Raw genomic sequence first — 57671 nt, 5'->3', positions numbered from 1 at the left:
AAGTTCCGCCCGCATTCACGGGGCAGGGCATAGTTGTCCGCCAAAGATCGAATGCTTTTCATGGTGATACTTGAGTAATCGTTGGATCTCAAGACCATGAAATCCAGGTTTTAGGTGAGGTGTCCGAGTGGCTGAAGGAGCACGCCTGGAAAGTGTGTATACGGCAACGTATCGAGGGTTCGAATCCCTCCCTCACCGCCAAATAAACAAAAAGCCCCTCCTTGTGAGGGGCTTTTTGTTTATTAGGAGATGGGCAGGGTGAAAGAACCCTCGCGGGTTCGACCGGAGCCAGCTTGACTGGCGAAGGAACGTCGGAGCATAGCGACGACGGCCCCGAAGGGGTGAGCCGCGTTGCGGCGAATAATCCCTCCCTCACCGCCAAATAAACAAAAAGCCCCTCCTTGTGAGGGGCTTTTTGTTTATCCTTTGATACCCAGCAACACTTTCGTCTTATTCCATCTACGGATGTTCATCTTGTCGTTATAATTGCTACAGTGAACTGTTGGCATTCTGTGCCAGTGGGCAGCTAACTTGACCTTTTACCGAAAACCACTTTAATAGTGTGGTTAATTGTACCTGCCGAAAATCGATTCCCTGTCGTTCATTCGTGAGCAATCTTGAGGCCTCGGCATGAGCCAAGACGTACCGGCAAACCTCCTTGACGAGTTGTCGAAAGCGCGCGTCATGAGGCTGACCCAGATCTACCGGGCCCTCAGCGAAATCAATCAAGCCATACTCCGCATGAGTGACGAGGCGGAGTTATTCCCATTGGTTTGCCGTATTGCGGTGGAATTCGGCGGCGCCCGGATGGCCTGGATTGGCGAGAAGGAATCGGATTCTGATCGCCTGGCACCTGTCGTGTGGCATGGCTCCGGAGCCGATTATGTCCAACGAATCCAGATTTCCGTTCGCGAGGATCTGCCGGAGGGACAGGGACCCTCCGCCAAGGCGTTTCGCGAAAACCGTAACATCATCATCAATAATTTTGTCCAAAACCCGATGACGGCCCCCTGGCATGCTGAGGCGAAACGCTTTGGTTGGGGAAGTAGTGGCTCGTTCCCGATCCAACGGAATGGACAGCCATTCGCCATGATGTCGGTGTATCACGAGGCCGACGATTTCTTCGACAATGAAACTGTCGCCCTCCTTGATGAAATGACACGGGATATCAGCTTTGCGCTGGATAACTTCGATCGCGAGCGGTCTCGACTTGAAGCTCTGAGGGCGTTGCAGAGCAGCGAACAGCATTTTCGGGCCTATTTCGAGCGTTCGATGGTTGGGATGGCCGCAACACTGCCGAATCGCAACTGGCTTGAGGTCAATCCGGCGCTGTGCGAGATGCTGGGGTACTCGGCGGACGAGTTGGCAGAAATGACGTGGCTGGAACTCACTCATCCGGATGATCGAGTGGACAGCGAAGCGGTATTGACCCGGTTGACGAATCGGGAGATTGATGATTTTTCGCTGGAGAAGCGCTTTATTCGCCGAGACGGCAAGGTTGTCTATGTGGATCTTGCGGTCCGCGCTATCCGGAATGAGGATGGATCGCTCGCGTATACGGTATCGCTGCTTCAGGATATCACCCAACGGAAGTTGGCCGAGATCCGGGACCAGATGCGGCGGGTTGCCCTGGAAAAATTGGCTAAGGGGTTGCCGCTCAAGGAGGTTCTGCTTCACGTCGTCGCGGGAGTGGAGGCTATCCTGCCTGATGCGATGTGTTCGATCCTGCTTCTTGATGAAGGTTCCAAACACTTGATGATGGGCGCGGCGCCGAGCCTGCCTGATTTTTATAATAACGCGATTAACGGTGTTGAGATCGGTGCCGGCGTGGGCTCCTGTGGCACCGCGGCCTATACTGGTAAGCGTGTTGTTGTTGACGATATCGGCACGCATCCCTATTGGATTTTGTATCGGGACATTGCCGCAAAGGCTGGCTTGGCGGCCTGTTGGTCGGAACCGATTCGCATCCCTTCTGGCAAGGTGAGCGGTACCTTTGCCATTTACCACAGCACTCCCAGTGCGCCGGATGCTAACGAAATAGCCATTATCGAAAGTGCTGCGAATCTGGTGGGGCTCGCGATTGAGCGTCGCCGTGCCGAGGAAGAGCTGCATCTTGCCTCCTCGATATACCGAAGTAGTGCCGAGGCGATGCTGGTGACCGACGCGGACAATCAGATCGTTGCGATAAACCCGGCGTTCACCAAGGTCACGGGTTATACCTTGGAGGAGGTGATCGGCAGGAAACCCAGTATCCTTCGTTCAGGTCGTCATACAGATGATTTTTTCCGTCTGATGTGGCAGGACATTACGAAGACCGGACTGTGGCAGGGAGAAATCTGGAATCGCCGTAAGAATGGCGAAATTTTCCCGGAATGGTTGACGATCAACACGATTCGGGATGAAGACGGCCAGGTGCAACGGTATGTGGCGCTGGGCTCGGATATCACCAACAAGGTACGCTCGGATGAATTGATCTGGCATCAGGCCAATTACGATTTCCTGACCGAGCTGCCGAACCGCTATATGTTTCAGGATCGCCTGAATCACGAATTACGCAAAGCCCATCGTGAAGGCTCACTGCTAGGCCTGCTATTCATCGACCTGGACCGTTTCAAGGATGTTAATGACACTCTGGGACACCAGATTGGCGACTTGTTGCTGATTCAGGCGGCAGTCCGGATCAAGGACTGTGTCAGGGAATCGGATACGGTGGCCCGGCTCGGCGGCGACGAGTTCACGGTGATCCTGACCCAACTGGCAGATCCTGCGGATGCCGAACAGGTGGCGGAGCAGATCATTAGCGTGTTGGCTGAGCCGTTTTCGGTCAATGGCGAGACAGTCTACATCTCAGGCAGTATTGGCATCACCTTCTATCCGGAGGATTCCGGTGAGGTCGACCAGCTTTTGAGCAATGCCGATCAAGCCATGTATGCGGCGAAAGAGGCGGGGCGGAATCGCCTGAGCTATTTCACAAAGGCGTTGCATGACAGTGCGCAACATCGGCTTAAGCTGATCAACGATTTACGCGTTGCGCTGGCAGCCCGACAGTTTGAGCTTCATTTCCAGCCGATCATTGATCTCAGTAACGGTTTGGTCGTTAAGGCCGAGGCGCTGTTACGTTGGCATCATCCTGATATCGGCATGATCAGCCCTGCGGAGTTTATTCCGCTGGCGGAGGAGACTGGGCTGATCGTTGAGATCGGCGACTGGGTGTTTCGTGAAACGGCGGGCCTGACGCGGCGCTGGGCCGAGAGGTTTGGCCAGGGGCTGCAGGTTTCGGTGAATATGTCGCCGGTGCAGTTCCAGAGCGACGCCCTGAAAATTGAAGACTGGCTAGGCTATCTCAGCGAGATCGGCGCCGACCAGCGTAATCTGAGTGTCGAAATCACGGAGGGCCTGTTATTGAACGTCCATCCCGAGGTGACCGACCGCCTGTTGCGTTTCCGTGAGGCCGGTATCCAGTTGGCTATCGATGACTTTGGGACAGGGTATTCGGCGCTGTCATACCTGAAGCGTTTTCACATCGATTACCTCAAGATCGACCAGTCGTTTGTCCGCAATCTGGAAGCAGAGCACAACGATCTCGTTCTAGTGGAAGCGATCGTCGTCATGGCGCATAAAATGGGCTTGAAGGTGATTGCTGAAGGTGTAGAAACCGACGCACAGCGCCGCCTGTTGGTGGATACCGGTTGTGATTACGGTCAGGGATACCTGTTTTCCCGGCCACTACCGGTGGCAGACTTCGAACGTTTTATTGCGGACAACTCGTCCGTAACCCCGTGATGCGGTACCAGCTGGGCTGCTTCAGCACCAAAATATTTATGCAGTATGGTGTTGTAATAGCCGCTCTGCTTGATCTTCGCCAAGGCCTCTTGCCAGTCGGCCGTATTCACGGCAGGGGAGTCCTGGTTGGCCGCAATCCACAGTGAAAGCACTTGCTGGGTTTGGCCGAATTGAAGGGGTTCCCGATATCCCGCCTCTCGCCAACCCAGTATGGCCTCAGGTTTAGCGGTGTAGATGGCTGAAACCTGGTTTTGCTCGAGAGCCGCATACAACTGGTCACCGGGCATGGCGACATAAGGGATGCCGAACGCTTTCAGGCGTTCTTCCTGCGGCGTGCCAATGATGACGCCAATTCCTCTAACCTTCTTTGCTTGCGCCGGAGTATCGATTTTCCGGGTACCCACCTTGTTGATAAACATGACCGGAACATCGAAGAGTTTGCAGATCCAGCGGTAATGATGCTCGCGCATGGACGTCCGGGTCAGCGGGAAAATCATCGCATTGGGTGTGCGCATGGCCAAAAATTGGGCTCGCCTCCAGGGCAGAAAGCGAACGTTGGGTTTCAGGTTCATGGTATCGGCCATTTTCAGGACGATTTCCATCAGGAAACCGGGTGTTTCCTGGGAGCTGGAGGTATAGATGGGCTCATCTTCCAGAAAGAAGGTGATTGAGCCGTCTGCCAGCACTTTGGGGCTGGCTGCGATCAGCAATAAGGCGCAGACAATAGCACGGATAGCGGCTGAAGGAATTGACCTCATGGTTCTTCACACCTTCTGCAAAGCTGACGGCCCGTATCCGTACTTTTGTTTCTTGAGGGCGTATCCCTCGCGGCCCATACTTGGTCGTGAAAGCTGTCATTATCTGCTGAATATATCAAATGACGATTTCCCTGTATCGCCCGCCTTGGCTTTCACGACCCTGTCGAGAAGTAACCGTTCAGCCCTCAGGCGGGCGGTAGCTCTCTTCTGTCATGAGATCCAGACCGCAGGCCAGTTCTGATACCCAGTCCAGAAAACGACCGACCATGATTTTACCTTTGAATGGGCGCCCATGTTGCGGAACGATCATGTCGATATCGAGATGACGAACCGCATTGGCCCACAGCCGGCAGGCCTTGTTGGAGGCCATATAGCGGCGATGGAATCCCTCCATAAAGGGAACGTGGCGATCGAAATCTTCGACAGGACTTTGTCCGTCCCCCATGGATGCACCCATATCGCCGGAAAACAGAATCCGTGAAACCGGATCGTAGAAGTGGAAGTTTCCGACGGAATGGAGGAAATGCGCCGGCACGCATTGAAGACTGTTTTTGCCGAAGCGAAGGTTCATGCCTTCGTCCGGAATGGGGACGATGCGCTCGTAAACGTTGACCTTGAGGTTCCGGCTGACATGCCCTGATGCAAGGTGAGGCAGGAATCGCGCCCAGAGCTTTGAGGTGACCACCTTACATTGGCTGTGAACCAGCCAGCGGTCGAGGGCGGCGATGATGTCGGGGTCCTGGTGGGAGGCCAAGACGTAGGTGAGGGCATCCAATCTCATGTAACGCGAAGCGGCGACCTGCAGGGGGGTAAAGGTTAGGTCGCCGCCGGGATCAATCAAGGCGCTGTCTTCGCCATCGAGGATCAGGAACTGGTTGGATTGGACACCGTCACCGGTGACCAGGGAGTCGAACATCAGGCATTTGTGGTTCCCGTCGTTATACAGCTCGATAGGATCGGCGGGCATGCGATTTTTCTCCTCACAAAAGTAAAGAGGCACATGGTAGAAAGAGTTGGTTTGCGGGGAGTTGCGCTGGATCAACAGAGACGACTTTCGGTCGGTTTCAGGGCCTTGTCAGTTACAGTGTTTGCCCAGGGACGTGAGCTGGTTCAGCCAGCGCTGACCTCGTGCCGAAGCGATGCCATCGGCCCAGCGGGTCGTTTCGGGTAGGCGGTAGCGGGTAGTGCAGGCCATGACGTAGTCGATCGCTGTGGGCAGGCTGATGCGATGCCCCGCTGAGACATACAGAGGGTTAACGCCCGCCCGTGTGCGCAGGACCGCGCCAATGCATTCTGCGCCATCCGTGAGCGGTGTCCACTCGCCCCTGTTCTCCGGTACCGGGCCATGTTGCCCGGTGAGGCGGCTTTTGGCGACGCCAATGCTGGGAAGGCCTGTCAGGAGTCCAATGTGGGAGGCTATGCCCAGGCGCCGGGGATGCGCGATCCCCTGGCCGTCACAAAGCAACAGGTCGGGTTGCTCACTGAGCTGTTCGAGCGCCTTCAGTATGACCGGACATTCCCTGAATGACAGCAGCCCGGGTATATAGGGAAACGCCACAGGTTGCCGTGCAATACTGTAGTCCAGTGGTGAGAGATCGCTAAGTCGAAGGACGACGACAGCCGCCCGGGCAGTGTTTTTGTCTTCAAAGCCCACATCGACACCCGCGACAGTGTTAATGCGCGCCGGCAACTGATCCTGCAGGATGATACGCCCGGCCTCTGCGCGTTGCAGGGCAATGGCGTCCTTTGGCGATAGCGACGCCCATTGCCGGGCCAGGTCGCCTGCAGACGGCCGATCCTGTCGTGATTGCGCCTTGGATAGGGGCTTCATCGGTCGGTCATTCGCCTAGAATCGTTCGATGTAGTGAAAAACTTGATCTTCATCAAGAAAATTGTTCGATCAGTGTCTGCTGAAAATTGGAATTGACTGTCTTATACCGGATCGCGCTCGCCCAGGTAAAGCCTGTGAGATGTCGCGAGCAACGTAACGGCAGATTGTTTACTGAGGAAACTGGCAATGCCGAAAGCAACAATGAAAAGGATAATGGTAGCCGCTGTTTTGGCTGGATCGATGTCTGCACTCCCGTTGGCGGCAATGGCTGCTAACGATGCGAAGCCGGCTGCTCCCGCCAAGGAAATGAAAGCCGAGGCCGGCAAGCACGTCGTGAAGAAGCACCATCGGAAGATGCACCGCAGTGCCACGGTGAAAAAGGCTCAGGAAGCCTTGAACCGTCACGGCGCCAAATTGAAGGCTGATGGTTTTATGGGGCATCGTACGGAGCGGGCGATCATGTCCTTCCAGAAGGCCCATAAACTGAAGGTTACCGGTCGTCTGGACAGCGAGACTGAAAAGGCGCTGATGAAGTAAGAAGGCTCTGCCTGATGGCGCCGAACGCCTTGTTGCCGTAGGCGCCCATCTGACCGGATTAATGCCCTCCTGCAGTTCGCCCGCTCGATAACGAGCCTCGCCGGGCGATCCCCAAGACCGCTCTTCGTCGAAAATCCCCTTGGTGAATACGACCAATAGGGGCTGCACCGATGCATGGATCATGGTTCAATGCGAAGGAAATCATGCGGCCAGCCTGATGTGGTTGTTGAGTCTGCGTTAGCTCAGGTTCAGATCGATGGCATCTATGGCGTGGTGCGCTCTGTCGGCTTCAACCGGAAGGAAAACACCATGAGCGAGCTTCGACCTTTTCACCTGGCTTTCCCTGTTAACGATCTGGCGGCCGCCCGTCATTTCTATGGCGAGGTGCTGGGGTGTCCCGAGGGCCGCAGCTCGGAAAACTGGATCGATTTCGACCTGTTTGGCCACCAGATCGTGGCCCATTACCGGCCACCACAGGATGTGCCTGAGACGGTACATCACAATCCTGTGGATGGGCATGAGGTTCCGGTTCCCCATTTCGGTATCGTATTGACCATGGCGGATTGGAAGGCATTGCGTGACCGGCTGGTCGCTGCGGGAGTCCAGTTCAAGATCGAACCCTACATCCGCTTTGAGGGCCAGACGGGCGAGCAGGCGACGATGTTCTTTCTCGACCCGTCAGGCAATGCCCTGGAATTCAAAGCCTTTAACGACCTGTCTCAACTGTTTGCAAAATAGCGCGGGCCGGAGCGCAGTCTTGCTGCACCGGAAACTGGATCATTAACGACAATAAGAGGAAGCGCCGTGTCCTGGTTAACACGCTGTCAAACCTTGGTCTTTTTTGCCCTGTTGCTGACAGGTATGAGCGCAGAGGCTGCCAACCCTGTCGTCGTGTCCTCCAAGATCGACACCGAGGGTTCCGTACTGGGCAACCTGATCCTGCTGCGTCTGCAGGACGCGGGTATTCCGGTGAAAAACCGGCTGCAACTGGGCGCCACCAGTATCGTACGCAAGGCGATTATTGCCGGTGAGATCGATATCTATCCGGAGTACACCGGTAACGGCGCCTTCTTCTTCGATAAGAAAGACAGCCCCGTCTGGAAAAATGCCAAACAGGGCTACGAGGCCGTTAAGAAGCTGGACTATGCCGCCCACAAAATCGTCTGGCTGACGCCGGCCCATGCCAATAACACCTGGGCTATGAGTGTTCGAGGGGATCTGGCGCGGGCGCACCATCTCAAGACCCTGGATGACCTGGCCAAGTACATCAATCAGGGCGGCGATTTCAAATTTGCGGCCAGCGCCGAGTTCGTGAATTCTCCCAGCGCCTTGCCGGCTTTTGAAAAAGCCTATGGGTTCAAGCTCAAACAGGACCAGTTGGTTATCCTTTCCGGTGGCAACACTGCTGCGACGATTCGTGCTGCCGCCTTGAAAACCAACGGCGTCAACGGCGCTATGACCTACGGCACTGATGGGGGCCTGAGTGCGCTGGATCTCCGGGTGATGAAGGATACCAAGGGGGTTCAGCCGGTTTACGAGCCGACGCCGATCATTCGGGAGGCGGTTCTCAAAGCGTATCCCCGCATTCCCACGTTGTTGGCACCGGTGTTCAAGTCTCTCAGCCTGCAAACGTTGCAGCGCTTGAATGCGGATGTTGCGGTCAAAGGTGAACCCGCCGAGCAGGTTGCCCGTAAATACCTGGATTCGTTGAAACGGAAGTAAAGTTTGCGCTTGAGAGGTTTTCATCGGGTCATTCCGGTCCTGGCGGGGCTGGCGCTTATCCTGGTTTGGGCGCTGGATTTTGCGGGTGTCCAGCCAAACAGGATTGTCCCGGCGACCGGTTTCCCGCTGCTCTCCGCCATAGGTGGAGGCCTGTCTGCCTTCTATCTGGTGGGATTGGCCCTGCTGATCATCCTGCCATCACTACCCTGGCGAATGCCGGTAGTGAAAACGATCAGAACGGTTATCGACGTGCTGGCCATCCTGCTGTTGGCCGGCCTTCCTCTGTCATTGGCGCACTTTTCACGCCTACACCTGTCGCCAGACCAGCCCTTTGCCAGAGTTGAGGTCGGTGCGGGCTTCTGGTGCCTGCTCTTTTTCCTGCTGCTGATCATGATCGAGGTACTGCGCGATAAGGGGACATGGCGCCGCCTGATGACCGCTGCAGTCGTGCTGGTGGTCTGGTTCTATGACGTGCGAACCGGGGCTTTAGACGCGCTGTCTCTGATTCGGGAGTACCATAACCGGTCCGATCAGTTCGCAACGGTGCTGGAGCAGCATCTGGCACTGTCCCTCGGTTCCGTGGGTGTCAGCCTGGTGGTCAGCTTTTTCCTTGCCGTGGCGATGACCCGAAGGCCTCGCTGGCAGCGTCCGGTATTTGCGCTGGTCAACTTTGTCCAGACGATTCCCAGTCTGGCACTGTTTGGTCTGTTGATTGCCCCCTTGAGTTACCTTTCAGCGCATTCCACCTTATTGCGGGACCTGGGGATTCGAGGCATCGGGTGGGCGCCGGCGGCCCTGGCGTTGGTGGCCTACAGCCTGTTGCCGATGGTACGTAATACGTTCGTGGCGTTAACGGAAATCCCTGCCGACCTTCTTGAAGCCGGGCGAGGCATGGGCATGAGCGAAAGCCAGCTGTTTCGCCAGATCAAGTGGCCGCTGGCGTTGCCGGTCATCATCGAAGGTGTGCGGGTAACGACGATTCAGGCCATCGGGCTAACGGCAGTGGCAGCACTGATCGGTGCCGGAGGACTGGGTACCTTCATCTTTCAGGGGTTGGGGCAGGCAGCGATGGATCTGGTCTTGCTTGGGGCCCTGCCGACCATCGGCCTGGCGTTGTTGGCCGATCTCCTGTTTTCATGGCTCGCCCGCCACTGGCGAGTGATTCCGGAGATAACCTCATGATCGAACTACAGGGCGTCACCAAGCGTTTCGGTGACCGTGTTGCCGTCGACAACCTGTCGCTGACGGTGGAATCCGGCGAGGTATGCGTGTTGGTGGGGTCGTCCGGTTGCGGCAAATCCACCACGCTACGGATGATCAACCGGCTGTTGCCTCACGATGCCGGTCGCATCCTGATCGACGGTCGGCAGATTGCCAGTTTCGATCCACAAACCCTGAGGCGGGGTATTGGATATGCGATTCAGGGGACTGGCCTGTTCCCCCATTGGACGGTTGCCCGCAACATCGGGCTGGTCCCTCGTTTGCTCGGTTGGTCCCCAGCCGACATAGAGGCGCGGGTCACCGAGCTGTTGAATCTGTTGGGGTTGCCGCCGGAAACCTTTGCCGGCAAATTCCCCCATGCGTTATCCGGCGGGCAGGCGCAGCGGGTGGGTGTGGCAAGAGCCTTAGCGGGTAACCCGAATATCCTGTTGATGGATGAGCCGTTCGGCGCACTGGACGCTATCACACGGGAAAATCTTCAGCAGGAAATGTTGAGGATTCAGGCGCAGCTACACAAAACCATTGTCTTCGTGACGCACGATATCGATGAGGCCCTACGCCTGGCATCGCGCATTGTGGTGATGCACGAGGGGAGAGTGATGCAGTATGACTCGCCGGATGTCCTTCTGAGGCGGCCGGCGAATGCCTTTGTGGAAAACCTGATCGGTAGCCAGGACCGGGGGCTGAAAGCCGCGGCTTTGCGGCAGGTGAGCGAGCTGCTGGACAGGGAGGCACCGACGGACGACCTGTCGGGCGAGGCTCCGGCGTTGTTGATGGAAGACACCTTGAGGCAGGCGTTGTCGTTGATGTTCCGCCACCATCGGGAGAGCTTGCGGGTGGTCGATGGGAATGGCGACTCTGTCGGGGTTATACGGCTCTCCCGACTAATGGCGGAAGGTTTCTGATGATGTGGCGGGCCTGGCTCCGGCCGTTGACCTGGTTGGCCGTGTTGCTGCTGGCGACCGTCGGTATGTCTTGGCTGGCCCCATTGTTTCACTGGTTGCAGCCGGATACACGCACGGTCGTCTACAATCGCCAGGATTTCCTGTACCTGCTGTGGCTGCATGTTGAACTGGTGTTTGCCTCGGGCCTGGCCGCTGCGCTGACGGCGATGATTGCAGGTATTCTGGTGACCCGTCCCGGAGGACGGGATTTCCTGCCTCTGGCGAGCCAGATAGCCTCTATTGGCCAGACGTTCCCGCCGGTGGCGGTGCTGGCGTTGTCCGTCCCTGCATTGGGTTTTGGTGCAGCGCCGACCTTGGTCGCCTTGGGGCTCTATGGTCTGTTACCGGTGCTGCGCAATACGCTGGTAGGGCTGGATGGTATCAGTCCGACGGTGCTCGAGGCGGCGAAGGGAATGGGGATGTCGCCGTGGCAGATCCTGTTTCGTATCGAGCTCCCCTTGGCCTCACGCGTGATACTGGCCGGCGTCAGGACATCCGTGACCATCAATATCGCGACGGCGGCGATCGGCTCCACCATCGGTGCGCGGACACTGGGTGATCCGATAATCGCGGGACTGATCAACGGCAATACTGCCTTCGTTTTGCAGGGGGCGATCCTGATCGGCCTGCTCGCTTTGACGACGGACAGCCTCTTTGAGGCGATCCAGCGGCGTTTGGATGTCCGTCGAGGTCAGTCTTCAGTGGTTTAGTGTTTCGCCATGCAAAATAATATTCCATTGAACTTGCGATTGGGCGGCTCTCATGCGAGATTTCCCCCCTGAGGTGGGCGCCTTGGTCCGTCCATTCGGCATGTAAATAGGGGGATGTATGCAGAACCTGGAGCAGCGCGTTGCGGTGATCACCGGTGCCGCCAGTGGTTTCGGTCGCGAGTTTGCGCGGCTGGGAGCGCGGGAGGGAATGAAGCTGGTGTTGGCGGATGTCCAGCAGGATGGACTGGATGCCATACGGGCGGAATTAGTGTCGTCGGGTGCGGAAGTCGAGACCTGCCTTTGTGACGTTCGCAAGGCTGAGCAGGTACAGGCGCTGGCAGATGCGGCGATGGCCCGTTTCGGGGCGGTGCATCTGGTATTCAATAATGCCGGTGTCGGTTCTGGCGGACTGGTTTGGGAGAACAGCGTCGCTGACTGGGAGTGGGTGCTCGGCGTCAACCTGTGGGGAGTGATCCACGGCGTCCGAACCTTCACGCCGTTGATGCTGAAGCTTGCCGCGCAGGACAGCGACTACGAGGGGCATATCGTCAATACAGCGTCGATGGCAGGCCTCTTGAATGCCCCGACGATGGGCGTCTATAACGTCTCCAAACATGCTGTCGTGTCATTGTCGGAGACGCTCTACCAGGATCTCGACCTGGTCGATGCGCCTATCGGGGCGTCGGTCCTGTGTCCCTATTTCGTACCGACAGGTATCAGCGAATCGCACCGGAATCGGCCGGACGAATTACGCAACGCAAGCCGGCCGACGGCCAGTCAGCAAGTGGCCCAGATGATGTCGCAGAAAGCGGTTTCATCGGGTAAGGTGTCCGCCGAGGCGGTCGCGGAGATGACGTTTGACGCTATCCGCCAAAACCGTTTTTATATCTACTCCCACCCCCAGGCGCTCGATAATGTCAGGACCCGCATGGAAGATGTGCTCGAAGGGCGCAATCCCAGCGATCCTTATGCCGCGGCGCCTCAGGTGAGAGAGCTTCTCCAGTCGAAACTGAAAGGTCATGCATGAACGCCCAGCCTCCTTTGAAAAAGCCTATCTGGACCACGACGCCGACACTCGAGGCGTTGGAGGCCAGTGGCCGTGACACCCTGGTCAGTTATGTCGGTATTGAATTCCTGGAAGTCGGCGACGATTTCCTGCGCGCAAGGATGCCGGTGGACAAGCGGACTATCCAGCCAGCAGGCATTCTGCATGGCGGTGCCTCAGTGGTATTGGCGGAAACCCTGGGCAGCATCGGTGCCAACCTGTGCCTGAGAGAGCCCGGCAAGGCGGGTGTGGGCCTGGACATCAACGCCAACCACATTCGTTCGGTGCGCGAGGGTTGGGTCTATGGAACGGCGCGGCCCCAGCATCTGGGCAGCAGCACCCAGGTGTGGGAAATCCGCATCGAGGATGAGCAGGGGCGCCTGGTGTGTATTTCCCGCCTGACAATGGCGATCATCAATCGCCCAGGGAGCTGATATACGCCCGTTGAGCGACGATGGTCCGGTGCCGATGCACTGACCATCGTCGTCGATCTCTACGTGTTACGAGGGTCGGTTTCTGCGATACCCGGTTGCTGACGGTTGCGGTCGCGGAACTCCGTTAACGCTTCCAGGCCCTTGAAGTCGTTCAGCTCCCGGAAGTCCAGCCAGTCAATCAGGCTATACAGACAGATCGATGGGTAGTTCCAGTGATCAAAGGCACCGGCTTTCACCTTGTCCGCCAATTCCTTCAGGCTCTTTTCCACCCGCTCCCGTTGAAGGTTGAACAGCATGCTGTCCTGCTGCGTGTCTATCCCGGACCGTTGTGCCTGGAACAGGACGACATAGGCGTCGTTGGCAGCATCGATCACCGTTAACAGGTTTTCTTCGTCCCAGCTCAATGCGGGCTGTTGGAACTTCTGGCCCAGATAGCGGGAGATTACCCGCGAATCGAACAATGTCAGATCGCCATCCTGCAGCACCGGAATGCGTAACGCCGGATTGTGGCTGCGCAGCACATCGCGATCTTCGGCATAGATGGCTAGGTCGACGAATTCATAGGGCCGACCGGCCAACAGCAGGCGGGTGCGGCGAACGTAGGGAGAGGTCGTTGAACCCAGTAGTTTCATGGTGTACTCCAAGGAATCCAATCACAGGGTCGGGCCATTCTTTCAGGTATTGCAACAACTGAACAGAGGGACGGTGGGAATCGTCTGTGGGATCGTTGTCCTGATCGGCCCGTTGTCTTACTCGGCCGCGTAGCCTAGCATCTACTGCTTTCCTACAGAGGATGCCCCGGTGAAGATGAGATTTGAAAAGCGGACTGTGATCGTTACCGGAGCGTCCTCGGGCGTGGGCGAAGCCTGCGCGCGGTTGTTTGCGGCGGAGGGAGCCCGTGTCGTGCTGGCCGCCCGGTCCGGCGATACGTTGGAGCGTATGGCCGATGAACTCGGCAATGGTGCGCTGGCGGTTGCCGTCGATCTCAGTCGTCGCGAGGACTGTGAGCGCCTGATCGACACCACGCTGGAGGTCTGCGGCGGGATCGATATTCTGGTCAACAACGCGGGGTTCAATAGCCGGGGCCCCGTGGAGCAGGTCAGTCTGGATGCCATGGAGCAGGTCCTTAACGTCAACCTGGTCGCTCCTCTGAGATTGATCAAGCTGGCTCTGCCGCATTTGAAAAAGGCGCCTAAGGGGGCCGTCGTCAATGTCGCATCCCTCGCGGGCCGTGTACCACTGGATGACGAAGCGACCTACTCGGCAACGAAGTTTGGCTTGCGGGCCTTTAGCTTCGCGCTGGCAGAAGAGTTGCGGGGGACGTCCGTCAGCGTATCTGTCGTGTCGCCGGGGCCGATCTCCACGGGTTTTATTCTTTCCGACATCGATGAAGTGCCCGATCTGGTCTTTTCCCAGCCGATGAGTTCTGCCGAGGAGGTTGCCCGTTTGGTTCTGGACTGTGCCAGAGACGGGCGGCGCGAACAGGCCCTGCCGGTGTTTTCCGGCATATTGGCCAATGTTGCCTACCTGGCGCCGGGTGTTCGCCAGTTTCTGAAGCCCATGCTGGAAGCAAAGGGGCGACGAGCCAAGGCTCGTTTCCGCGACCAGTCCTGAGGCGATTCTACGAAGATCAATGCCGATGGATCATGCGCACCGCTTATGTCGATTGGGCGGCTTTCTCGCCGAGCACCGGGCATTCTGGCAGCCATCCGCCTTTGTCGATCCGGAGCTCGACTGGCAGCGGACTCAGCCAGCCCTATGGCACTATCTGCAGTCGCTTACGGATGCTGACGTGGCGTCGCTGGAAGCCGATCCTGAGCTGCTGGCGACACAGCTTTCTCCCTGGATAGACGGCTTGGATAGCGCCTTGGCGTGGATCTCGGTGCCTCGTCTTGATAGCGCCCAAGGGCAGACCGATACTTCGCATCACGATCGTTTGAGTACTGGCGTGCCGGGTCGGAAGTGGCAGCAGATACGGAGCTTCGCGGCGCGGGTACCGAGCACACCGCAGGATATCCATAAAGCGCCGCTTCTCGAGTGGTGTGCGGGCAAGGGCCATCTTGGTCGCTGGCTGGCGGCTATCCGGGACCAAAAGGTTGTCGGCCTGGAGTGGGATAAGGCTTTGTGCGAGGCGGGGAATCAACTGTCCGTCCAGCACCGCATGGCATGCCATTTGGCGTTTCAGGATGTTTTGGCGCCCGAAGCCGCTGACTGGATCGCCCGCAGCGGGCAGGTTGTGGCTCTGCATGCCTGTGGCGAGTTGCACGAACGCCTGTTGGTCTTGGCGTGCAGCCAAGGCACTCCGTCACTGAGCCTGTCTCCCTGTTGTTATCACCGTCGCTCCGGGGACCTTTATCGTCCGTATTCCATCGTTGGCCGGGAGCGGGATTTAGGGCTGACCCGGCGCGAACTGCGTCTGTGCGTGCAGGAGACGGTGACGGCTGGACGGCGTGTCCGTCGTCTTCGGGATATCGAGGTGGCCTGGCGTCTGGGATTCGACGCGTTGCAGCGGGAGCTGCGGGAACAGGACGAGTACCTGCCGCTGCCTTCGCTCCCGAAGGTGCTGCTATCCGGCGCATTCGACACCTTTTGCCATTGGGCGGCGCAGTGCAAGGGGTTGGGTCTGTCGCAGCAGCTCGACCTGTCGGGCTATGAAGCCCGGGGATGGCAACGTTTGCAGGCGCTGCGGCGCCAGGAGCTTGTTGCGCACCTGTTTCGCCGGTTCATTGAGCTGTGGGTGGTGTTGGATCGGGTCTGCTATCTTCAGGAAGCGGGCTATCAGGTGGAGCTGGGGACCTTTTGCGATCGACTGCTGACCCCGCGCAATTTGATGATCAACGCTCGCCTTGGCTCCGGTCGCCGTTAATCTCCCGAACCGAAGCCCTATGACGTTGCGTTGGCAGCTTAAGCGATCCGATTATGATTGAGATTATTGTCATCAACAGTGTCCTGGTGGCCACGGCGGTCATGATCCACTATGAAGTACTCAAGTGGCTGACGGTCCTCTTGCCGCGTTTTCCGGTCCAGCATCGAGTGCGCGTCCTGCTTGGCGTTTTTGGCTGTCTGTTTGCCCATGTGGCAGAGGTCTGGCTGTTCGCCGCAGGCTATTTCGCGCTGATTCACTATGTCCACCTGGGTACGCTCTCGGGGAACTTCAATAACAGCTTGCTGGACTGCAGCTACTTTTCCTTTACAACCTATACATCACTTGGCCTTGGCGATGTCGAGCCGTTCGGCCATATCCGTTTTCTCGCCGGACTGGAGTCTCTCACGGGTTTGGTGTTGATCACCTGGAGCGCCTCCTTCATGTATCTGGAGATGCAGCGATTTTGGCGGCGGACCGATTGAGGTCCGATTCGCCAACGGGTTCTCATTACAACAACTACTTACACAACGACATGGTTTCGAACTGTTACAGGGCGTTTTGCGTTTCTAGACTATCCTAAGGGATTAACGTCTTACGGGTGCCTTTGTGGCGGCAGCCCGGTTAAATGCTGTTGTCGAATTTTTAGGAGTATTCGACATCGAAACGCTCATGTCGCGCCTGTTCAGTTTGAGAACGCTGGTCGTCGGACTAGCGGTGCTGGTTCTTGTCTTTGGCGAGGACTTTTCCTGGCTTTCGTCGCTGGACCGGCTGCTGTTCGTGCTGGCGCAAAGCCTGTTACACCCTGCGTCGGCCCATCTCCGTCCGCTGCTTCCCCTGCCATCTGAAAGCGCGTTGCCATCCCTGCTTGCGCACGCCGGGATGGACAATCCAATCTGGGCCGCGCCCGTTGAACGCGGTCTGCTGATTGCGGTCACACTGTTGTTGGTGGGGATACTGCCGCGTCTACGGACTGGAACCGGCCTATTGCTAAGCCTTCTGTTTGCCGTGGGTATGGTGTTGGCTCAAGTGGCTTTGCAGCTTTACGGGCGTCATTGGGTGCCGCTTGGGGAGGTGACGACGTTTCTGGCCGCTGGGCTGATCGTCATGTTGTTCTGGCTGCATCCGCATCGGCAAATCGACGAACTTCGGGTATCTCTGCAGGACACTCGGGTCAGGCTGGGAAAGGTGTTGCTCCAGCAGGGGCAATTGGAAGAAACGCTGGCAGCGGTCGACGCTTGCGCGCCGACAGCAGATGCACTGGCCCTTAAATACGATGTTGCCATTCGTCAGGAAAAACGCAGGGATTATGAGAGTGCCATTCGGGTTTACCGGGAAATCGTTGCCGTGCGCAAACAGTACAAGGATGTCGCTGAACGCCTGGAGGCGCTTCAACAGGTAGACGCCGGAAGTGGGGGCGGGGCCCTGGATGGGACCAGAACCCTGGTCCTGTCGGAAACCGCCGTCAGCAAACCGACGCTTGGCCGCTACGAAATCCAGCGGGAGCTTGGTCGCGGGGCTATGGGCGTGGTCTATCTCGGGCGGGACCCCCATATCGCGCGCTCGGTGGCCATCAAGACCCTCAATTACGACCAGTTTGACCCCGGCCAGTTGAAGGATCTCAAGTCCCGCTTCTTCCGCGAGGCGGAGGCGGCGGGGCGCCTGAGTCATGCCAATATTATTACGGTCTACGATGTTGGCGAAGAGCGGGACCTGGCGTTCATTGCCATGGATTTTGCTGAGGGGCGGCCGCTAAGTGCATTCGCCAAGACAAAATCCCTTCTGCCGGTTGCGACCGTCTACGACATTGTGGCGCGTATTGCCGATGCGTTGGCTTATGCGCACGAACAGAAGGTCATTCACCGGGACATCAAACCGGCCAATATCATCTACGACCCCCAAACCGGCGCGTTAAAGGTCACTGATTTCGGCATTGCCAAGTTGTCGGACGACTCTCGTACCAAGACCGGGAGTGTCCTCGGCAGTCCGCTTTACATGTCACCGGAACAGCTCAAAGGCCAGAAAGTCAGCGGCGCCTCCGACCTCTACAGCCTGGGGGTGACGTTTTTCAAACTGCTGACGGCTGAAACACCCTATCACGCGGATACGCTGGCAAATCTCACTTATCAGATCCTGAACAAGCGACCAAGAAGTGTTCGTGAATTCCGCCCGGATCTCCCAGCCAGCGCCGTGCGCATTATCAATAAGGCGATTCAAAAGGACCCCGCCAAGCGATTTGCGTCGGCGGAGGAAATGGCGGACGCGGTGCGTAAGGCACTTAGCCGTGAATTCGGCAGGGAGGTCTCATGCTGAAGGTCCAGGCTGCTGGCGCGACGGATGCTGGGAATCGACGCCGCTATAACGAGGATGCCATTGACTGGTGGGTTGCTGACGACAAAGGCTCGGCCTTGGCTGTGCTGGCTGATGGGATGGGAGGATATGAAGGTGGTGAGGTCGCAAGCCACCTGGCAGTGGAAGCCTGTATGGCCGTGTTGGGGCAGTTGAAGGGCGCTAACGATCATTCGCCAGCGGTCATCGAGGCAACGCTGAGTGACGCGATAGCGCATGCTAACCGTCGTATCCGCGATGCCCGCCGGCTTGATGGAGATCGGTCGCGGATGGGGACCACGCTGGTCCTCGCCTGGATTCAGGGAGAGGAGGCCTACATCGCGCACGTCGGTGATTCCCGTTGTTATCGGCTGTCGGGAGGACGGGTGGAACAGCTCACGCGGGACGATACGGTTGTGCAGAAAATGCTCGACGATGGTTCTATCCGGTCGGAGGACGTATCGCAGGTTCCATTCCGGAATATCCTGACCAAGGCGGTGGGCGCCGAGTCGGCGGTGACGCCGACGCTGCGGCGACTCCCGGTGATGGCGGGTGACCGCCTGTTGCTTTGCTCGGACGGTCTTCCCGGCGCCTTGTCGCCGACGGAGTGGCACGGGGTGACGGGGGGTAAGGCTTCCCTGGCAACTCAGGCAAGGAATCTGATTGCGGCCAGCCTCGCACAGGAGGCAAACGATAATGTGTCTGTAATTTTACTGGGTTTCGATTCACCAGAGGCGCAAGGTCAGCCTCATCAGCCATCGGAAAATTCGGAGAGGTAGGCGGTTATGGCAGTATTGGCGCAGTTGATGGATGGTGTTGTCGTCAAAACGTTCGAGTTGGAGGGGGCATCGATCACCATTGGCCGCCATCCCGAGAATGATATCCGTATCGATGAAATTGCTGTCAGCGGAAACCATGCCCGCATCGATATCGAAGAGAACCAGTATTTGGATGGCGTAAAGGACTATTACATTGTGGATGCGGCCAGCACCAACGGTACCTTTGTCAACGATACCCGGGTGACCGGTCGTCAGCGATTGAATAACGAGGACGTGATTCGTGTCGGCTGGAATACCTTTAAATTTATCGATGAAGATGAAACTCCGCTGGAGACGACTGCCTACATTCTGGAAGAATAGGGGGCTAGCGTTTTTTCCGGACGATTTGTAGGGGCTTTTGCCCCTGCAGTGAATCGTCTGGCTGACGATGACCCCAAATGGAGTTCCAACCTCTATGACCAACAAAGCCTTCCAGGATTGTTACCCGGACCAACTCAGCCATTGTTATGGCTGCGGACGCCTCAATCAGCACGGTTTACAGTTGAAAAGCTACTGGGATGGAGATGAAACCGTTGCCACGGTGACGCCTGCCGAGTTTCATATTGCGATCCCCGGTTATGTCTATGGTGGCTTGATTGCATCCATCGTCGATTGCCACAGCACCGGCAGTGCTGCGGCAGCGGCCTACCGCCGGGAAGGTCGGGAAATGGGCACAGAACCCCCTCTGCGGTTCGTGACCGGCTCGCTTCATGTGGATTACCTGAAACCCACCCCGCTGGGCGTGCCATTGGAAGTACGTGGGACCATCGAGGAGGTGACCGACCGTAAGGTCGTCGTCAACACGACGGTTTCCGCCAACGGGGTGGTCTGCGCCACTGGCCGGGTCGTGGCCGTGCGGATGCCTGCCACGATGGTCACCGATTAGGCCTTATCAGCCGACTGCGATGATCCGGTGGTGAGCGGGGCCGGGGGAGTGCTTCGGCGTGAAGGTCTCGGCGCTGGCCGCCGCCCACCACGCCGCATAGGGTGTGCTTTCCGGCGCTTCAAGCAGAACATTGGGTTCCAGGAATTCCTGGATGCTATCCATGGTCGCGATGGAGTTGGGTGTCACCCGGTGGTAGAGGTGGTGGGGGGTAAATTGACTGGGATGATCGAGCCCCGCGGCGGCGACCAGTTCAGCCAGCCTCTTCAACGTATTGCGGTGGAAGTTCGCAACACGCAGAGCCTTGTCTTCGACGATCAGCCCTCGCTGGCGGCCAGGATCTTGAGTGGCAACGCCGGTCGGGCACTTATCGGTGTGGCAGCGCTTGGACATGACGCAGCCGATGGAGAACATAAAGGCGCGTGCCGCGTTGCACCAGTCGGCCCCGAGCGCGAGGTTGCTGGCGATGGAGAAGGCACTGAAAACCTTGCCGGATGCGGCCAGCCTGATATCCGGGCGTAGGCCGCTCCCTACCAGTGCGTTGCGCACGAAGACCAGTCCCTCGCGCAGCGGCATGCCCATGTGGTCTGAAAACTCTTCCGGCGCGGCTCCTGTGCCGCCTTCGGCGCCGTCGACCACCATGTAGTCGAGTCGGATGCCCGTCTTCAGCATTGCTTTGCAGATGGCGAAGACCTCCCAGGGTTGGCCTACGCAGAATTTGATGCCCACGGGCTTTCCTCCCGAAAGCTCGCGCAACCTTGCGGCGAACTCAAGCATTTCTATCGGGGTATTGAAGGCTCGATGATAAGCGGGAGACACACACTCGGTCCCGGCTTTGACTTGCCGCGCCTCGGCGATTTCAGCGGTCACTTTGGGGCCGGGTAGAACACCGCCATGGCCTGGCTTCGCGCCCTGGCTGAGCTTGATTTCAATCATCTTGACCTGCTCGGAGACCGCGTGCTCGGCGAACAGTTCCTCGCTGAAATTGCCGTCCTTGTCGCGACAGCCAAAATAGCCGCTTCCTATTTCCCACACCAGATCGCCGCCGTGCTGACGGTGATAGCGGCTGATGCCGCCTTCTCCGGTGTCGTGGTAGAAATTGCCCAGGCGCGCGCCTTTATTCAGGGCCTGGATGGCGCGTCCGCTCAGGGCTCCGAAGCTCATGGCAGAAATGTTCAGAATGGAGGCAACATAGGGCTTCGCGCATTGAGGGCCACCGATATCGATCCGGATGTCGGCATCGCCCAGCGGTTTGGGGGCAAAAGAATGGGCAAGTAACTCGTATTCTTCCCCATAAACATCCAGCGAAGTCCCCAGCGGTTGGGCGTCGACGGTATCTTTCGCACGCTCATAGACCAGGGAGCGCTGATGCCGGTTGTAGGGGCGGCCGCTCAGGTCGTCCTCAACGATATATTGCCTCAGGAAGGGGCGCAGATCCTCGAACAGCCAGCGGAAGTGGGCAACGATGGGATAGTTTCTCATCAGGGTGTGACGAGTCTGGAAATAGTCCCAGAGGCCGAGCAGGGAAAGGGGAACGAGCAGTATCAGTAGCCACCCTCCGTCCCATCCAGGGCTCCTCAGCTCACCGATGAGAAGGGTCAGGGTCAGTAGGAGGGTTAGGGTAAGAACGCCGTAGCGGGACGCGAAGTTGAGCAGTGGACGCACTAGAGGCCTCCTGAGCCGGGTTTAAAGGGGGGAACCGGAGCCCGATTTGCCGTTACCAAGCGCCAGTTGCCCCTGGATAGCTCTCGGCAAAGGCGGGTCGGTGGCCGAGAAGAACCACTATACACAGGTAATTCGGTGCTGATCTAACAGGGACTTGATGTGAATCCCGTTGCGCCGCTGGGGCGTGGCTTAACATGACCTCTCGACAGGGAGCGGTTGAAAATCCTTTCCCACTCATAGATGGTAGAAAAGACTGTCATTTTAGGGAGGCGGACTGACGGGAATATTCTGATTCTATACGGCTTTGTGGATGGTGGCCGCGCGTTGAAATCCTGGACAAGGGGAGGTCCTGCATGAGTGTACTTTTCTGGTTGATCAGCTTATTGGTGTTGATATACCTGGGTGTTGGGGAGGTCGTCCTGGTCGTTCTTGTCGGGCTGGCGACGCTGGCAGGTATGTACCTGGACGGCTGGGGTATGATCAGCGTGATCCTCGGCGCGGTGCTGTATGGCGGTAGTGCCGTGGTGATCGTACCTTCGGCCTGGCGCCGGAAATCGTTGAGCGCGCCGATACTGGATTGGATCAAGGGCAAGCTGCCCAAACTGTCCGATACTGAGGCTGAAGCCCTGAAGTCCGGCGATGTCGACTGGGATGGCGAGCTGTTTTCCGGCAAGCCGAATTGGAACCGCCTGCTCGAGTATGCCCATCCCCATTTTTCCCCAGAGGAGCAGGCGTTCCTCGATGGCCCGGTCGAAAAACTGTGCGGCATGCTGAACGACTGGGAAATCACCCATGAACTCTACGATCTGCCCGAGTCGGTCTGGACCTATATCCGGGAAAGTGGCTTCTTTGGACTGGTGATCCCCAAGGCATTTGGCGGCATGGGCTTCTCGGCCACAGCGCACTCCGAAATCGTCATGAAGGTCTCCTCTCGCAGCGTTTCTGCCGCCGTCACCGTGATGGTGCCCAATTCACTGGGGCCGGGCGAACTGCTGCTGCATTACGGGACGGATGAGCAGAAGAAATACTATCTGCCGAGACTGGCGCAAGGTGTGGAGGTTCCCTGTTTCGCCCTGACGTCACCGGTAGCCGGCTCGGATGCCGGCGCCATTCCCGATAGAGGGGTGGTGAGCCGGGGGATCTGGAAAGGGGAGGAGGTGCTGGGTCTCAAGGTGACCTGGAACAAGCGTTACATCACGCTATCGCCGGTGGCCACGCTGATCGGGCTTGCGATCAAGGTGTATGACCCTGACGGCCTGCTGGGTGATGAGGAAGACCTGGGTGTCACCTGTGTGCTGATTCCCCATGACACCGAAGGTGTGGTGCAGGGCGCGCGCCATTTGCCCATGAATACGGTTTTCATGAACGGTCCCATTTGGGGGCAGGACGTTTTCATCCCTCTCGATCAGGTGATCGGCGGACAGAAGATGATCGGCAAAGGCTGGACGATGCTTCTCGAAAGCCTTTCCGTCGGGCGCTCCATTTCCCTCCCGGCGCTGGGTACCGGAGCCGGCAAGATGTCGAGCCTGACGACCGGGGCCTACGCAGCGGTTCGCGAGCAGTTCGGTCGTTCTGTCAGCCAGTTCGAGGGGGTCCAGGAGGCCATGGAACCAATTGCCGGCTACACCTACCTGATGGATGCCGCGCGAATCTTTACGGCAGGAATGCAGGACCGGGGCGTCAGGCCGGCGATACCCTCCGCAGTTCTTAAGTATCGCAACACCGAATTGATGCGGACGGTGGTCAACCATGCCATGGATGTCATCGCCGGGCGAGGCGTGATCAGCGGGCCGCGTAACTTCCTGTCCTCCGTCTACCAGGCCATTCCTATCGGCATCACGGTGGAGGGTGCGAACATTCTGACACGCAGCCTGATGATCTTCGGCCAGGGTGCCATTCGCTGTCATCCGTTTATCGTCGATGAAATCGAAGCGGCCAATATGGATGATCGCGAGGCGGCATTGAGAAAATTCGACGGCGTCTTCTTCAAGCACATGCGCCATAGCACCCGCAATACCCTGCGGGCTTTCCTGTTGGGGCTCAGTCACGGCTTGCTGGAGCCGGTGCCGGGGAAAGGTGGGTTGCAGAAATACTATCGTCAGCTCTCCCGCTTTTCGGCAGCATTTGCGATTCTGACGGATATCAGCCTGGTAACGCTGGGAGGTGGACTGAAGGCCCGGGAACGACTGTCGGGGCGGATGGCCGACTGCCTTATTCATCTCTATTACGCGTCGGCTGCGATCAAGCAGTGGCATGAAGAGGGCTATTCGGAGGATATGCGGCCCGTCGTCGAATGGGGCTTGCAGACATCCTTGCACGATCTGCAGCAGCAGATGCGGCGGTTGATCGAAAATTATCCGGTCAAGGCGCTTCGTCGCCCCCTGAAGTGGCTGGTCTTTCCGTTGGGCTTGCGGATGCGGTTGCCGGATGACGCCCTGGGGCGCCAAGTGGCGCTGTCGATTGTCCAGGATGGCCAGGTGCGTGACCGCCTGGTGCGCGGTGTCTATATCACGGAAGATCCATCGGACGCGGTCGGTCGGGTTCTTCATGCCTACCGTATGGCGCAGGATACCAAACGGATTCGGGATAAATTGCACGATGCCATTCGCAAGACCGATCCCGATGAGTTGCAGGACCTGGAAATGCTGCTGGGTCATCAGCGCAAGGAGTTGGTGGATTGGGCTGTCGAACGAGACATCGTCGCTGAGTCTGATCGGGAAACGCTGGTTGAAGCCCTGGATGCCATGTATGACGTGATTCGTGTGGATGCGTTCGATGGGAAGGACATCGAAGCGCTGGCTGACGCGAGCAAAGGCAAGTTGAAGGAAATTGCGCGCCCTTGATGCGGGGGCGCCGGCTCGACGTAGGCTTGTAGTGTCTTCCATCGAAAAAATTACTGATGATCAGTAATTTATATCGATAGAGCAGGTGTTGGGCGTGCCCTAAGATGGGGCCGGTACCCCTCTGAGTGCCTGCCCCATGTTACCGGCTGTAGATCCTGTTTCACCGTTATCTGATGTCTCGTCGTCGCTTTTTGAGATGTCGACCCTGGCGACTATCGCTGAAGGCCTCTCGAGCCAGGGTTGGTGCTGTGTCGATCAGCCATTTGCTGCCGGTGCAGACCCGGTACCGGAGTTGCGGGCAGAACTGTTGACGTACCAGCGCCAGGATGCGTTGGTTATGGCCGCGGTTGGACGCGGCGATGAGCGGATCTCCGATCGTTCCATTCGCGGTGACCGTATCCGTTGGCTGGACGGTTCAAGTGCGATTCAGGCGTCCCTCTTTCGCGGGTTGGACGAACTACAACGGTTCCTGAACAGGGCCTTGTTTCTTGGCCTCAGGGCGTATGAAGCACACTTCGCCCTTTATCGTCCGGGGGATTTTTACCGGCGCCACGTCGACAGTTTCCGCGGCCGGGCGTCGCGCATCGTCAGTGTCGTCCTTTATCTCAATGACGAATGGGGGCCGGAGGATGGTGGGGCATTGCGCCTCTATGATCCGAACGAGAACTCGCGCATCCTGGCGACCCTGTTGCCGCAGGGCAGTCGGTTGATGTGTTTCCTTAGCGAAGATATTCCTCACGAAGTTCTCCCGGCGACGCAGACACGTTACAGTATCGCTTGCTGGTTTCGGCGGGATTTGCCGGCTGCTTGAGCCGGGCATCACAGATCCGTTGATGTCCCCCCGGCATGCTGTTATTATGCGCGCCGCAGTGAAGACTGCCCGGGACATTAGCCCGGCTGTTATGGTGGCTCCATTGGTGCCTCCGCAACGATAAACCGTGAACCCGGTCAGGCCCGGAAGGGAGCAGCCGCAGCGGTGGACTCGGGTGCCGGAGTGTTGCTGGTGGGGCCACCTCCATTTCTGGTAGGTGATTTTCCGCAAAACCATAGCTTCATCGCTGCTTCATTCTGGATGTGCCGGCGCTGCTTCGACACGCTTCCGTTACACGACCCGCTCCTCTATCTCAGTGTATTTTGGCCGCCAGGCCAGGGCATCCTGTCGTGTGAGCCTGTGTCGTGTGAACCGGCTGCGTGAAGAAGCCGTAAGCCCAGCGTCTGTGTCCTTCTCCGATGGCGGGGAGCGTGCTAAGGTTACGCCGATCAGAATCCTACGGGCGAGGATGGATGACATACCAGGTTTTGGCGCGCAAATGGCGGCCGCGTACGTTTCAGGAATTGGTGGGGCAGGAGCATGTGCTGAAGGCTCTGGTGCACGCGCTCGAACAGCAGCGTTTGCATCATGCTTATCTGTTCACCGGAACACGCGGTGTCGGCAAGACCACAATCGGGCGCATCCTGGCCCGCTGCCTCAACTGTGAGGAAGGCATCAGTGCCACACCCTGCGGCGTCTGCGACACCTGTCGTGAAGTACTTGAAGGCCGTTTCGTCGACCTGATCGAAATCGATGCCGCCTCGCGTACGAAAGTCGAGGATATGCGGGAGCTGCTCGAAAACGTGCAGTACGCGCCGACGCGGGGACGCTTCAAGATCTACCTGATCGACGAAGTGCACATGCTTTCCAATTCCAGTTTCAACGCCTTGTTGAAGACACTGGAAGAGCCGCCCGATCACGTCAAATTCCTGTTTGCGACCACCGATCCCCAGAAATTGCCGGTGACGATTCTGTCACGTTGTCTCCAGTTCAACCTGAAGCGGATGACGCCGGAACGTATTGTTCACCACCTTCAGTCGATTCTTTCTGAGGAAAAGATTCCCAGCGAGGATGACGCACTCTGGCTGCTGGCCCGTGCGGCGGACGGTAGTATGCGCGACGCTCTGAGCCTGACCGATCAGGCAATTGCCTACGGCGACCAGAAGTTGGTGGCGCAGGAGGTGGGCGCCATGTTGGGTACGGTCGACCAGACCCGGATCTATGCCCTGGCTCATGCCCTGGCGGATGGCGACGGTACAGCGGTGCTGGCGGAAGTGGAGCATATGTCGGCGTTTTCACCCGACTTTGCGGCCGTGCTCGGAGAAATGTTGTCGCTATTCCACCGCGTATCCCTGGAACAGGCGGTACCGGGCAGCGGCAACAAGGGCTTTGGCGATATGGCTGAAGTTCAGGCGCTGGCCAAACGGCTCAGCGCCGAAGACGCGCAACTGTTTTACCAGACGGCATTGATGGGGCGTCGTGATCTCGACGTGACCCCTGATGCCCGTATGGGCTTTGAAATGACCTTGTTGCGCATGTTGGCCTTTAGGCCTGGCTCGGCGCCGAGCTCCCCGCCCGCCGGTGGCGAACGTGAACGCGCCAAATCCTCCGGCGACGGCGCTCCTTCAGCAGCCGGCGAGACCGTCACGGCAGAGGGCGAGCCTGTCGCACAGGCGAAGCCGCCCGAACCGGCTAGCCACGCGAAACCCGCTCCGCAACAGCCTGAAGCACCGAAGCAACCTGAGTCGCCAGCACCGATGGCACCTGAGCCCTTGGCGGTCGAGTCGGACATGCCGCGTTCGCATTTGGACGAGCCGGTGCCGCTGGATATCTATGATGACGCCCCGGTAGATAAGGCGTATGAAGCGTCGCTCGCGGCCGACGACGAGTATCTTTCCCAAGGCGAGCCGGTCGCTGGCCATGGCAGTGATGCCGGTCCCAACGACGAAGGTGACGGTGTTGCTGCCCGGGATCCGGTCGTCTCTCGGCCGATAACGTCGCCTGAGGCCCCTCCGGTCGCTCGTGCCGTGGAAATTTCCCGGCCGGTGTCTCTACCGGATGAAGGGGCAGCAAAGACTGTAGAGCCGAAACGTCCCTTGCCGGCCGAGGCTCCGACGGGCGAGTTTCTTTGGGTGCGCGACTTTGGCTCCCTGGGATTGAATGGGATGACTCGTACGCTGGCGGCAAATGCGGCACTGGCGTTGGATTTAGAACGGGGAGAAGCCACCCTGACCCTGGATGAAGGCCATTTTCGGTTATTGGGCGCGCGGCATCAGGAGCGGATTCTCGATGCGCTGCGGAGCCGATTTGAAAGTGTGGGCAAGGTGAATCTGGTTCAGGCTGATCCCGGTGACCAGACGCCGGCGCGTTGGGCGGCGCAGCAGGAGGCCGATGCGTTGGCCCTGGCGGTGGAAACCATTCATGCCGACCCGAATGTTCAGGCCATTGTGAATCAATTTAATGGCCATATAGTGGAAGAGAGTATTCAAGCGGTGCGAACGACCGAGGTGTCGGCACCCAACCAGTGAGGTGAGGTCGATGATGAAAGGCGGTATGGCCGAGCTGATGAAGCAGGCACAGAAGCTCCAGGAAGAAATGCAGAAGGCGCAGGAAGAGTTGGCGCGCGCTGAGGTCACCGGGGAATCTGGCGCGGGTTTGGTCAAAGTGGTGATGACCGGTCGTCACGATGTGAAGGCGGTATCCATCGATCCGTCGCTGATGAGCGAGGAGCGGGAAGTGCTGGAAGACCTGATCGCAGCAGCGGTAAACGACGCTGTGCGCCGGGTTGAGGAAAACCAGCAGGAGCGGATGTCCGGCATGGGTTCCAAGATGGGTGTGCCGCCCGGCTTCAAGATGCCTTTCTGAGGAATTTGCATGGCATTCAGCCCTCTCCTTGATGAGTTGGTGGAGGCGCTTCGTTGTCTGCCGGGTGTCGGGCAGAAGAGTGCGCAGCGAATGGCTTTTCACTTGCTTGAGCGCGGTCGTGCCGGAGGCGTTCGCCTTTCGGATGTAATGCAGCGGGCCATGCGCGATATTCGCCGTTGTGAGCAGTGCCAGAATTTCTCTGAAGAGCCTGTTTGCCCACTTTGCACGAATCCACGCCGGCAAAACGGCGTACTTTGTGTTGTCGAGTCGCCCTCGGATGTCCTCGCGATAGAGCAGGCAGGGGATTATAACGGCGGCTACTTCGTGCTGATGGGACACCTTTCACCGATAGACGGTATCGGTCCTCGTGAAATCGGTGTCGATACCCTGTTGCGTCGCGTGCATGACGAGCAGGTCCAGGAACTGATTCTTGCTACCAATCCGACCATTGAAGGCGAAGCGACGGCACATTACATTGCCGATCGCCTGCAAGGGGCGGGTGTTCTTATCACCCGGCTGGCTCAGGGTATCCCCGTGGGAGGGGAACTGGGTTACGTCGATGGGTCGACACTGACGCATGCGTTTCGCGGGCGGAAACCGTTGGCCGAATGATGGATAAAGCGGCCAATGATGTCTGACAGACCAGAGCAAACGACCGGTGCCTCTGACGTGAACTGGCTTAGAGATGCCGAGGCGTTGGATGCGGTCCTTGCTGCGCTGCCGGAAGGTGTCGCACTTGGGCTCGACACGGAGTTCGAACGGGTATCGACCTATTATCCAAAACCCGGGCTGGTACAGATGTCTACGCCGGACGACGCCTGGCTGGTGGAACCGGCCGCTGCCGAAGGCAGTCGCCTGTTCAAACCGGTGCTTGAAGACCCCTTTCGCATAAAACTGCTCTATGCCATGGGCGAAGACCTGGAACTTTTGCGAGTCTGGCTGGGCATCGAAATGCAGGGCATGCTCGACCTTCAGATCGGCGCCGCTTTGGCTGGATGGGGTTATCAGGTCGGCTATGCCAAGCAGGTCGAGTCGGTACTTGGTGTCAGCCTGGATAAAGGGGAAACGCGCTCAGACTGGTTACGTCGCCCCTTGAGTGCGGCGCAGGAACGATACGCACTGGACGATGTCCGTTACCTTGAAGTGCTTTTCGTTAAGGTTCGCGAGGTGTTGGAATCGCGGGGACTATTTGGTGCGCTGCAGGACGAGTCCCGTCGCATGGCGGACGACCTGCTGGCGCAAAGCGAACCTGAGGTTTACTACCTTCGGCTGCGGGGCGGGTGGCGGCTCAATCCTCAGCAACAGGGTGTTTTACGGGCCTTGAGCCTATGGCGGGAGAGGCAATGCCGAGAGCGGGATCGCCCGCGAAATCGGGTTGTGAGTGACAAGGCCCTGCTCGCCATCGCCGACAGCATGCCAAAGACCACCGGCCAGTTGAAGGGGCTGGAGGATGTTACGCCCGTCGTTATCCGCAAGTTTGGAGACACCCTGGTGGATCTGGTTCGCGAAGGTGGAGGAGAGACGCTAACCCGGGAACAGCGGATTCCGACGCCATTGTCGCGCCTCGAGCAGGATTCCTACCGGGCATTGCGGACTCTGATGCAGCAGGTGGCCGAGCAGCAGCAGGTCCCTGTGGAGTTATTGGCGCCACGCAAGCGTCTTGAGGAGTGGTTGCGGTTGAAGCGGCAGTCGCCGACGGTTCCTGATGCCATCTTCGAGGGCTGGCGGGGACAGCTGACAGAAGCCTACAGGCCGGAATTGAGAGCTATTTTTGAGCATGAGTGACAAACGCCTGGTTTCCATTTACAAAAGCCGTCGCCGTGAGGAAATGTACCTTTACGTCGATCGCAAGGCGGGGCTGGAGAAGGTCCCCGAGTCCCTGTTGCAGGTGTTCGGCAAGCCCGAGCACGTGATGCACCTGATGCTTGGCGCCGAACGTCGTTTGGCGCGGGCAGACGCGGCAGAGGTTCTACAAGCCATTGCGTCGCAGGGTTTTTATTTGCAGATGCCGCCGAGTCAGGACGATGTCGCCGTTGTTGATTATCGAAAGGAAAGTCCGTGATTGCGGAAATTCCTTTCTGGCAGCGTAAGCGGTTGGACGAGATGACCGCGAGGGAGTGGGAGTCGCTGTGCGATGGCTGCGGGCGCTGCTGTCTGCAGAAGTTGGAGGATGAGGACACCGGGGAGCTTTTCTACACGGATGTGGCCTGCCGCCACCTCGATGTGCAGAGCTGCCGCTGTACCGTCTATCAGGGCGGCCGTAATAAGGTGGAGAATTGCGTCCATCTGACAGCGGGCGACCTGGATGTTTTCGAATGGCTGCCGTCGAGCTGTGCCTATTACCGGCTAAACGCGGGGCTGCCGTTACCCGACTGGCATCCCTTGCTGACGGGCGATCCCGCGTCGGTACATGCCGCGGATATTTCTGTTCGGGGGAAGGTGGTCTCGGAGGATGAAGTCCCCGAGGATCGCTGGGAAGAACATATTATCTATTGGGTGAATTGAATGACTTTGAGTGTGCTGTTTAACACCTACGTCCTGGCCTGGTTGATTTATCTGGGGTGCGCCTGTGGTTTGCAGTGGGTGTTTGCGCGACTGTCAGGGCGGTTGGTGAAGCACTACGGATTTCGCCAGCTTTTGCGTGCGATAGTTGCGGTTATTCTTTTCACCCCGGTGTACTCCCGGCTCGCCGATAATTGGCTGGTCCCTGCGTGGCTCTATGGCGGCTACGAAACCATTCTCGGTCAGGGGCTGGACTCCGCCCGGGCTTTCACCGGCATGGCCTTCGCCGGCTGTCTTATGCTGATCATGTGGGGGCTGGATCTGTTGCGCGTTCGTCGCTTCGGCGGCGAAGGAAGCTGAAAATCTGTCTCAAAAGACTGGCCTTAGGCCCTGTTCTGTTTGTTCATTTCCTACTTAGGCTGCTATATATAGGCTTGAGAAGAGTGGCGTAACGAGCGTTAGACCTGCCAGCGGCAGCGTTGTACCGCGTTAGCCCTCTCCAGGAAGCGCGTCGGTGGCTAGGCTTGCCGGCGTCGATGTCCGCAACCTGATGATGCGACCTATGTCCAAGCGTTTCTTACCCCTGTTTATCCTTCTTTTCCTGAGTCCGTTCAGCGTTGCGCAAACGCCGGCGCCGACCGCCGCCAAAGATATCGATGTGCGGTTGGTCATCGACATCTCCGGCAGTATGAAGCAGAACGATCCGCACAACCTGCGACGACCGGCTGTACGTATGGTGACGCAGTTGCTGCCGGAAGGCAGTGAAGGGGGGGTCTGGACCTTTGGTCAATACACCAACATGCTGGTGAAGCATGGCAAGGTGGATGCCGCTTGGCGGAAAAATGCGCTCGCCAAGGCCGGCAAGATCAATTCCGTGGGCCTGTATACCGACATCGGTAAGGCCCTGACGGTTGCCAGCGACGATTTCTTCAAGGGGCGTCGCTTTGACCATACCCACTTTATTCTCCTGACCGATGGCATGGTGGATGTGCCGGGTAATGCCGAAGTGGATGCCAAGGCGCGACATGAGGTCCTGACCCGGGTGTTGCAACGGATCAAAAGCCACGGCGCCCACATCGATACCATCGCCTTATCTCCCAATGCAGATCGTTCACTACTGAAGCGCCTGGCGGTGGATACCGGTGGCACCTTCACCATCGCAGAAAGCGCAGATGCCCTGTCTCGCGCCTTCCTCAGGGCCTTCGATCAGGCAGCACCGAGCGAACAGGTGCCCATCAAGGACAACGGCTTTCATGTCGATGCCAAGGTTCGTGAGTTTACCGCGCTGATTTTTCACAAGCCGGGCAGCAAAGCGACGCGCTTGAAAATGCCTGATGGCCACTGGCTGACGGCTGAAGCCCATCCCGCCTCGGTGCACTGGCTGGCTGAAAATCGCTATGACCTGGTCACGGTCGAGAAACCCCTGGCTGGCGACTGGAATATTGACGCCGAACTGGAACCGGACAGCCGTGTCACCATTGTCAGTGATCTGCGAATGGCGGTAACGCAGTTGCCGGCCAATTTCTATGCGGGGGATCGTCTGGACCTGGATGTCGGTTTCTATGACGACTCATCCAAGCTGACCAATGCCGACTTCCTGAAGCTGATTACAGTGACCCTGTCCCTGACCACCCAGGATGGCCGAGTGGGTTCCAAAGTGTTGTCGGATGCGGGCGAAGTGCCGGCGGATGGGGTCTATCGCGATAGCATCAGCAAGCTGACGGAGCCCGGGGTCTACCAGTTCCGGGTCCTGGCCGATGGTAAGACCTTCCAGCGGGAGAATACTCAGACCATTACCCTGAGGGCACCCGTTAACGTCGAAGTGCATGGTTCGGGTGAGGGCGCCAAGAGTCGCTATGACATCGTGGTGACGCCTCAAAACCCCGCACTTGACGTCAGCAAGACGGTCGTCGCCATGAAGATTTCAGGGCCTGACGGAAAGGACCGTATCGTCAACCTGAACTTTGACAAGGCCAGCGGTCAATGGCATGACTCCCTTGCAGCGGAAGAGGGACCGGGGACTTACCACGTGGGCCTTCGGGTAAAAGGGTATACCTCGAACGGCCATGAGTTTCTCTTCGCTCCCGACTCGTTAACGGCGGAATTCCCGCGCAAGGGCACGAGTGGTGCCGAGTATCAAAGCCTCAACCCTCCGGTGCCGGAGACGCCGGCAACGCCTCCTGAGGCTCCCAAGGAAACCGTTGCGCCTCATGTAGCAAAACCTGAGGCGAAGCCCGCGCCTCAACCCAATATTGCGCCGGATCTGGCGTCGAAGGTCGAAAAACCTGCGCCGATAAAGACCGTGGAAAAGCCCGCTGCCCCGCCCAAAAAGAGCCTCTGGTCACGTGTAAAGCCGTTCCTGGCTGTTGGTGTCGGCGCGGTTGTAGTCGTTGGTGTACTGGTGGCAGGCTGGTTGTTCTGGCGGCGTCGGAAAAAGTTGAGGGCCGAATCCCTGGTAGACGATCTGGACTCACCTGACGAGTCTGATGAGGCGGCTTTTCCCGTTGTTGACGCTGAGCCGGAACCTGAGCCAGAGCCAGAGCCAGAGCCAGAGCCAGAAACCCAGGAGAGCGAGCCCGAACCCGAGCCCGAAGAACCCGACGATGCTATGGCGAATATCGAGGATATCCTGGCGGAGGACGCGGGTGCGGAGGATATACCCGTTGTGGGCTCGTCTGAACCGGAAGTCGAGCCTGATGATGCAGAGAAACTCGCTGAACAGATCATGGCGGAAAATGCGTCGGCCGACGAAGAGTACAGCCTCGAGGATTTCGACATTTCGGATATCGACGACCTGCCCGATGACGGCAGCGGCGAAGAGGATTCAAAAGAGGACAGGAAACCGTCTGATAAGGCATAGGCACGGCGGCCCGGAATACCTCCCGGCGATACCGGGAGGTATTGGTAGAGTCTTACTGTATCGTTTCTTTCTCGCTAAAGAGATTTTCGAACAGTGCCGTTGAGAGATAGCGTTCTGCGGAGTCGGGCAGGACCACGACAATGTTCTTGCCTTGGTGTTCCGGCTGTTTGCTGACACGCACCGCCGCTGCAACTGCCGCACCACAGGAAATCCCGCAGAGGATTCCCTCCTCCCGCATGAGGCGGTGGGCCATTTCAATGGATTCCTCGTTGGTCACCGTCTCCACCTGGTCCACGATCCCCATATCCAGGTTCTTCGGCACGAAGCCTGCGCCGATACCCTGGATTTTATGGGGCGCCGGTTTGACTTCGATACCTTGAATGGTCTGGCTGATGACCGGTGAGGATGTCGGCTCCACCGCGACGCTGGTAATCGGCTTGCCTTTGGTTTGCTTGATGTATCGGGAAATCCCCGTCAGCGTCCCGCCAGTGCCTACACCGCAGACCAGTACGTCGATCCGGCCGTCGGTATCGTTCCAGATCTCGGGACCTGTTGTACTTTCGTGAATCGCCGGGTTGGCCGGGTTGTTGAATTGCTGTGGCATAAAGAACTGCTCGGGATCGCTTTCAGCGATTTCCTGGGCCTTGGCAATGGCGCCGGGCATTCCCTTGGCCGCTTCCGTCAGAATCAGCTCCGCACCTAACGCCTTGAGGACCTTTCTTCGCTCCAGGCTCATTGAGGCGGGCATCGTCAGTTGCAGTTTATAGCCGCGGGCTGCAGCGACGTAGGCGAGGGCGATACCGGTATTGCCGCTGGTCGGTTCAATAATCGTCATGCCGGGCTTGAGCAGCCCCTTCTTCTCGGCGTCCCAGATCATGGATGCGCCGATACGGCACTTAACGGAGTAGGCCGGGTTGCGGCCTTCGATCTTTGCCCAGATGGTCGCGCCGTCCGAAACGTGATTCAGGCGAACCAGGGGGGTGTTGCCGATGGCAAACGAGTTGTCGTCAAAAATACGTGCCATGTCGGTCTCCTGTCGATTGGGTCCGGTTGAAACTTCGCCGGTCATTGCCGGGTTAGCGCCCTTCGGCCGATCCCGGAGAGCGTAGTTTGCACAACATAAACACGTTGTGCGTCGAAATCCACGGCATTTATGTCATATGGTAATAACGCTGAGTACGGTTGCTGTCTCTGATGACGCTTGTTCATCGAGCAGTGACCCAGTAACGTATTGTCGTTAGAGGCATCCGGTTATAATGCCTGCAACTGATTACGATGGATTCCTGCGAGTCCCGCTGTTTTGCGTGGAGCGGCCGGTCGCGAGTTGAGAGGATAGGTTTCGATGAAGTTTAAAGGTACAGAGAGATACGTTGCCACCGATGATCTGCGGATGGCGGTCAACGCGGCCATGACGCTACAGCGCCCGCTGCTCATCAAGGGCGAACCGGGTACCGGCAAAACGCTGCTGGCCGAGGAGTTGGCGGCGGCTCTCGATGCGCCATTGATCAGCTGGCATATCAAATCGACGACCAAGGCCCAGCAAGGACTTTATGAATACGATGCCGTGTCCCGTCTGCGCGATTCGCAACTGGGCGATGATCGTGTGCAGGATATCGGCAACTACATCATTAAGGGCAAGCTCTGGGAGGCGTTCGATTCCGAGCAGCAGGCGGTGCTTCTGATCGATGAGATCGATAAGGCCGACATCGAGTTCCCGAACGACCTGTTGCTCGAGCTCGACCGCATGGAGTTCTATGTCTACGAAACCAAGCAACGGGTGGTTGCCCAAAAGCGTCCGATCGTTGTGATCACCAGTAACAACGAGAAGGAGTTGCCCGATGCCTTCCTTCGTCGCTGCTTCTTCCACTACATCAGCTTCCCGGATCACGCCACCATGGAAGAGATCGTGAGCGTGCATTTCCCCAACATCCAGCAGGACCTGGTAAGGGATGCATTGGAGATCTTCTTCGACGTTCGTAAAGTCCCTGGCCTCAAGAAGAAGCCTTCGACCTCGGAACTGATCGATTGGCTGAAGCTTTTGCTGGCGGACGATCTGGCTATGCAGGTCCTGCAGGAACGCGATCCTGCACAGGCGATGCCGCCGCTGTATGGCGCGCTGGTGAAGAACGAGCAGGACGTCCATCTGTTGCAGAAATTGGCCTTCATGGCGCGGCGCCGCGGTTGATCCGCTGCTGCCGCCGAACTGGGGGAGATGATGTTAGTCGATTTCTTTATGGAAGTGCGCAAGGCGCGGGTGCCTGCCAGTCTCAGGGAGTTTCTCGACCTCCTGGCGGCATTGCAGGAACGCCTCGCGTTTGCCGACATGGAAGAGTTCTACTATTTGAGCCGGCTTTGTCTGGTCAAGGATGAGCGCCACTACGATAAGTTCGATCGTGCTTTCGAAAGCTACTTCAAGGGCATCGAGAATCTGGATGACCTGCTGGCGGCGATGATTCCTGACGATTGGTTACGTGCCGAGTTCGAGCGCCAGCTCAGCGAGGAGGACAAAGCCAGGATAGAGTCGTTGGGTGGTCTTGAGGAGCTGATAGAAGCCTTCAAGAAGCGCCTGGAGGAGCAGAAGGAACGCCATCAGGGCGGCAACCGAATGATTGGTACCGGTGGCACCTCGCCATTCGGTGCCAATGGCTATAATCCTGAAGGTTTTCGTATCGGCCAGAAGCAGGGCCGACATGGGAAGGCGATCAAGGTCTGGGAAAAGCGCGGTTATCGCGATCTCGACGATAGCATCACGCTGGGCATCCGCAATATCAAAGTTGCGCTGCGTCGTTTGCGCAAGTTTGCGCGACAGGGTGCCGCTGATCAACTGGACCTGGACGACACCATTCGCTCGACGGCGCGTAATGCCGGCTATCTCGATCTGAAAATGGTGCCTGAGCGACATAACACGGTGAAGGTACTGCTGTTTTTCGATATCGGCGGGTCGATGGATCCCCATGTCCGGGTTTGCGAGGAGCTGTTTTCAGCCAGCCGAACCGAGTTCAAGCATCTCGAATACTTCTACTTCCACAATTTCATTTATGAAAGCGTGTGGAAGAACAATATACGCCGTGTCAGCGAGTCGACGAGTACCTGGGATATCCTGCATAAATATACGCCGGACTATAAGGTGATCTTTGTGGGGGATGCGAGTATGGCTCCCTACGAGATTACGCATCCGGGTGGCTCTATCGAACATTGGAACGAAGAAGCCGGCGCGGTCTGGATGCAGCGTGTGACGGATCATTTCGACAAGGTTATCTGGCTGAATCCGCTGCCTGAACAGTATTGGGGGAGTGGTGGCTCGTTGGGAATCGCACGTCAGTTGGTGGGCGACCACATGTTCCCGATGACACTGGAAGGTCTTGAAGCCGGGATGCGTTTCCTGAGCCGCTGATCAGCCGACTTTTTTCCTTTCTGCGTGTTCGATGGCGACGCTGTTTGTCGCCATCGAACTGTTTTTTCGAATGCCTTTCTTTGAATTAATTTCTTCGAATTACTGCTTTCGCATATCTCTCTTCGAATACCTCCGTCTCGAACCCCTTGTTCTTCCCTCTTGCGTCCTGTTCTAACGGTCAAAACATGTTTTTAGCCACTTGAGTATTCAACGGATGGCTAATCCGCTGACGTCGTTTCCTGGGTTTGTGTACTGGATTTCATTCTTAAATATGTTGTACTCTAAATAATATAGTTGGCTTCGTGCCACTATCACGTCGCTTTTACCCCAAGCCAGCAATGAGACTGAACGGGAATGCCAGACAATTATAGGTGTTTGGTATGAGTTTGGCTGGGAAGACGAAAGTCCGATTAGAAAGAACACGAAGTATTAGCAAGGCTGCGATGGACGCGTTATGCCACTGTTGACGCGACATTCCGGGAGTTGGATCGATTTCCCGGAAGCTTCGGTGTTCCGTTGTTCGAGGTCCGTCTCGGGGCAGGGAAATCCTAGGGCCAAAGTTGTCCTGTTGCGGGAGCGCACATGAAACAAAAAGTAGTTGTCGAACATCTTTATAAGATATTCGGTGATCGACCTGAAGAGGCCTTGGCGCTGCTCAAGCAAGGTGTCGCTAAAGATGAAGTGTTTGAGCGAACGGGCAACATCGCCGGTGTCTACGATGCAAATCTTGAGATCGGCGCTGGCGAAATCTTCGTCATTATGGGGCTGTCCGGTTCCGGCAAATCCACGCTGGTCAGGATGCTCAACCGTCTGATTGAACCCACCAGTGGTCACGTGTTCTTTGACGGTGTCGATATTGCCGCCATGAACGATGCCGACCTGCTGGCGTTGCGGCGCAAGAAGATCAGTATGGTCTTCCAATCCTTCGCACTGATGCCCCACCTCAATGTTTTAGAGAATACCTCCTTCGGCCTGGACCTGGCTGGCGTCGAGAAAGAAGAGCGTGAAGCACGTGCTCTCGAAGCGCTGGATCAGGTGGGCTTGCGAACCTATGCGGCCAGCTACCCCGATGAGTTGTCCGGTGGCATGCAGCAGCGTGTCGGCTTGGCACGTGCGCTGGCCGGAGATCCGGAAGTGCTGTTGATGGATGAGGCGTTTTCGGCGCTGGATCCGCTGATCCGGACGGAGATGCAGGATGAGTTGCTGGACCTGCAGTCCCGTCAACAACGCACCATTATTTTCATTTCCCACGACCTTGATGAAGCCATGCGCATTGGCGACCGCATCGCCATTATGGAAGGCGGTCGCGTCGTTCAGGTGGGAACGCCGGAGGAAATCCTGCGTAATCCTGCCGACGACTACGTCAAATCCTTCTTTCGCGGTGTGGACGTCACATCGGTGCTTAGTGCCGGGGACATTGCCCGCAAGGTTCAGACGACCGTCATCGAACGGGAAGGGGTGGGCATTCGCGCTGCGCTGCAGCGGCTGAAGGATCACGACGCCGAGCATGGCTATCTCGTCGGCAAGGATGGTGTTTATCACGGTGTTGTCTCGCTGGCATCCCTGTCAAAGGCAGCCAGTGGCAGCGGCAGCATTCGCGATGCAGTCATCACCGATATTCCTTTCATCCCGCATGACACCGCGTTGGGTTCTGTGCTCGGTGTTGTTGCCGAAGCACCCTGCGCCGTGCCGGTGGTCGATGATAAAGGCCGCTATCGCGGCACGATCAACAAAACCATGCTGCTTCAGACCATTGATCGGGAAAGCGGTACCGAGATCAGCGAAAGGGTTGAGGAGATGGCTAAATGAGCGATCAGGCACAGAATGCGAGTAGTAACCCCTGGGGGACACCGGCGGCGTCTCCGGCAGGCGCCGATCAGGCCGCAGGAGCGGCAGCGCAGCATGCTCAGGCCGCGCCCAGCTGGTTAAGCGATATTCCCAAGGCTCAGCCGCATCATTTCGATTGGCTGCATCCCTTCAAGGAAACCATTATCCCTCTGGATTCCTGGGTCGAGCATGCGCTGAACTGGGTTGTCCTGCATTTCCGTCCGCTGTTCCAGGCCGTTCGTTGGCCGGTGGATGCGACGCTGTCCGGTATCAACGACGTGCTGCAGTGGATTCCGTCGCCGATTCTGATCATTCTGCTCTCGCTGTTTGCCTGGCAACTGGCCGGGCGGCGGCTTGCACTGGGTACCTTCCTGTCGTTGGCGACTATCGGTCTTATCGGTGCCTGGTCGCAGGCCCTGGTGACGTTGTCGCTGGTGTTCACCTCGGTGTTCTTCTGCATTGTGATCGGTTTACCGCTCGGCATATGGCTGTCGCGAAACGATCGCGGGCTGGCGCTGTTCCGGCCCTTTCTGGATGCAATGCAGACGACTCCGGCATTCGTCTACCTGGTTCCCATCGTCATGCTGTTTGGCATCGGCAACGTGCCGGGCGTGGTGGTTACCATCATCTTCGCGTTACCCCCACTGATTCGACTGACGAATTTGGGGATCCGCCAGGTACCGGAAGACCTGGTTGAGGCTGCCCGCTCTTTTGGCGCGGGGCCCAAACAGTTGTTGTTCAAGGTTCAGGTTCCATTGGCAATGCCAACCATCATGGCCGGCGTCAACCAGACGTTGATGCTCGCCCTGTCCATGGTGGTCATTGCTTCGATGATCGCTGTCGGCGGTTTGGGGCAGATGGTATTGCGTGGTATTGGCCGCCTCGACATGGGACTGGCTTCCGTTGGTGGCCTGGGTATCGTCCTGCTCGCGATCATTCTCGATCGTATGACGCAGGCCTTGGGGCAGGATGCCCGTTCGCGTCCCTGGAGACACTGGTACGAACATGGGCCTGTCGGCTGGGTTCGCCAGTTGCTGGGGCGCGGATAAGTCATCGCTTCCGACAACGGATGATGACCCTACAACAATAAGAGCACGACTCTAATAAATAGAGACTCACTCACAGGAGAATGGCATGACAGTATTGAACTTGGCGTGGCGAAAAACCATGCATACGGCGGGCGCTCTTTTGGTCGGCATGACGCTGGCAACCTCGTCGCTGGCGCAGGACCTGCCCGGTAAGGGCGTTTCGGTTCAGCCGTTAAAAAGCTCTATCCCTGAAGAGAGTTTTCAGACCGTGTTGGTCATGAAAGCGCTGGAAAAACTGGGGTACGACGTGAAGCCGATTAAAGAGATCGAGTATGCGACGGCTTTCATCGCGCTGTCGAATGGCGATGGAACCTTTATGGCGGATGATTGGGACCCTTTGCACCGGGATTTTTACAAGCGCGCAGGTGGGGACAAGAAGCTTTACCGCAAAGGCGTTTATATCAAGGGCGCTCTGCAGGGTTACCTGATCGATAAGAAGACGGCAGACAAGTATCACATCACCAACATCGCCCAGTTGAAAAATCCCAAACTGGCCAAATTGTTCGATGCCGACCGTAACGGCAAGGCCGATCTGGCTGGCTGTAACCCGGGTTGGGGGTGTGAAGCGGTCATCAATAATGAGATCAAGGCCTACGGTCTGACGAATACCGTTGAGCAGAAGCAGGGCTCTTACTCGGCGATCATCGCCAACACCATTGCCCGCTATCGCCAGGGCAAGCCGATTCTCTACTACACCTGGACGCCATACTGGGTCAGCGGTGTATTGGTACCGGGCAAAGACGTTACCTGGTTGCAGGTTCCTTTCTCCGCCTTGCCGGGGTCGCGCAAGAACGTCAATACGGCACTGCCGGACGGACGTAACTACGGTTTCCAGCCGAATGTGGAGCGGATTGTCGCCAATCGCAAGTGGGCGGAAGCGAACCCTGCGGCAGCCAAGCTGTTCTCGATCATGAAGCTCAGTTCTAACGATGTGAGTGCAGAGAACCTGCTGATGCAGAAAGGGCAGTCCACTGACGCTGACGTTGAACGTCATGCCGACGGTTGGATCAAGGCGCATCAGAAGACTTTCGATGGTTGGATCAAAACTGCGATGGAAGCGGCTCACTAAGCAGCAATGGCAACGGGGAAGGTGGGGCGATTCGTTCCGCCGATCCCTGGCGCTTCCATTATCCTGGAGGCGACAAAAAAAGCCGATGGGGTTGAGACCATCGGCGAAGCTCGGCATATCGAATCGAAACGGTACGTCTTGGCCTGCGGACCTGAATTCAGGCTGCATAGCTTGCAACTTACCGCTCGCGGCAGTTAAAGCATGGTCCGGGCCAATAAGAATAAGTTTTTTAAAAACAACAGATTGATTTTATAGGTGCGCGAAAAAAGGGCTTGTTATCGAGCAAGCGCTCAGTAAGTTGTAAAGTTACCTGACAGTTCTGCTGCTTACCTGTCCGGACTGGCTTTAACTGGGTCTTTCCACCAGTTTCAGCCCCGGGTGGGCACTCTCTTTGTGTTATTTCACTTCCTGGTACCTATCGGTAAAACCTGAATTGGTGAAGTAGATAGCGTTATCGATTGTTTCAACCTGTTAATATCTTTGCCGATTTGTAAGGGCTCCCGTAACGGGGCTGTCCGGCGTGCGTTCAAGGAGCAGGCGCTCATGGCTGGATGCAGCTGCTTGTCCCGTTAGGCGATGCCTGTGAAGCGGTCAGCCAGGAGACTTTCATGCGCCGGCTTTTTCAGGCTTTTCTGTGGATCTGTTTGGCATGCTTTGGCATGTCAGTGCAGGCAGCATCGCTGGATGGCGATATCGCACATTTCAAAAAGAATGTCGCGGACCTGGATCGGCAACTGTTTCAGTTGGAGGAGGACATCCTTCATCCCGCCAATACGCAGGTCGCCGTTTATTTATCCCTCGATGCCAAAAATTACTTCGTGCTCGACTCGGTGGAGATCGGCATCGATGGGCAGACCGCAGCCTCACATCTCTATTCAGAGCAGGAGCGGCAAGCGCTCAAGCAAGGTGGGATACAGCGGTTGTATATTGGCAATCTGTCAGCTGGAGAGCATAAGCTGACGGCAACGCTCAATGGACAGGGCGTCAACGATCATTACTTTCGCAAGGAATCGACGTTTTCCATCCACAAGACGAATGACGCTTCCCAGGTCGAATTGGTGGTGACCGCTGATGCGCCATCGTTCGAACCCAAATTCAAGCTTAGAACCTGGAAGTAATACCACGATGCTGCTGGGACGGCTTGTCGGCTCTGTGCTATTGGCGACGCTGCTTTGTATTGCCAGTGTTGCCCGTGCCGATGCAGGGTCGAATGGACCTCTCCAGGTCGGCTTGATGCGTTATGCCATGCTGACAGGCCATCCCTGGTCGGTGTTGACCGATGCGCCCAAACAACCCGAAGGACAGGCGCTGCTGTTAAGGGGATTGGCGCGGGCCGAGCTGGGCATGGACGACGGGGCCAGTGCGGATTTGCAGAAGGTTGCGGCGGGTCAGGGCCGAAATGTCGCCAGGGCCCAACTGGGACTGGCACGGATCGCCATAGACCGAGGTCAGGATGCGGAAGCGCTGCAGTGGTTGCGCAAGGCGCTGCCTGGATTGAAGGGCAGCGATCGTCAGCAGGCGTTGTTCAAACTCTCCGATATCGAGCGCCGCAAAGGGCACCTTGAAGCGTCGGCCGGCGATCTGGGAAAAATGGACGACGGTTATTGGGCCGCCCTGGGGTATATGAATCTCGCCACGGCCTACGCCACATTGGACAGCGACCCTTCGCGTACCCTGGTGGCGCTACACGTCGCCGCTGCGATGCTGGACGGCCATAAACGGAAGCGGGATCTCGAACTACTCGACCGGATCAACCTGATCGCAGGGTACCTGACGGTAAAGGCTGGACAGTACGATTCCGCCCTGGGATTTCTCAACCATATCCGCCTGGATAGCTATTACGCACCACAGGCCTTGTACCTTCATGGGCTCGCGCAGTCCCGTCAGGATGACTACCGGGATGCGATGCAGTTCTGGCACCGTGCCCGCAAATACCCGTTGGCGTTTGAGGGCGTGGCGGATGCCAGCATGGGAATGGGGTTGGCGTTCGACGAAAGCGGGTATTTGGGACAGGCCGGAGACGCCTACCTGGGAGCGACTTCCGCCTTTGAGGCGGAGTTGGTCAATATCCGTAAACTCGAGGATCAGGTCCATAAGGAAGGCGCCTGGAAAGCCATGATGGTCGCGAGCCGGGGCGACAATGTCGAATGGTTTCTGGCGGACAGCAAGTCGCTGAGCACGCCCAGGCAGGCGTACTTGATGCGACTGATGGAGAGTCCCAAGGCGCAGGCGGCAGCCCGTCGCGTGGCGGAATTGGCCAAGCTCGATCGGCGCTTGGCGGAGCAGCAGCACAATCTCGATGTCTTTGCCGGTATGTTGCAGGAACGGCTCACACGGGTACGTACCAGTGGAACGGGTGCAGCCATGTCGACAGTGCGCGCGCGGCTGGCTTCGTTGCAGACGCAATACCGTCTATTAGAGGCCCGGCTTAAGAAAGCGACCGCAAGCAACGATCTCGAAAGTCTGGTGTCGGGCGATCTCGCCCAGCAGTTTGCGCTCTTGGAGACACTGCGCCGGCAAGCTGTCCGTGAGCACGCAAATGCGTCGACGATGGCGCGTATCGATCGCCTGCATGGTTTGCTGGTCTGGCGCGCCGAGGAGCAGGAATCCCTCAACAGCCGTCAATTGGAGGCGACACTGCAGCAATCGGGACAGGATCTGGATCGCCTCGCGACCTCCGTTTCCGCCTTCGATGACCGACTGGCCGCGGCCCCGGATCATTTCCGCCGACTCCTGGCACGCGTTAAGGCGCAACAGAAAGCGGTTGCAGACAGCCGCAACCAGTTAGTATCGCTACGCCAGCGCAGTGAGAAGTTATTTGACCAGGAGACGCTGGCATTCCTCCAGGCTCAGGGTGAGCGGATTGCCACATGGCGTGATCGTAGCAATCAGGAAATTGCCCACCTCTATGAATACCTGGCCATCACCCAGCGCGACAAGCGTCAGCAGGGAGGTGGGCAGTGAAACGTCTTCATCGGATAATAGCCTACGGATTGTTGGCTATCGGCCTCAGCCTGTCGTCGCGGGCCGCCTGGTGTGGCGATCCGCAGAGCTTTCAGATCCGGATGGGCGGGGGCGATGGTGCGACGCTGGGTGACTTGCGGCCGGCCTACATCGACATGGAGGCACAGCGCCTGCCAGCGATTTCGCTTAAGGAAGTTGCCCGACGCTACGAACAGCTATTCAAAACCGCGAAAAACCCGGAAGTGCGTATCGACGCCCTGCATCGTTTGCTCAATTTGCAGGCGATTGCGGGGGAAAGCGTCGATATGACGCCTGACCAGGAAAGAGTTCTCTACCGCAAGGCGTTGGCCAGTTACGAAATGATTGTCAGCTCCGGTATTTATTACGGCCGGCTGGACGAATTGCTATACCAGATGGCGCGTGCCTATGAATTTATCGGCGAGGATGGCAAGTCGGTGGAGCGTCTTAAACAATTGGTGGGATTGTTCCCGAAATCCGTCTACGCCATTGAGGCGCGTTTCCGAATCGCCGAATACGATTTCTCACAAGCGCAATATACCGCCGCAGAAGCTGCCTACGCCGAGGTCATGCAGGAGGGGCAGGGCACGCCCTTTGCGGAGAAGTCGCAGTACATGCTGGGCTGGAGCCAGTACAAGGCCGGCCAGCAGGCCGATGCCAGTCGTACCTTCATTCAGGTCCTTGATCGCTACTACGCTCAGTCTGACGGCTTTCACAAGTTGGACCGTATCGCCCAGGACACCGTCAACGACACCTTCCGCATCCTGAGCATTTCCGCTGCATACGCCGGCGGCGCCAAGGCCCTGGACAACTTGTTGGATACTGTGGGCGACAAGCCATACGCCTATATGCTCTATGACCGCCTGGCAGATTACTACCTGGCCAATGATCGGTACTCGGACAGTGTCGCTGCAGGGCAGGCATTCCTGAACCGTTATCCCGACAATCCCAAGGCGCCGGCGATTGCTGCCCAGATGGTAACGGCCTATGAGGATGGCGGCTTTGCGAACCAGGCCCGTGAAGCCAAGCGGGAATTCGTCCGCCGCTTTGCGACGAAGGATATGCAGGGTCGCCTGGATGCGGAGGAGCGCAAGAAGCTCTACCACTATCTGGAAGATCTCGGACGCTGGAACTACGCCCAGGCGCAAACGGAGACGAACAAGGACAAGCAAAGACAGGACTATGCCCGGGCGGGCGGCTACCTGGATCGCCTCGGCAGCCTCTACCCCGCGGACCCCGAAGTGGGCCCGAACCTGCTCTTGGCTGGTGACGCATACGCACAGGCGGGACAGTCGTCACAGGCGCTCGCGATGTACCGGCAGGCTGCCTATCAGTCGCCCGACTTCGACAAGGCGCCGGACGCTGCCTATGCGGCGGTGTTGCTTCAGCGGCGGGCCTGGAAACAGCAACCTTCTCCCGCGTCGCTCGATGCCCTGGTCGCGGAATCGCGTCAGTTCGTGACCATCTTCCAGGGCGAGCCGCGGGCAAATGCCGTGCGAGTCCATATCGCCAATGTCTTATACGATAACGGGCGCAAGGCCGACGCCGTCGCGTTTGCCGGACCGGTGACGGATGACAGCAGCGCTAAACCGGAGGAGCAACGTGCCGCCTGGCTGGTATTGGGTAATACGGCCTTCGACCAGTCGCGTTATGCGGAAGCTGAGCGGGATTACCGGCAGGCCCTGACGCTGGCAGCGGGCGTCCCCGACCTTAAGGCCCAGATTACCGAAAAGCTGGCGGCTGATATCTATCGCCAGGGTCAATTGGCGGAGGAGGCCGGCCGGATTGATGAGGCGGTTGCGAACTATCAGCGTGTGGGCACAGTTGCGCCGCAATCGCCCATTCGCATTACTGCTCGTTTCGATGCAGCCAATGCGCTCATGAAAGCCAAGCGGTGGCAGCCTGCCATCAACGAGCTGGTGCGTTTTCAGCATGATTTCCCGGATAGCCCCCTGATATCCAGGATTCCGGCCAAGCTGGTTTATGCCTACGATGCGGCCGGCCAGTCGGTTCATGCGGCCGACGAGCTGTTGTCGTGGAGTCATAGTGATAAGTCGGTGGATGCGGCCGAGCGCTGGAAACGTCAGCTACGGGCGGCGGAACTCTATGACAAGGCGGGGGAGAGCGACAAGGCGCAGGCGCTTTACCGTGCCTATCTCAAAGCAGTGCCGGCGGCTCAGGGGGCGGACGACTTCGCCTACCGGCAGGAGTTGCGTTACAAGTTGTCGCTTGCGGCGGCCAAGGCCCAGGACCTCCGGGAGCGGGATCGTTGGGACCGCGAACTTGTTGAGCGTGAACGTAAGACGCGATTCGGCAACGATCGCACGCGCTATCTGGCGGGTAATGCTGCCATCACCCTGGCAGATGAAGATGCGGCGGCTTTCCGCGCCGTCAAGTTGACCTTGCCGCTGAAACGGTCACTGGAGCGGAAACGAATTCGCCTGCAAAAGGCCATCACGGCCTATGAGACGGCCGAATCCTTTGGTATGGCGCAGGTCGCGACCAGGTCCACCTATGCGTTGGCGGAGCTGTACAACCAGTTGTCCAAGGATGTGTTGAGTTCGGAGCGACCGAAATCACTCACAAAGCGGCAGTTGGCGCAGTACAACGTGCTGTTGGAGGATCAGGCTTACCCGTTCGAGGAAAAGGCGATTGAGCTACATCAGCAGAATCAACGCCGGATTCAGCAGGGGGTCTACAATACCTGGGTGCAGAAGAGCCTGGATGCCCTGGCGACGCTGTACCCGGCGCGCTACGCGCGAGACGAGAAGTGGTTGGGGTGGGTCGATGCGAAACCCTAATGGACTCTGGGTTATCGGCATGCTGCTGGTGATGGCGGGTTGTGGAACGACCGTTACGGCACCGGTGCCAAAATCCGCTCCCAAACCGGTTCAGGCCCAGCAAAAGTCAGAGGCCCTGACCAAGGAGCAGCAAGCGTGGATGACCGACGCCCGGAAAGCCCACGATGCGGGTCATGTCGAGGCGGCAGCGAGTGCACTGGGCAAACTGGTCGCCGCCAGGCCGAACCTGAGTTACGCCCAGGTGGATTATGCGCTGGTCTTGCAGAAGCTGGGCAGGACTGATGACGCCATCGCCGCTTACCGCAAGGCGCTGACGCTGAATCCGGGGGCACCGACAGCCTCGAATAACCTGGCGCTGCTGTTGCGGCAGCAGGGACATTTCAAGATGGCGCATCAGTTGCTCCAGCGGGCGGTGTCTCTGCACCCTGACAATCCGTCATTGCGCTATAACCTGGCGGTGTTGTGCGAGCTCTACCTCATGGATTTGCCGGATGCGCTTGAACAGTATCAGGCGTATCAGAAGTTGCTTCCCCAGCCGGACCCCAAGGTCGCAGGTTGGATAGCGGATCTGAAAAGGAGGACACGATGATCCGGATCGGTTGTCGTTGGCCTTGTAAAAAGGCTGTTGTTCTTCTCGTTGCCGCTCTCGCGAGCCTGTGTGCGGCGAGCGCCGATGCCGCGGGACCTAATGGGGGAACGCGGCAGGCGACGGTAGCGACTGCGGGCAAGGATATTACCCAGGTGGAGGGGATCTCCGTTCAGGGGAGCGACGAATTTCCCAAGGTGTTGCATATCATACCTTGGCGGGCGCCGACGCTATCGCGCCGGGCCCGGCCTACATTGAAAGCGGATATGCCAGACCTGCTTAAGGCACAGGAGCCGGATGTACTCGCGACGCAGCGGCATTTCCGGCAGACGGGAGACATTCTTTCCGCGCCGGGTTCGGGCTCCTGAGGAGCGACCGTACACCACACATAATTCTGAGAAACGGGGACGTTGGAGTACTCATCATGATGCAAACGGTAATTCGGTTCTTCCAGGATGGCGGTGTTTTCATGTATCCGATCGCACTGGTCCTGTTGTTGGGTGTTGCGATAACACTGGAGCGGTTTTTCTATCTGGGGGCCGTCCGTCGATCCAACCGCCAAGCGTTCGATCGAGGCATTCTGCCGCTGCTGCAGAAACGGGATTACCGTGGCGCGATCAAGCTTGCCACCCAGTCGGATACGGCCATCGCGGCGATCATGGGGGCAGGCCTGTCCCGATTGCTGGGTCAACGCTCGCGTGAAGATATCGAATACGCCATGGAAGAGGGGCTGATGGAAGTCCTGCCGCGACTCGAAAAGCGTACCCAGTACCTCGCCACGCTGGCAAACGTGGCGACGCTGTTGGGATTGCTGGGTACCATCATCGGTCTGATCTCGGCCTTTACGGCCGTCGCCAATGCCGATCCCGCCGATAAGGCTTCACTGCTGTCGCAGAGTATCTCTGTCGCAATGAACACGACAGCATTCGGCCTCATGACGGCGATCCCACTGCTTCTACTGCATGCCTGGCTGCAAACGCGCACCAACGAGATCGTCGACAGCTTCGAGATGGCCGGTGTGAAATTCCTGAACCTGATTGCGGATGCCGATGCGGACGCCTCTATGGCTAAGAGCTGACGGAGCGGTCCTGTCACCATGAGACGCAGACATCGCCGCAACGAGGAAAGCGCGGATCTGGATATTACCGCCTTCATGAATCTCATGATCGTGCTGGTGCCGGTTCTGCTGCTGAGTATGGTGTTCACCCACATGAGCATTCTCGACCTGAATTTCCCCGGTCAGAGTCTGGCCCATCCGCTGGATGCCAAGCATCTACAGCTACGGGTGGCGCTGTATGCGGATCACCTGGAAGTGAGCGACAACCAGGGGGGGGTGATCCAATCCATCCCGGATGTCCAGGGCAAGCACGATTTCAAAACGTTGCGGGAAGTGCTCAAAGCAGTCAAGGCGAAGGTCCCCGAGAAGAAGGATATCGTCCTGTTGGCGCGGCCTGATACCGACTACCAGACATTGATAACCGCAATGGATACGGTGCGCTCCTATCCGGCAGTGGTGGCCGCCAGCCTGGTCAATGCTGAGCTTTTCCCGGACGTTGCGCTGGGCGACGCACCACCGGAGGCGTCCGCGAAGCCGCTTCCTGGCGCTGGAGGTGCACGGTGAAGCAGTCACGCAAATCGCGGCGCATGCAACGGCATTACAAACGCATGCATCGGCCGGGTGGCCTCAACCTGGTCTCCATGATGGATATCTTCACTATCCTGGTGTTCTTTTTGATGCTGAACTCCTCCGATGTGAAGGTGATCCAGCAATCGACGGATATTCATCTCCCTCAATCGACGGCACAGAAAACGCCGGACGAAACGCTGATGATCCAGGTGACGGACAAGCATATCGTGGTGCAGGGGCGCGAGGTTGCGGGTGTTGCCGGATTGCCTGAGAAGGGCGATATTCCGGGTTTGCAGGAGGAGCTGAATCATCAGCGTTCGCGCCGGACGAGTCCCGTTCCACCGAACGGCATGCCTGTCACCATCATGGCCGATCGCGGCATTCCTTATTCGGTATTGCGCCAAATCATTCGAACCTGTGTCGACGCCGACTATCGGCAGGTGAAGCTGGCGGTTAACCGGAAGGAGGCCCATGCCGATGGCTGAGGCCATGTCGCGCACGATGGCGTTACCCTGGACGCGGGAAGCCGGCGAGAGTTTGCGGTTTGGACTGACGCTTGGACTATTGCTGCTGGTTTTCATACCGCTGGCGTGGTGGATACCCCAGATTCACCTGCCGGCGCCGACTCGTGAAAAACTGGAGCAGGTGCCCCCGCAGTTGGCCCGGCTGATCCAGGCTCCGCCCCAGCCGAAGGTAATTCCGCCGAAACCGGTGGTGCCTCCCAAACCCCAGGAAAAGCCGAAGCCGGCACCAAAGCCCAAGGCCAAGCCGGAACCAACCAAAAGCATGGCCCCACCCCCGGCAACGCCCCGTGAGCCGGAAAAAGCACCACCGGAAACCGACGCCCAGGCGCGTTCCGTCGCGGAACATTCCGGCTTGTTGGCGATGCAGGATCAGTTGGCGGCCATGCGGGATATGACGGGCGATAGCCCTCCGCCCCAAACCCTCAAAACGCTGGGGGCGAACCAGCCCGCGGCGCAAAACGGCCCCAAGGCCGTGGTCGATAGTGCTGCCGCCATGGCGGGGAGCGGGGGCGTTGCCAGCACGGTCGATCCACGGGAGCAGGTTGCCCTGGCACGTCATCAAGCGGAAAAAATTGCTGTTCCGCGCGATACGGCTCGCCGAGACGTCGCGAAGGTCCGTCACCATCTCAGTGGCAAAGGCGTTCGCTCGATGGGCGGTATCCGCAAGACCTTCGACGAGAACAAGACGGCGCTGTTCGATCTTTATAACCGGGCGCTACGATTCAATCCGCTCTTGCAAGGGAAAGTATTGCTGGAGTTGGTGATTGCGTCGGACGGCAGTGTGACGTCCTGTAAGGTGATTTCGTCGGAGTTGAAAGACCCGCGTCTTGAGCAGGAAATCGTCAGTCGTGTCGAACTGTTCGATTTCGGGAAGCAGAACGCTCCCGCTCGCACGGTTCAGATGCCGATCGACTTCCTGCCGCCCTAGGCAATGATGTCCGGGCGGCATGACGGATTACTGATAAATCGACGTTTGGCCAGTGGCGTGGTCGGTCGGGGGCTTTGTAGCAGGCGCTTGGGGTGCGGGTTTAGTCTGGTAGTTCGCCAATGGTGATTTTGGGAAGGTTAGGGCGGTCCAGCGTCAGCTTTTCTACGGGTGCAAGTACCTTGGCCTCGCCGTTGACGACCAGTTCGCCATTTTGGTTGACCACTTCACATTGCATGATCACCCGGTTGCGGGACTCCTTCTTCGCAACTGTCAATTTGACGGTCAGCGTATCGTCCAGCTTCACCGGCCGCTTGAAATTCATGTTTTGTTCGAGATAAATAGTTCCGGGCCCGGGAATGACCGTCGCCAGTGCGGCGGAAATCAACGCACCACTCCACATACCATGAGCGATACGTTCCTTGAACATGCTCTTGGCAGCGAATTCCTTATCCAGGTGAACGGGGTTGATATCGCCGGAAACAGCGGCAAAGAGGATCAGCTCATTTTCAGTAAGGGTACGCGTATAGGTGCCGGTATCGCCTACCTGAAGCTCGTCATACGTAATATTTTCCAGCGCTTCCATGTCTGTCACTCTGACGTGAATCGTTATTAGTTTTGAATCAGCTTAAACAGCTCAGGGCAATCCGCAAGTAGCATTATGTAAATTGCCGATCAGGCCACATATTCGCTTCTTGCCGGATTATGGCGCCGCCGCCCCTTCCGAGCGCCGCAGGTGACGCTCAAGCCAGTTCCACAAATCGGCAAAAACCGCTTCGTGCTCGTGCTCATGGAAGGGCTCGTGCCGCATAGACGGATAGAGACTGAGTTCGACGTCGGTATGTCCGGCCTGCCGATAGGCCTCAGCCAGCAGGCGCGGTCCGGTACCGAAGGCGCCGACCGGATCTCTTTCCCCTGCCAACAGATAGACGGGTAACGCTGTGGGTATCTTGGCCAGGTTTGCAGGTTGAGAGATGGTTGCCAGTCCACCGGTGAAGTCATGCCAGAGCTGTACCGTGCATTGGAAACCGCACAACGGGTCGTCGATATAGTCCTGTACTTCACTACGGTCGCTGGACAGCCAGTCAAACTCGGTTTCCGCGCCGCTGACGCTTTTGGCAAAGGCGGCAAAGGTCAGTTTGTGGATCAACGGACTGATACCGTGTTTCCCCCGCCAAAGCCTGATGAGCGTTACCAGGTGATGAAGCACTTTCAGCCGGACGGGTTTGTCCAGATTGGAGCCGGACAGGATCAGCCCTGTCAGCGAAGGAGGCGGGCTGTTTTCGATCAAGTAGCCCTGGACGATAAAGGAGCCCATGCTGTGTCCCAGCAGAAACACTGGCAGCGATGGGTATTCTTTCGCGATGTAAGCCTGGACATCGCCGACATCCCCGGTGACCCGGGACCAGCCGTCGTCATCCGCATAGAGGCCAGCCATCCCGGTTGCCACGCACCGGCCGTGTCCCCGGTGATCGTGCGCTATTGTCACAAGCCCGCATTCCGATAGGCATTTCGCCAGTTCCTCATACCGTCCGGCATGTTCAGCCATGCCGTGGCAGACATGAACCACACCGAGAGGTGCCGTCGACGCCGGAGAAGGGGCCCACCGATAGATTGGGATCTGGTGCCCGTCTTTTGCCGTGAGGGTCGAGTCCTGGCGAGTGGTCGTCACTACAGGGGATTGCGGGTGGGGGTCCATGGTGATTATCGGTTTTATCCATCATTCGGGTTGAGTTCGGATAATAACCGACCCGTGGGGCCGATTAAACGGCCTCCCCAGGCTTATTCCCGCGGCCGGTCGATTCCGTGTGCTGTGTCGCAAATCATTTGTCGTGCATGCGCGGTATGGGGCGCGGGCACAGGCGCTACCTCAATAGCGGCAAAACTGGTATTCTTCGTGCACCCGGAAAATAACAAAATTTGTGTCGCAAACGACATATAAAAAGCTGTTGATTAGCTTCTCACGCCTTTGGCCATGGACGCGTTATACGGTTCCTTGTGGCCGGTGGATGCAATGGGCTTTGCTGGTGGGCGCCGTTCCGGTCGTCCGGCTTGGTTCTGTTGTCTTATAAAACGGCGGTTAGGCGCGGCAGCTCACGAATACTATAAGCACAAATGCAAACAGGAGATGGTGTGATGGATTTTGCGCAATTCTTCAGGGACAAGTACCCGCCTGGTGTTCCTGCGGAGATAGACGCTTCGCAGTACAGCACGATGGTGGATGTCTTTGAAAAGTCGGTCAAACGTTTTGCTGACCGGCCAGCATTCAGTGCCGTTGGAGTCACACTGACTTATCGCGACCTGGATATTCAGAGCCGCAACTTCGCGGCTTGGCTGCAGAACAAGACCAGTCTCAAGCCTGGCGACCGCATTGCGATTCAGATGCCGAACCTGACCCAATACCCTGTTGTGGTATTCGGTGCCATGCGTGCTGGCCTGATTGTCGTCAACACCAATCCGCTTTACACCACCCGTGAAATGGAACACCAGTTCAACGACAGTGGTGCCAAGGCGTTGGTGGTTTTGGCGAACATGGCTGACAAGGTCGAGGAAGTCCTGCCCCAGACCGGTATCGAATACGTCGTCGTCACTGAAATTGCGGACATGCATAAGCCGCTCAAGCGTAAGCTGATGAACGCCGTGGTCCGGTATGTGAAGAAGATGGTGCCGGAATACCGTCTTCCCAAAGCGGTGTCGTTGCCGCAAGTCCTGAATGTTGGCGCGAAGCAGAGCTTCAAGGATGTAGACGTCAAGCCTGATGATATCGCCGTACTGCAATATACCGGTGGCACGACCGGCGTTGCCAAAGGCGCGATGCTGACGCAAGCCAATCTCGTGGCCAACCTGCTTCAGGTTAAGCCTCTGCTGCTGAGTCGACTGGAAGAAGCGAAAGAAACGGTTATCGCACCGTTGCCGCTTTACCACATTTATTCCTTCACCCTGAACTGCAGCATCATGGTGGAAACGGGCAACCACAGCATCCTGATTCCGAACCCGCGGGATATCGGCGGTTTCGTAAAGGAGCTCAAGAAGTGGAAGTTCACTTCCTTCCTGGGCCTGAACACGCTGTTCGTGGCGCTGTGCAACAATGAAGAATTCCAGGATCTGGATTTCTCCGGCCTGAAAATCACAGCATCCGGCGGTATGGCTTTGACCAGCGATACAGCGAAGATGTGGAAAACCGTGACCGGTTGTGACATTGCCGAAGGTTACGGCATGACCGAAACCTCGCCCGTCATTTCGATCAATCCGCTGACCGCTATCCAGTTGGGCACCATCGGCCTGCCGATTCCGTCGACCCTGTGCAAAACCATCGATGACGAAGGCAATGATCTCAAGATCGGGGAGCCGGGCGAGTTGTGTGTCAAAGGTCCTCAGGTCATGAAAGGGTACTGGCAGCGTCCTGAAGAGACCCGCAAAACCTTTACCGAAGATGGCTGGCTCAAGACCGGCGACGTGGCGGTCATCCAGGATGATGGCTATATGCGTATCGTTGATCGTAAAAAGGACATGATTCTGGTTTCCGGTTTCAACGTCTACCCGAACGAGATCGAGGATGTGGTGACCAGCCACCCGGATATTCTCGAGTGTGCGGCTGTCGGCATTCCCGATCCGAAGAGCGGCGAAGCGGTTAAAATCTTCGCGGTTCGCTCGAACGACAAGCTGAGTGAAGCCGAGTTGCGAGAGTTCTGCCGCGAACGCCTGACCGCCTACAAGGTACCGCGCAACATCGAATTCCGTGACGAGCTGCCGAAGACCAATGTCGGCAAGATTCTGCGTCGCCAGTTGCGCGACGAAGAAGTTGAGAAGAAGAAGGAAAACGCCGCCTGATTCGAGGGGCGTTCGTTTTGCAGAAAACCCTGCCGGTGCTGCAGGGTTTTTTGTTTTCGGATAACGGGAGCTTCCGTCTGGCGTGATCGGCGGATGGCCCTCCAAAAGACATTTCGCATCGGCCTATTTGCAAAACGTACATCATGACGAAACCGCTACCGCCAGAGATCTCCGATATCCGCCAGCGTCTCGAGCACTGTCATCAGCAGCAATCCGCCCGTATTTTGCGTTTGCTGGGCAAGCAACGTGGCGATCTGGCTCCGGCCGAATTGGAGCGCGTGCAGAAATGGCTGGTGGAGGGAGAGCGTCGTTATGTGGAACGGGATCCCAGCGGGCTGAATCTCGATTTGCCGGAGGCTTTGCCGGTCAGTCAGCACGGCGCACGGATCGGCGAGTTACTGAAGGAGCATCAGGTGATTGTCGTCGCCGGTGAAACCGGCTCGGGGAAAACGACCCAATTACCCAAGATCTGTTTACAGCAGGGGCGGGGACGGCGTGGTTTGATCGGTCACACCCAGCCACGGCGTATTGCCGCTCGTGCAGTAGCCGCGCGTCTTGTGGAGGAAATGGGGCCTGCTGCCGGCAATGCGGTGGGATATCAGGTTCGTTTCACCGATACAACCAGCGAGCAAAGCCTGATCAAGGTTATGACGGACGGTATTTTGCTGGCGGAAATCGGCCATGACCGTTTTCTCGACCGTTATGACACCTTGATCATCGATGAGGCTCACGAGCGTAGTCTCAATATTGATTTCCTGATGGGGTACCTCAAACGCCTGCTGCCCAAACGGCCCGATCTACGCATCATCATCACCTCCGCGACCATCGAGGTGGAGCGGTTCAGTGCCTTTTTTGGTGATGTGCCGGTAGTGCAGGTATCTGGCCGTACCTGGCCGGTAGAGGTGCGCTACCGGCCGCTGACGGCTGCCTCGGATACTGAGGAAATGGGGTGGCCCGATGCCGTGCTGCAATCGGTAGGCGAGATCGAGGCGCATGAGCGGGAGCAGCGACAGGGGCCGGGTGATATTCTGGTCTTTCTCCCTGGCGAGCGTGAAATCCGTGAGCTGAGCAAGGCATTACGCCACGCAGAGCTACGGCATACTGAAGTGCTGCCGCTGTACGCCCGCTTGAGTGCGGCTGAACAGAACCGCGTTTTCCAGACGCATGGCGGTCGTCGCATCGTGCTGGCAACGAACGTGGCGGAAACCTCGCTCACTGTGCCCGGCATCCGCTATGTGATCGATACCGGTCTGGCGCGGGTCAGCCGCTACAGCGTGCGCTCGAAAATCCAGCGCCTGCAGAGTGAGCCGATCTCCCAAGCCAGCGCCAACCAGCGGATGGGTCGTTGCGGCCGGGTTGCGCCGGGTATCTGCTTCCGCCTCTATGATGAAACCGACTTCATCAACCGCCCGGAATACACCGATCCTGAAATCCTTCGCACCAACCTGGCGTCGGTCATCCTGCAGATGACGCTGCTTGGCTTGGGCGACATTCAGCGATTCCCGTTTCTGGATGCACCGGACAGTCGCCTGATCAACGACGGATTTCGCGTGCTTGAGGAGCTGGGAGCGGTCGATAAAAAACGCCAGCTCACCAAGCTGGGGCGGACCATGGCCCGGTTGCCGGTGGATCCCCGGCTGGCCCGAATGCTGGTAGCGGGCAGCGAAATGGGGAGCCTGGCGGAAATCCTGATCATCACCGCTGGCCTCAGCGTCCAGGATCCTCGGGATCGGCCTGCAGACCGAAAGCAGGCCGCGGACCAGGCTCACGCGGAATATGCCGATAAAGAGTCCGATTTTGGGACCCTGGTACGCCTTTGGTCACTCTATGAAGAGCAGCGACAGGCACTTTCCCAGAACCAATTGCGCCGGTATTGCGAAAAACGTTTCCTGTCCTGGATGCGCTTACGGGAGTGGAGGGAGACGCACCGGCAGCTCACCTTGCTGGCGCGCGAACAGCAGTTGCGGATCAACCAGGAACCGGCAGACTACGCGTCGGTGCATCGGGCCATCCTGACCGGGCTCCTGTCACAGATAGCGCTGAAGGACGAAAAACGTGAATATCTGGGCCCCCGCAACCTGAAAGTGATGATTTTCCCCGGTTCTCCGCTCGTCAAATCGGCGCCCAAATGGATTGTCGCCGCGGAAATTGTCGAAACCAGCCGCGTCTTTGCGCGGACGGTGGCCCGCATTGAGCCGGAATGGATAGAGCCGTTGGCGGCCCATGTCGTCAAACGACATTATTTCGAGCCCCATTGGGAGAGTAAACGATCGCAGGTGGTCGGCTATGAGCGGGTGACGCTATACGGGCTCGAAATTGTCTCCAAGCGTCGTATTGGATATGCCCAGATCGATCCGGTGGTGTCCCGGGAGATTTTTATCCGGCGTGCACTTGTAGAAGGCGACCTTCGCAGCAAAGCGCCATTTCTGGCGAAAAATCGAGTCCTCCTGCAGGAGGCCGAGTCGCTGGAGGACCGGGTTCGGCGTCGAGATCTTGTGATCGATGAGGAGAGCCTGTTCGAGTTTTACGAAACCAGGGTGCCTGCGGAAGTGGTCAGTGGGCGCCACTTCGATACGTGGTGGCGCTCGCTGGATCAGGCAGCGTTGACGGCCTTGACGCTCACACCTGAAGCGGTTTTTCAGCGCACACCGGATGCAGACCTGCACAGTGCCTATCCAGACAGCCTGGTCTGGGACGGGATCCGTTACCGCTTGCTCTATCGTTTCGAGCCCGGTGCGATCGATGATGGGGTGACCATCCAGGTGCCGCTGATGGCATTGCGCCAGTTGCCGATTCATCGCCTCGACTGGCTGGTGCCGGGTCTTCTGCGCGAAAAATGTGTTGCCCTGGTCAAGGCGTTGCCCAAGGCCTTACGCAAAAACTTTGTCCCGGTACCCGACTTTATCCAAGCCGCCCTTGAAAACCTGGCCCCCTGCAATGAACCGCTGACCCGGAAGCTCGGTGAGGAGTTGGCTCGAATGACCGGCGTAACCGTTGACGCTGAAGCCTGGTCGCCCGAAAACCTGCCCGATCACCTGCGCATGAACGTCCGCATTCTCGATAGTAACGGACAGATGCTGATGCAGGGGCGTGACCCTGCCGCCCTGCAACGATCGCTGGAGCAGGAAGCCGACAAGGCGTTGCAATCGCAGCCGGTGCAGCAAGGCCGGCAGGAACCGGCGCCGGCGCGGCAGTGGAGTTTTGGCTCCTTACCTGCGCAGGCGGAGGCTGAACAATCCGGCATGCAGGTAAGGGTTTATCCGGCAATTGAAGACCTGGGTGATACGGTGCGAACGACCCGACTGCTGGACCCCGTCGCGGCGGAGGTCAGTCATCGCCGCGGTGTCGCACGACTGATCGTCCATGCATTGGGTAATATGCTTTCCGATCTGGAGCGGCGGCTGCCGGGTTTCAAAGCCGCAGCACTCCTGTTCGCACCGACAGGAAAGCAACGTGATTTACTGGACGACTTGCTGATTGCCGCCGTTCAGAACCACTTCCTGTCTAACGAACTGCCGCGAACGTCGGAGGCCTTCGACGAGGTTCTCCGCAAGGGACGGGACAGTTTCTGGCCCGCACTGGAGTCCCATTCCA

The 57671-nt window shown here is 57.9% G+C and carries 50 protein-coding genes, 1 tRNA gene and 2 other RNA genes (1 of these 53 only partly in view); 45 read left to right on the top strand and 8 right to left on the bottom strand.

All coding sequences use genetic code 11. The features are described 5' to 3' along the window. The first annotated feature begins 113 nt into the window (after window positions 1-113). The 3 genes from CLR77_RS15850 to CLR77_RS15840 all read left to right on the top strand — a co-directional run bounded on the left by CLR77_RS15850 (window position 114) and on the right by CLR77_RS15840 (window position 3783). Window positions 114-201 (top strand) — tRNA-Ser (locus CLR77_RS15850). Between the two features lie 37 nt (window positions 202-238). Continuing rightward, window positions 239-381, top strand: a non-coding RNA gene (locus tag CLR77_RS15845) — RtT sRNA. A 249-nt stretch (window positions 382-630) separates the two neighbouring features. Then, complete coding sequence (locus CLR77_RS15840) at window positions 631-3783, top strand: EAL domain-containing protein (RefSeq protein ID WP_097461657.1); 3153 nt, start codon at window positions 631-633, stop codon at window positions 3781-3783. Here CLR77_RS15840 and CLR77_RS15835 read toward each other — a convergent pair. From CLR77_RS15835 to nfi, 3 genes are all read right to left on the bottom strand, one after another. Further along, a complete protein-coding gene (locus CLR77_RS15835) occupies window positions 3702-4541 on the bottom strand; it encodes a substrate-binding periplasmic protein (protein WP_097461655.1) in 840 nt (279 codons plus the stop codon). The genes CLR77_RS15840 and CLR77_RS15835 overlap by 82 nt on opposite strands. A 178-nt stretch (window positions 4542-4719) precedes the next feature. Next, entirely contained in the window at window positions 4720-5508 is a 789-nt protein-coding gene (locus CLR77_RS15830; protein ID WP_097461654.1) for an oxygen-binding di-iron domain-containing protein, read from the bottom strand. 108 nt (window positions 5509-5616) lie between these two features. Next, window positions 5617-6372, bottom strand: a complete 756-nt coding sequence (gene nfi, locus CLR77_RS15825) for a deoxyribonuclease V (protein ID WP_097461653.1) — start codon at window positions 6370-6372, stop codon at window positions 5617-5619. A gap of 240 nt (window positions 6373-6612) precedes the next feature. On the opposite strand from nfi, the gene CLR77_RS15820 reads away from it, so the two are divergent. From CLR77_RS15820 to CLR77_RS15785, 8 genes are all read left to right on the top strand, one after another. Continuing rightward, window positions 6613-6909, top strand: coding sequence for a peptidoglycan-binding domain-containing protein (locus CLR77_RS15820; RefSeq protein WP_158227224.1), 297 nt, complete (start codon window positions 6613-6615; stop codon window positions 6907-6909). A gap of 309 nt (window positions 6910-7218) precedes the next feature. Further along, complete coding sequence (locus CLR77_RS15815) at window positions 7219-7647, top strand: VOC family protein (RefSeq protein WP_097461910.1); 429 nt, start codon at window positions 7219-7221, stop codon at window positions 7645-7647. A gap of 123 nt (window positions 7648-7770) precedes the next feature. Continuing rightward, window positions 7771-8631, top strand: a complete 861-nt coding sequence (gene osmF, locus CLR77_RS15810) for a glycine betaine ABC transporter substrate-binding protein OsmF (protein ID WP_097461909.1) — start codon at window positions 7771-7773, stop codon at window positions 8629-8631. 3 nt (window positions 8632-8634) lie between these two features. Further along, window positions 8635-9813 carry an ABC transporter permease gene (locus CLR77_RS15805; protein ID WP_198962797.1) on the top strand — a complete coding sequence of 393 codons (1179 nt, stop codon included), beginning with the start codon at window positions 8635-8637 and terminating at the stop codon, window positions 9811-9813. After that, the gene (locus CLR77_RS15800; protein WP_097461651.1) at window positions 9810-10757 is read left to right on the top strand and encodes an ABC transporter ATP-binding protein; all 948 of its coding nucleotides are present in this window, start codon (window positions 9810-9812) and stop codon (window positions 10755-10757) included. Before CLR77_RS15805 ends, CLR77_RS15800 begins: the two co-directional genes overlap by 4 nt. Continuing rightward, window positions 10757-11506, top strand: coding sequence for an ABC transporter permease (locus CLR77_RS15795; protein WP_406564963.1), 750 nt, complete (start codon window positions 10757-10759; stop codon window positions 11504-11506). Before CLR77_RS15800 ends, CLR77_RS15795 begins: the two co-directional genes overlap by 1 nt. A 118-nt stretch (window positions 11507-11624) precedes the next feature. After that, window positions 11625-12533 (top strand): SDR family oxidoreductase, encoded by a 909-nt coding sequence (locus CLR77_RS15790; protein ID WP_097461649.1) that lies wholly within the window; start codon window positions 11625-11627, stop codon window positions 12531-12533. Next, on the top strand, window positions 12530-12985 hold the full coding sequence (locus tag CLR77_RS15785) for a hotdog fold thioesterase (RefSeq protein ID WP_097461648.1): 456 nt from the start codon (window positions 12530-12532) through the stop codon (window positions 12983-12985). Before CLR77_RS15790 ends, CLR77_RS15785 begins: the two co-directional genes overlap by 4 nt. A gap of 59 nt (window positions 12986-13044) precedes the next feature. Here the strand turns inward: CLR77_RS15785 and CLR77_RS15780 are convergent, their stop codons facing one another. Then, complete coding sequence (locus CLR77_RS15780) at window positions 13045-13617, bottom strand: glutathione S-transferase family protein (RefSeq protein WP_097461647.1); 573 nt, start codon at window positions 13615-13617, stop codon at window positions 13045-13047. Window positions 13618-13792: 175 nt separating this feature from the next. On the opposite strand from CLR77_RS15780, the gene CLR77_RS15775 reads away from it, so the two are divergent. The 7 genes from CLR77_RS15775 to CLR77_RS15745 all read left to right on the top strand — a co-directional run bounded on the left by CLR77_RS15775 (window position 13793) and on the right by CLR77_RS15745 (window position 19880). Beyond that, window positions 13793-14599, top strand: a complete 807-nt coding sequence (locus tag CLR77_RS15775; RefSeq protein WP_097461645.1) for an SDR family NAD(P)-dependent oxidoreductase — start codon at window positions 13793-13795, stop codon at window positions 14597-14599. 19 nt (window positions 14600-14618) lie between these two features. Next, a complete protein-coding gene (locus CLR77_RS15770) occupies window positions 14619-15851 on the top strand; it encodes a methyltransferase (RefSeq protein ID WP_097461644.1) in 1233 nt (410 codons plus the stop codon). Window positions 15852-15904: 53 nt separating this feature from the next. Beyond that, window positions 15905-16333 carry an ion channel gene (locus CLR77_RS15765; RefSeq protein WP_097461642.1) on the top strand — a complete coding sequence of 143 codons (429 nt, stop codon included), beginning with the start codon at window positions 15905-15907 and terminating at the stop codon, window positions 16331-16333. A 187-nt stretch (window positions 16334-16520) separates the two neighbouring features. Beyond that, on the top strand, window positions 16521-18161 hold the full coding sequence (locus CLR77_RS15760) for a serine/threonine-protein kinase (protein ID WP_097461640.1): 1641 nt from the start codon (window positions 16521-16523) through the stop codon (window positions 18159-18161). Beyond that, on the top strand, window positions 18155-18955 hold the full coding sequence (locus CLR77_RS15755) for a PP2C family protein-serine/threonine phosphatase (RefSeq protein WP_227519956.1): 801 nt from the start codon (window positions 18155-18157) through the stop codon (window positions 18953-18955). The genes CLR77_RS15760 and CLR77_RS15755 overlap by 7 nt, the downstream gene beginning before the upstream one ends. Window positions 18956-18961: 6 nt before the next feature. Further along, window positions 18962-19315, top strand: a complete 354-nt coding sequence (locus tag CLR77_RS15750; protein WP_097461639.1) for an FHA domain-containing protein — start codon at window positions 18962-18964, stop codon at window positions 19313-19315. 94 nt (window positions 19316-19409) lie between these two features. Further along, window positions 19410-19880 (top strand): PaaI family thioesterase, encoded by a 471-nt coding sequence (locus tag CLR77_RS15745; RefSeq protein WP_097461638.1) that lies wholly within the window; start codon window positions 19410-19412, stop codon window positions 19878-19880. A gap of 6 nt (window positions 19881-19886) precedes the next feature. On the opposite strand, the gene CLR77_RS15740 is transcribed toward CLR77_RS15745, so the two are convergent. Continuing rightward, window positions 19887-21542 (bottom strand): FMN-binding glutamate synthase family protein, encoded by a 1656-nt coding sequence (locus CLR77_RS15740; protein WP_406564962.1) that lies wholly within the window; start codon window positions 21540-21542, stop codon window positions 19887-19889. A gap of 353 nt (window positions 21543-21895) precedes the next feature. Here CLR77_RS15740 and CLR77_RS15735 point away from each other — a divergent pair, with 353 nt between their 5' ends. The 11 genes from CLR77_RS15735 to CLR77_RS15685 all read left to right on the top strand — a co-directional run bounded on the left by CLR77_RS15735 (window position 21896) and on the right by CLR77_RS15685 (window position 33423). Next, a complete protein-coding gene (locus CLR77_RS15735; protein WP_097461637.1) occupies window positions 21896-24385 on the top strand; it encodes an acyl-CoA dehydrogenase in 2490 nt (829 codons plus the stop codon). A gap of 136 nt (window positions 24386-24521) precedes the next feature. Further along, window positions 24522-25196, top strand: a complete 675-nt coding sequence (locus CLR77_RS15730; protein ID WP_227519955.1) for a 2OG-Fe(II) oxygenase — start codon at window positions 24522-24524, stop codon at window positions 25194-25196. 101 nt (window positions 25197-25297) lie between these two features. Next, window positions 25298-25394: signal recognition particle sRNA small type (gene ffs, locus CLR77_RS15725), an RNA gene on the top strand. 275 nt (window positions 25395-25669) lie between these two features. After that, complete coding sequence (gene dnaX, locus CLR77_RS15720) at window positions 25670-27724, top strand: DNA polymerase III subunit gamma/tau (protein WP_097461635.1); 2055 nt, start codon at window positions 25670-25672, stop codon at window positions 27722-27724. Window positions 27725-27734: 10 nt separating this feature from the next. Next, window positions 27735-28061, top strand: coding sequence for a YbaB/EbfC family nucleoid-associated protein (locus CLR77_RS15715; RefSeq protein ID WP_097461634.1), 327 nt, complete (start codon window positions 27735-27737; stop codon window positions 28059-28061). 9 nt (window positions 28062-28070) lie between these two features. Beyond that, window positions 28071-28673, top strand: a complete 603-nt coding sequence (gene recR, locus CLR77_RS15710; RefSeq protein ID WP_097461633.1) for a recombination mediator RecR — start codon at window positions 28071-28073, stop codon at window positions 28671-28673. 15 nt (window positions 28674-28688) lie between these two features. Continuing rightward, entirely contained in the window at window positions 28689-29846 is a 1158-nt protein-coding gene (locus tag CLR77_RS15705) for a ribonuclease D (protein WP_097461632.1), read from the top strand. Next, window positions 29839-30123, top strand: coding sequence for a YcgL domain-containing protein (locus CLR77_RS15700; protein ID WP_097461631.1), 285 nt, complete (start codon window positions 29839-29841; stop codon window positions 30121-30123). The genes CLR77_RS15705 and CLR77_RS15700 overlap by 8 nt, the downstream gene beginning before the upstream one ends. Further along, window positions 30120-30566, top strand: a complete 447-nt coding sequence (locus CLR77_RS15695; RefSeq protein ID WP_097461630.1) for a YcgN family cysteine cluster protein — start codon at window positions 30120-30122, stop codon at window positions 30564-30566. The genes CLR77_RS15700 and CLR77_RS15695 overlap by 4 nt, the downstream gene beginning before the upstream one ends. Then, window positions 30567-30923 (top strand): hypothetical protein, encoded by a 357-nt coding sequence (locus CLR77_RS15690; protein WP_097461629.1) that lies wholly within the window; start codon window positions 30567-30569, stop codon window positions 30921-30923. It begins immediately after the preceding gene. Window positions 30924-31077: 154 nt separating this feature from the next. Then, window positions 31078-33423, top strand: coding sequence for a VWA domain-containing protein (locus tag CLR77_RS15685; RefSeq protein ID WP_097461628.1), 2346 nt, complete (start codon window positions 31078-31080; stop codon window positions 33421-33423). A gap of 52 nt (window positions 33424-33475) precedes the next feature. Here the strand turns inward: CLR77_RS15685 and cysK are convergent, their stop codons facing one another. Next, complete coding sequence (cysK, locus tag CLR77_RS15680) at window positions 33476-34447, bottom strand: cysteine synthase A (protein ID WP_097461627.1); 972 nt, start codon at window positions 34445-34447, stop codon at window positions 33476-33478. Window positions 34448-34765: 318 nt separating this feature from the next. Between cysK and CLR77_RS15675 the strand changes: the two genes are divergently transcribed. The 14 genes from CLR77_RS15675 to CLR77_RS15605 all read left to right on the top strand — a co-directional run bounded on the left by CLR77_RS15675 (window position 34766) and on the right by CLR77_RS15605 (window position 50249). After that, window positions 34766-35608 carry an AAA family ATPase gene (locus tag CLR77_RS15675; protein ID WP_097461626.1) on the top strand — a complete coding sequence of 281 codons (843 nt, stop codon included), beginning with the start codon at window positions 34766-34768 and terminating at the stop codon, window positions 35606-35608. 30 nt (window positions 35609-35638) lie between these two features. After that, the gene (locus CLR77_RS15670; RefSeq protein WP_097461625.1) at window positions 35639-36817 is read left to right on the top strand and encodes a vWA domain-containing protein; all 1179 of its coding nucleotides are present in this window, start codon (window positions 35639-35641) and stop codon (window positions 36815-36817) included. 582 nt (window positions 36818-37399) lie between these two features. Continuing rightward, complete coding sequence (gene proV, locus CLR77_RS15665; RefSeq protein ID WP_097461624.1) at window positions 37400-38626, top strand: glycine betaine/L-proline ABC transporter ATP-binding protein ProV; 1227 nt, start codon at window positions 37400-37402, stop codon at window positions 38624-38626. Beyond that, entirely contained in the window at window positions 38623-39693 is a 1071-nt protein-coding gene (gene proW / locus CLR77_RS15660; protein WP_097461623.1) for a glycine betaine/L-proline ABC transporter permease ProW, read from the top strand. Before proV ends, proW begins: the two co-directional genes overlap by 4 nt. 85 nt (window positions 39694-39778) lie before the next feature. Continuing rightward, the gene (proX, locus tag CLR77_RS15655) at window positions 39779-40801 is read left to right on the top strand and encodes a glycine betaine/L-proline ABC transporter substrate-binding protein ProX (protein ID WP_227519954.1); all 1023 of its coding nucleotides are present in this window, start codon (window positions 39779-39781) and stop codon (window positions 40799-40801) included. Between the two features lie 608 nt (window positions 40802-41409). Next, window positions 41410-41919: a hypothetical protein gene (locus CLR77_RS15645; protein WP_227519953.1), complete on the top strand. Its 510-nt coding sequence runs from the start codon at window positions 41410-41412 to the stop codon at window positions 41917-41919. A gap of 7 nt (window positions 41920-41926) precedes the next feature. After that, window positions 41927-43765 (top strand): hypothetical protein, encoded by a 1839-nt coding sequence (locus CLR77_RS15640; protein WP_097461621.1) that lies wholly within the window; start codon window positions 41927-41929, stop codon window positions 43763-43765. Next, window positions 43762-46584, top strand: a complete 2823-nt coding sequence (locus CLR77_RS15635; protein WP_097461620.1) for a tetratricopeptide repeat protein — start codon at window positions 43762-43764, stop codon at window positions 46582-46584. Before CLR77_RS15640 ends, CLR77_RS15635 begins: the two co-directional genes overlap by 4 nt. Continuing rightward, complete coding sequence (locus CLR77_RS15630) at window positions 46571-47173, top strand: tetratricopeptide repeat protein (RefSeq protein ID WP_158227223.1); 603 nt, start codon at window positions 46571-46573, stop codon at window positions 47171-47173. Before CLR77_RS15635 ends, CLR77_RS15630 begins: the two co-directional genes overlap by 14 nt. After that, on the top strand, window positions 47170-47538 hold the full coding sequence (locus CLR77_RS15625) for a hypothetical protein (RefSeq protein WP_097461618.1): 369 nt from the start codon (window positions 47170-47172) through the stop codon (window positions 47536-47538). The genes CLR77_RS15630 and CLR77_RS15625 overlap by 4 nt, the downstream gene beginning before the upstream one ends. Window positions 47539-47594: 56 nt before the next feature. Next, window positions 47595-48248, top strand: a complete 654-nt coding sequence (locus CLR77_RS15620; protein ID WP_097461617.1) for a MotA/TolQ/ExbB proton channel family protein — start codon at window positions 47595-47597, stop codon at window positions 48246-48248. A gap of 18 nt (window positions 48249-48266) precedes the next feature. Further along, complete coding sequence (locus tag CLR77_RS15615; RefSeq protein ID WP_097461616.1) at window positions 48267-48791, top strand: ExbD/TolR family protein; 525 nt, start codon at window positions 48267-48269, stop codon at window positions 48789-48791. Next, window positions 48788-49282, top strand: a complete 495-nt coding sequence (locus CLR77_RS15610) for an ExbD/TolR family protein (RefSeq protein WP_097461615.1) — start codon at window positions 48788-48790, stop codon at window positions 49280-49282. Before CLR77_RS15615 ends, CLR77_RS15610 begins: the two co-directional genes overlap by 4 nt. Continuing rightward, the gene (locus CLR77_RS15605) at window positions 49269-50249 is read left to right on the top strand and encodes an AgmX/PglI C-terminal domain-containing protein (RefSeq protein WP_097461614.1); all 981 of its coding nucleotides are present in this window, start codon (window positions 49269-49271) and stop codon (window positions 50247-50249) included. The genes CLR77_RS15610 and CLR77_RS15605 overlap by 14 nt, the downstream gene beginning before the upstream one ends. A gap of 100 nt (window positions 50250-50349) precedes the next feature. Here CLR77_RS15605 and CLR77_RS15600 read toward each other — a convergent pair whose 3' ends face one another. Both CLR77_RS15600 and CLR77_RS15595 read right to left on the bottom strand, forming a co-directional pair. Continuing rightward, complete coding sequence (locus CLR77_RS15600; RefSeq protein ID WP_097461613.1) at window positions 50350-50832, bottom strand: MaoC/PaaZ C-terminal domain-containing protein; 483 nt, start codon at window positions 50830-50832, stop codon at window positions 50350-50352. A gap of 117 nt (window positions 50833-50949) precedes the next feature. After that, window positions 50950-51945 (bottom strand): alpha/beta fold hydrolase, encoded by a 996-nt coding sequence (locus CLR77_RS15595; RefSeq protein ID WP_097461612.1) that lies wholly within the window; start codon window positions 51943-51945, stop codon window positions 50950-50952. A 437-nt stretch (window positions 51946-52382) separates the two neighbouring features. Here CLR77_RS15595 and CLR77_RS15590 point away from each other — a divergent pair, with 437 nt between their 5' ends. Continuing rightward, window positions 52383-54077 carry an AMP-binding protein gene (locus CLR77_RS15590; protein ID WP_097461611.1) on the top strand — a complete coding sequence of 565 codons (1695 nt, stop codon included), beginning with the start codon at window positions 52383-52385 and terminating at the stop codon, window positions 54075-54077. Between the two features lie 143 nt (window positions 54078-54220). After that, window positions 54221-57671, top strand: partial view of an ATP-dependent RNA helicase HrpA gene (hrpA, locus tag CLR77_RS15585; RefSeq protein ID WP_198962795.1) — the 5' portion only. Its footprint extends 443 nt past the window's final position; only the first 3451 of its 3894 coding nucleotides appear in the window; it begins with the start codon at window positions 54221-54223; the stop codon falls past the right edge of the window.

Origin of the sequence: Mangrovitalea sediminis, from assembly GCF_002514725.1 — a bacterium.
Classification (GTDB): Bacteria; Pseudomonadota; Gammaproteobacteria; order Pseudomonadales; family Oleiphilaceae; genus Mangrovitalea; species Mangrovitalea sediminis.
Note: the sequence above shows the minus strand (reverse complement) of the source record. Positions and strands in the feature narration are given on the sequence as shown.

Coding starts and splice junctions, on each gene's coding strand:
- CLR77_RS15840 (WP_097461657.1), top strand. CDS start 631: ATGAGCCAAGACGTACCGGCAAACCTCCTTGACGAGTTGTCGAAAGCG.
- CLR77_RS15835 (WP_097461655.1), bottom strand. CDS start 4,541: ATGAGGTCAATTCCTTCAGCCGCTATCCGTGCTATTGTCTGCGCCTTA.
- CLR77_RS15830 (WP_097461654.1), bottom strand. CDS start 5,508: ATGCCCGCCGATCCTATCGAGCTGTATAACGACGGGAACCACAAATGC.
- nfi (WP_097461653.1), bottom strand. CDS start 6,372: ATGAAGCCCCTATCCAAGGCGCAATCACGACAGGATCGGCCGTCTGCA.
- CLR77_RS15820 (WP_158227224.1), top strand. CDS start 6,613: ATGTCTGCACTCCCGTTGGCGGCAATGGCTGCTAACGATGCGAAGCCG.
- CLR77_RS15815 (WP_097461910.1), top strand. CDS start 7,219: ATGAGCGAGCTTCGACCTTTTCACCTGGCTTTCCCTGTTAACGATCTG.
- osmF (WP_097461909.1), top strand. CDS start 7,771: ATGAGCGCAGAGGCTGCCAACCCTGTCGTCGTGTCCTCCAAGATCGAC.
- CLR77_RS15800 (WP_097461651.1), top strand. CDS start 9,810: ATGATCGAACTACAGGGCGTCACCAAGCGTTTCGGTGACCGTGTTGCC.
- CLR77_RS15795 (WP_406564963.1), top strand. CDS start 10,757: ATGATGTGGCGGGCCTGGCTCCGGCCGTTGACCTGGTTGGCCGTGTTG.
- CLR77_RS15790 (WP_097461649.1), top strand. CDS start 11,625: ATGCAGAACCTGGAGCAGCGCGTTGCGGTGATCACCGGTGCCGCCAGT.
- CLR77_RS15785 (WP_097461648.1), top strand. CDS start 12,530: ATGAACGCCCAGCCTCCTTTGAAAAAGCCTATCTGGACCACGACGCCG.
- CLR77_RS15780 (WP_097461647.1), bottom strand. CDS start 13,617: ATGAAACTACTGGGTTCAACGACCTCTCCCTACGTTCGCCGCACCCGC.
- CLR77_RS15775 (WP_097461645.1), top strand. CDS start 13,793: ATGAGATTTGAAAAGCGGACTGTGATCGTTACCGGAGCGTCCTCGGGC.
- CLR77_RS15770 (WP_097461644.1), top strand. CDS start 14,619: ATGCCGATGGATCATGCGCACCGCTTATGTCGATTGGGCGGCTTTCTC.
- CLR77_RS15765 (WP_097461642.1), top strand. CDS start 15,905: ATGATTGAGATTATTGTCATCAACAGTGTCCTGGTGGCCACGGCGGTC.
- CLR77_RS15760 (WP_097461640.1), top strand. CDS start 16,521: ATGTCGCGCCTGTTCAGTTTGAGAACGCTGGTCGTCGGACTAGCGGTG.
- CLR77_RS15755 (WP_227519956.1), top strand. CDS start 18,155: ATGCTGAAGGTCCAGGCTGCTGGCGCGACGGATGCTGGGAATCGACGC.
- CLR77_RS15750 (WP_097461639.1), top strand. CDS start 18,962: ATGGCAGTATTGGCGCAGTTGATGGATGGTGTTGTCGTCAAAACGTTC.
- CLR77_RS15745 (WP_097461638.1), top strand. CDS start 19,410: ATGACCAACAAAGCCTTCCAGGATTGTTACCCGGACCAACTCAGCCAT.
- CLR77_RS15735 (WP_097461637.1), top strand. CDS start 21,896: ATGAGTGTACTTTTCTGGTTGATCAGCTTATTGGTGTTGATATACCTG.
- CLR77_RS15730 (WP_227519955.1), top strand. CDS start 24,522: ATGTTACCGGCTGTAGATCCTGTTTCACCGTTATCTGATGTCTCGTCG.
- dnaX (WP_097461635.1), top strand. CDS start 25,670: ATGACATACCAGGTTTTGGCGCGCAAATGGCGGCCGCGTACGTTTCAG.
- CLR77_RS15715 (WP_097461634.1), top strand. CDS start 27,735: ATGATGAAAGGCGGTATGGCCGAGCTGATGAAGCAGGCACAGAAGCTC.
- recR (WP_097461633.1), top strand. CDS start 28,071: ATGGCATTCAGCCCTCTCCTTGATGAGTTGGTGGAGGCGCTTCGTTGT.
- CLR77_RS15705 (WP_097461632.1), top strand. CDS start 28,689: ATGATGTCTGACAGACCAGAGCAAACGACCGGTGCCTCTGACGTGAAC.
- CLR77_RS15700 (WP_097461631.1), top strand. CDS start 29,839: ATGAGTGACAAACGCCTGGTTTCCATTTACAAAAGCCGTCGCCGTGAG.
- CLR77_RS15690 (WP_097461629.1), top strand. CDS start 30,567: ATGACTTTGAGTGTGCTGTTTAACACCTACGTCCTGGCCTGGTTGATT.
- cysK (WP_097461627.1), bottom strand. CDS start 34,447: ATGGCACGTATTTTTGACGACAACTCGTTTGCCATCGGCAACACCCCC.
- CLR77_RS15675 (WP_097461626.1), top strand. CDS start 34,766: ATGAAGTTTAAAGGTACAGAGAGATACGTTGCCACCGATGATCTGCGG.
- CLR77_RS15670 (WP_097461625.1), top strand. CDS start 35,639: ATGTTAGTCGATTTCTTTATGGAAGTGCGCAAGGCGCGGGTGCCTGCC.
- proV (WP_097461624.1), top strand. CDS start 37,400: ATGAAACAAAAAGTAGTTGTCGAACATCTTTATAAGATATTCGGTGAT.
- proW (WP_097461623.1), top strand. CDS start 38,623: ATGAGCGATCAGGCACAGAATGCGAGTAGTAACCCCTGGGGGACACCG.
- proX (WP_227519954.1), top strand. CDS start 39,779: ATGACAGTATTGAACTTGGCGTGGCGAAAAACCATGCATACGGCGGGC.
- CLR77_RS15645 (WP_227519953.1), top strand. CDS start 41,410: ATGCGCCGGCTTTTTCAGGCTTTTCTGTGGATCTGTTTGGCATGCTTT.
- CLR77_RS15640 (WP_097461621.1), top strand. CDS start 41,927: ATGCTGCTGGGACGGCTTGTCGGCTCTGTGCTATTGGCGACGCTGCTT.
- CLR77_RS15630 (WP_158227223.1), top strand. CDS start 46,571: ATGCGAAACCCTAATGGACTCTGGGTTATCGGCATGCTGCTGGTGATG.
- CLR77_RS15625 (WP_097461618.1), top strand. CDS start 47,170: ATGATCCGGATCGGTTGTCGTTGGCCTTGTAAAAAGGCTGTTGTTCTT.
- CLR77_RS15620 (WP_097461617.1), top strand. CDS start 47,595: ATGATGCAAACGGTAATTCGGTTCTTCCAGGATGGCGGTGTTTTCATG.
- CLR77_RS15615 (WP_097461616.1), top strand. CDS start 48,267: ATGAGACGCAGACATCGCCGCAACGAGGAAAGCGCGGATCTGGATATT.
- CLR77_RS15605 (WP_097461614.1), top strand. CDS start 49,269: ATGCCGATGGCTGAGGCCATGTCGCGCACGATGGCGTTACCCTGGACG.
- CLR77_RS15600 (WP_097461613.1), bottom strand. CDS start 50,832: ATGGAAGCGCTGGAAAATATTACGTATGACGAGCTTCAGGTAGGCGAT.
- CLR77_RS15595 (WP_097461612.1), bottom strand. CDS start 51,945: ATGGACCCCCACCCGCAATCCCCTGTAGTGACGACCACTCGCCAGGAC.
- CLR77_RS15590 (WP_097461611.1), top strand. CDS start 52,383: ATGGATTTTGCGCAATTCTTCAGGGACAAGTACCCGCCTGGTGTTCCT.